The organism is Acetobacter persici (assembly GCF_018256955.1).
In the GTDB taxonomy this organism is placed as follows: Bacteria; Pseudomonadota; Alphaproteobacteria; order Acetobacterales; family Acetobacteraceae; genus Acetobacter; species Acetobacter persici.
On the sequence record NZ_JAERKU010000002.1, the window covers coordinates 343,869 to 401,539 of the forward strand.

Annotated in this window: 51 protein-coding genes and 1 tRNA gene (2 of these 52 cut by a window edge); 31 read left to right on the forward strand and 21 right to left on the reverse strand. The window is 60.8% G+C overall.

From position 1 onward, the window contains the following. Positions 1-409: the 3' portion of a uroporphyrinogen-III synthase gene (locus JK199_RS03695; RefSeq protein ID WP_086655430.1), read on the forward strand. 326 nt of this gene lie to the left of the window's left edge; 409 of the gene's 735 nt are visible here — the last part of the coding sequence; its start codon lies off the left edge, out of view; its stop codon occupies positions 407-409. 140 nt (positions 410-549) lie between these two features. Here the strand turns inward: JK199_RS03695 and secB are convergent, their stop codons facing one another. Together secB and JK199_RS03705 are read right to left on the reverse strand one after the other, a co-directional pair. Continuing rightward, on the reverse strand, positions 550-1,047 hold the full coding sequence (secB, locus tag JK199_RS03700) for a protein-export chaperone SecB (protein ID WP_077930189.1): 498 nt from the start codon (positions 1,045-1,047) through the stop codon (positions 550-552). Positions 1,048-1,251: 204 nt separating this feature from the next. Next, positions 1,252-1,770 carry a histidine phosphatase family protein gene (locus tag JK199_RS03705; protein ID WP_077930188.1) on the reverse strand — a complete coding sequence of 173 codons (519 nt, stop codon included), beginning with the start codon at positions 1,768-1,770 and terminating at the stop codon, positions 1,252-1,254. 163 nt (positions 1,771-1,933) lie between these two features. On the opposite strand from JK199_RS03705, the gene JK199_RS03710 reads away from it, so the two are divergent. The 4 genes from JK199_RS03710 (at position 1,934) to JK199_RS03725 (ending at position 5,747) form a co-directional block, all read left to right on the forward strand. After that, the gene (locus JK199_RS03710; protein ID WP_077930187.1) at positions 1,934-2,611 is read left to right on the forward strand and encodes a Tim44/TimA family putative adaptor protein; all 678 of its coding nucleotides are present in this window, start codon (positions 1,934-1,936) and stop codon (positions 2,609-2,611) included. Further along, a complete protein-coding gene (locus tag JK199_RS03715; protein WP_212373928.1) occupies positions 2,608-3,453 on the forward strand; it encodes a DNA-methyltransferase in 846 nt (281 codons plus the stop codon). Before JK199_RS03710 ends, JK199_RS03715 begins: the two co-directional genes overlap by 4 nt. A 125-nt stretch (positions 3,454-3,578) precedes the next feature. Continuing rightward, positions 3,579-5,012: a cytochrome-c peroxidase gene (locus JK199_RS03720; RefSeq protein ID WP_212374110.1), complete on the forward strand. Its 1,434-nt coding sequence runs from the start codon at positions 3,579-3,581 to the stop codon at positions 5,010-5,012. 108 nt (positions 5,013-5,120) lie between these two features. Beyond that, complete coding sequence (locus JK199_RS03725; RefSeq protein WP_212373930.1) at positions 5,121-5,747, forward strand: Smr/MutS family protein; 627 nt, start codon at positions 5,121-5,123, stop codon at positions 5,745-5,747. On the opposite strand, the gene JK199_RS03730 is transcribed toward JK199_RS03725, so the two are convergent. Then, the gene (locus JK199_RS03730) at positions 5,715-6,869 is read right to left on the reverse strand and encodes a response regulator transcription factor FixJ (RefSeq protein ID WP_212373932.1); all 1,155 of its coding nucleotides are present in this window, start codon (positions 6,867-6,869) and stop codon (positions 5,715-5,717) included. The genes JK199_RS03725 and JK199_RS03730 overlap by 33 nt on opposite strands. Before the next feature lie 136 nt (positions 6,870-7,005). Beyond that, on the reverse strand, positions 7,006-7,920 hold the full coding sequence (gene hemF / locus JK199_RS03735; protein ID WP_212373934.1) for an oxygen-dependent coproporphyrinogen oxidase: 915 nt from the start codon (positions 7,918-7,920) through the stop codon (positions 7,006-7,008). 140 nt (positions 7,921-8,060) lie between these two features. Here hemF and JK199_RS03740 point away from each other — a divergent pair, with 140 nt between their 5' ends. From JK199_RS03740 to JK199_RS03755, 4 genes are all read left to right on the forward strand, one after another. Then, positions 8,061-9,344, forward strand: a complete 1,284-nt coding sequence (locus JK199_RS03740) for a cytochrome b (RefSeq protein WP_408742327.1) — start codon at positions 8,061-8,063, stop codon at positions 9,342-9,344. 2 nt (positions 9,345-9,346) lie between these two features. Continuing rightward, positions 9,347-10,261 carry a cytochrome c1 gene (locus tag JK199_RS03745; protein ID WP_212374114.1) on the forward strand — a complete coding sequence of 305 codons (915 nt, stop codon included), beginning with the start codon at positions 9,347-9,349 and terminating at the stop codon, positions 10,259-10,261. Continuing rightward, positions 10,248-11,132: an S-methyl-5'-thioadenosine phosphorylase gene (locus JK199_RS03750; protein ID WP_212373936.1), complete on the forward strand. Its 885-nt coding sequence runs from the start codon at positions 10,248-10,250 to the stop codon at positions 11,130-11,132. Before JK199_RS03745 ends, JK199_RS03750 begins: the two co-directional genes overlap by 14 nt. 82 nt (positions 11,133-11,214) lie before the next feature. After that, positions 11,215-12,030 carry an SDR family NAD(P)-dependent oxidoreductase gene (locus tag JK199_RS03755; RefSeq protein ID WP_342356283.1) on the forward strand — a complete coding sequence of 272 codons (816 nt, stop codon included), beginning with the start codon at positions 11,215-11,217 and terminating at the stop codon, positions 12,028-12,030. 358 nt (positions 12,031-12,388) lie between these two features. On the opposite strand, the gene JK199_RS03760 is transcribed toward JK199_RS03755, so the two are convergent. Next, positions 12,389-12,474: transfer RNA gene (locus JK199_RS03760), tRNA-Tyr, on the reverse strand. 162 nt (positions 12,475-12,636) lie between these two features. Here JK199_RS03760 and panB point away from each other — a divergent pair. After that, a complete protein-coding gene (panB, locus tag JK199_RS03765) occupies positions 12,637-13,458 on the forward strand; it encodes a 3-methyl-2-oxobutanoate hydroxymethyltransferase (protein ID WP_212373938.1) in 822 nt (273 codons plus the stop codon). Between the two features lie 170 nt (positions 13,459-13,628). Here panB and JK199_RS03770 read toward each other — a convergent pair whose 3' ends face one another. Beyond that, on the reverse strand, positions 13,629-14,720 hold the full coding sequence (locus tag JK199_RS03770) for an NADH:flavin oxidoreductase/NADH oxidase (protein WP_212373940.1): 1,092 nt from the start codon (positions 14,718-14,720) through the stop codon (positions 13,629-13,631). A 97-nt stretch (positions 14,721-14,817) separates the two neighbouring features. Here JK199_RS03770 and JK199_RS03775 point away from each other — a divergent pair, with 97 nt between their 5' ends. Further along, complete coding sequence (locus tag JK199_RS03775) at positions 14,818-15,129, forward strand: ArsR/SmtB family transcription factor (protein ID WP_212373942.1); 312 nt, start codon at positions 14,818-14,820, stop codon at positions 15,127-15,129. On the opposite strand, the gene JK199_RS03780 is transcribed toward JK199_RS03775, so the two are convergent. From JK199_RS03780 to argH, 6 genes are all read right to left on the reverse strand, one after another. Beyond that, positions 15,120-15,995, reverse strand: coding sequence for a trypsin-like serine peptidase (locus JK199_RS03780; RefSeq protein ID WP_212373944.1), 876 nt, complete (start codon positions 15,993-15,995; stop codon positions 15,120-15,122). The two genes, JK199_RS03775 and JK199_RS03780, sit on opposite strands and share 10 nt — an antisense overlap. After that, entirely contained in the window at positions 15,985-16,971 is a 987-nt protein-coding gene (gene galE, locus JK199_RS03785) for a UDP-glucose 4-epimerase GalE (protein ID WP_025828588.1), read from the reverse strand. The genes JK199_RS03780 and galE overlap by 11 nt, the downstream gene beginning before the upstream one ends. A 91-nt stretch (positions 16,972-17,062) precedes the next feature. Beyond that, positions 17,063-19,909 carry a DUF4175 domain-containing protein gene (locus JK199_RS03790; RefSeq protein ID WP_212373946.1) on the reverse strand — a complete coding sequence of 949 codons (2,847 nt, stop codon included), beginning with the start codon at positions 19,907-19,909 and terminating at the stop codon, positions 17,063-17,065. Beyond that, positions 19,906-21,249 carry a diaminopimelate decarboxylase gene (gene lysA, locus JK199_RS03795; RefSeq protein ID WP_212373948.1) on the reverse strand — a complete coding sequence of 448 codons (1,344 nt, stop codon included), beginning with the start codon at positions 21,247-21,249 and terminating at the stop codon, positions 19,906-19,908. Before lysA ends, JK199_RS03790 begins: the two co-directional genes overlap by 4 nt. 169 nt (positions 21,250-21,418) lie before the next feature. Further along, positions 21,419-21,562, reverse strand: a complete 144-nt coding sequence (gene lptM, locus JK199_RS03800) for an LPS translocon maturation chaperone LptM (RefSeq protein WP_212373950.1) — start codon at positions 21,560-21,562, stop codon at positions 21,419-21,421. 2 nt (positions 21,563-21,564) lie between these two features. Next, positions 21,565-23,046 (reverse strand): argininosuccinate lyase, encoded by a 1,482-nt coding sequence (gene argH / locus JK199_RS03805; protein ID WP_212373952.1) that lies wholly within the window; start codon positions 23,044-23,046, stop codon positions 21,565-21,567. Positions 23,047-23,191: 145 nt separating this feature from the next. Here argH and JK199_RS15945 point away from each other — a divergent pair, with 145 nt between their 5' ends. The 7 genes from JK199_RS15945 (at position 23,192) to JK199_RS03835 (ending at position 27,815) form a co-directional block, all read left to right on the forward strand. Then, complete coding sequence (locus tag JK199_RS15945) at positions 23,192-23,317, forward strand: hypothetical protein (protein ID WP_280528574.1); 126 nt, start codon at positions 23,192-23,194, stop codon at positions 23,315-23,317. Next, positions 23,314-23,631: a hypothetical protein gene (locus tag JK199_RS03810; RefSeq protein WP_212373954.1), complete on the forward strand. Its 318-nt coding sequence runs from the start codon at positions 23,314-23,316 to the stop codon at positions 23,629-23,631. Before JK199_RS15945 ends, JK199_RS03810 begins: the two co-directional genes overlap by 4 nt. Positions 23,632-23,832: 201 nt before the next feature. Continuing rightward, on the forward strand, positions 23,833-24,684 hold the full coding sequence (locus JK199_RS03815) for an N-formylglutamate amidohydrolase (RefSeq protein ID WP_212373956.1): 852 nt from the start codon (positions 23,833-23,835) through the stop codon (positions 24,682-24,684). Positions 24,685-24,829: 145 nt separating this feature from the next. Beyond that, the gene (locus tag JK199_RS03820) at positions 24,830-25,705 is read left to right on the forward strand and encodes a shikimate dehydrogenase (RefSeq protein ID WP_212373958.1); all 876 of its coding nucleotides are present in this window, start codon (positions 24,830-24,832) and stop codon (positions 25,703-25,705) included. 196 nt (positions 25,706-25,901) lie between these two features. Continuing rightward, entirely contained in the window at positions 25,902-26,489 is a 588-nt protein-coding gene (gene coaE / locus JK199_RS03825) for a dephospho-CoA kinase (protein WP_212373960.1), read from the forward strand. Next, positions 26,486-27,163, forward strand: a complete 678-nt coding sequence (dnaQ, locus tag JK199_RS03830; protein ID WP_212373962.1) for a DNA polymerase III subunit epsilon — start codon at positions 26,486-26,488, stop codon at positions 27,161-27,163. Before coaE ends, dnaQ begins: the two co-directional genes overlap by 4 nt. Before the next feature lie 145 nt (positions 27,164-27,308). Then, the gene (locus tag JK199_RS03835; protein WP_025829135.1) at positions 27,309-27,815 is read left to right on the forward strand and encodes a hypothetical protein; all 507 of its coding nucleotides are present in this window, start codon (positions 27,309-27,311) and stop codon (positions 27,813-27,815) included. 98 nt (positions 27,816-27,913) lie between these two features. Here the strand turns inward: JK199_RS03835 and JK199_RS03840 are convergent, their stop codons facing one another. The 6 genes from JK199_RS03840 to purM form a co-directional block, all read right to left on the reverse strand. After that, a complete protein-coding gene (locus tag JK199_RS03840) occupies positions 27,914-29,029 on the reverse strand; it encodes a glycosyltransferase family 4 protein (RefSeq protein ID WP_212373964.1) in 1,116 nt (371 codons plus the stop codon). An 8-nt stretch (positions 29,030-29,037) separates the two neighbouring features. After that, positions 29,038-31,164 carry a heparinase II/III domain-containing protein gene (locus JK199_RS03845; protein WP_212373966.1) on the reverse strand — a complete coding sequence of 709 codons (2,127 nt, stop codon included), beginning with the start codon at positions 31,162-31,164 and terminating at the stop codon, positions 29,038-29,040. 93 nt (positions 31,165-31,257) lie between these two features. Beyond that, entirely contained in the window at positions 31,258-31,929 is a 672-nt protein-coding gene (gene rpe, locus JK199_RS03850) for a ribulose-phosphate 3-epimerase (protein WP_086655411.1), read from the reverse strand. A 61-nt stretch (positions 31,930-31,990) separates the two neighbouring features. Then, positions 31,991-33,319, reverse strand: coding sequence for an RsmB/NOP family class I SAM-dependent RNA methyltransferase (locus JK199_RS03855; RefSeq protein WP_212373968.1), 1,329 nt, complete (start codon positions 33,317-33,319; stop codon positions 31,991-31,993). A gap of 100 nt (positions 33,320-33,419) precedes the next feature. Next, on the reverse strand, positions 33,420-34,046 hold the full coding sequence (gene purN, locus JK199_RS03860) for a phosphoribosylglycinamide formyltransferase (protein WP_212373970.1): 627 nt from the start codon (positions 34,044-34,046) through the stop codon (positions 33,420-33,422). Next, positions 34,043-35,125 carry a phosphoribosylformylglycinamidine cyclo-ligase gene (gene purM, locus JK199_RS03865; protein WP_212373973.1) on the reverse strand — a complete coding sequence of 361 codons (1,083 nt, stop codon included), beginning with the start codon at positions 35,123-35,125 and terminating at the stop codon, positions 34,043-34,045. Before purM ends, purN begins: the two co-directional genes overlap by 4 nt. Positions 35,126-35,227: 102 nt before the next feature. On the opposite strand from purM, the gene JK199_RS03870 reads away from it, so the two are divergent. From JK199_RS03870 to JK199_RS03915, 10 genes are all read left to right on the forward strand, one after another. Further along, complete coding sequence (locus JK199_RS03870) at positions 35,228-35,995, forward strand: P-loop NTPase family protein (protein WP_212373975.1); 768 nt, start codon at positions 35,228-35,230, stop codon at positions 35,993-35,995. An 84-nt stretch (positions 35,996-36,079) separates the two neighbouring features. Next, positions 36,080-38,179 (forward strand): S46 family peptidase, encoded by a 2,100-nt coding sequence (locus JK199_RS03875; protein WP_212373977.1) that lies wholly within the window; start codon positions 36,080-36,082, stop codon positions 38,177-38,179. A 278-nt stretch (positions 38,180-38,457) separates the two neighbouring features. Then, the gene (locus tag JK199_RS03880) at positions 38,458-40,728 is read left to right on the forward strand and encodes an RNA degradosome polyphosphate kinase (protein WP_077931636.1); all 2,271 of its coding nucleotides are present in this window, start codon (positions 38,458-38,460) and stop codon (positions 40,726-40,728) included. 91 nt (positions 40,729-40,819) lie between these two features. Continuing rightward, positions 40,820-42,310 (forward strand): Ppx/GppA family phosphatase, encoded by a 1,491-nt coding sequence (locus JK199_RS03885; RefSeq protein ID WP_212354660.1) that lies wholly within the window; start codon positions 40,820-40,822, stop codon positions 42,308-42,310. Positions 42,311-42,491: 181 nt separating this feature from the next. Then, positions 42,492-44,813 carry an adenylate/guanylate cyclase domain-containing protein gene (locus JK199_RS03890; protein WP_212373979.1) on the forward strand — a complete coding sequence of 774 codons (2,322 nt, stop codon included), beginning with the start codon at positions 42,492-42,494 and terminating at the stop codon, positions 44,811-44,813. Further along, positions 44,810-45,703, forward strand: a complete 894-nt coding sequence (locus tag JK199_RS03895) for an MlaE family ABC transporter permease (protein ID WP_212373981.1) — start codon at positions 44,810-44,812, stop codon at positions 45,701-45,703. Before JK199_RS03890 ends, JK199_RS03895 begins: the two co-directional genes overlap by 4 nt. A gap of 4 nt (positions 45,704-45,707) precedes the next feature. Further along, positions 45,708-46,409: an ABC transporter ATP-binding protein gene (locus JK199_RS03900; protein ID WP_077930162.1), complete on the forward strand. Its 702-nt coding sequence runs from the start codon at positions 45,708-45,710 to the stop codon at positions 46,407-46,409. Then, positions 46,409-47,359 (forward strand): MlaD family protein, encoded by a 951-nt coding sequence (locus JK199_RS03905; RefSeq protein WP_025827036.1) that lies wholly within the window; start codon positions 46,409-46,411, stop codon positions 47,357-47,359. The genes JK199_RS03900 and JK199_RS03905 overlap by 1 nt, the downstream gene beginning before the upstream one ends. Continuing rightward, positions 47,356-48,291 carry a hypothetical protein gene (locus JK199_RS03910; RefSeq protein ID WP_212373983.1) on the forward strand — a complete coding sequence of 312 codons (936 nt, stop codon included), beginning with the start codon at positions 47,356-47,358 and terminating at the stop codon, positions 48,289-48,291. Before JK199_RS03905 ends, JK199_RS03910 begins: the two co-directional genes overlap by 4 nt. Positions 48,292-48,421: 130 nt before the next feature. Then, positions 48,422-49,429, forward strand: a complete 1,008-nt coding sequence (locus tag JK199_RS03915; RefSeq protein WP_086655404.1) for an ion channel — start codon at positions 48,422-48,424, stop codon at positions 49,427-49,429. 73 nt (positions 49,430-49,502) lie between these two features. On the opposite strand, the gene JK199_RS03920 is transcribed toward JK199_RS03915, so the two are convergent. Both JK199_RS03920 and JK199_RS03925 read right to left on the reverse strand, forming a co-directional pair. Next, positions 49,503-51,674, reverse strand: coding sequence for an FUSC family protein (locus JK199_RS03920; protein ID WP_212374116.1), 2,172 nt, complete (start codon positions 51,672-51,674; stop codon positions 49,503-49,505). Between the two features lie 134 nt (positions 51,675-51,808). Beyond that, entirely contained in the window at positions 51,809-53,992 is a 2,184-nt protein-coding gene (locus JK199_RS03925; protein ID WP_212354666.1) for an FUSC family protein, read from the reverse strand. Positions 53,993-54,247: 255 nt separating this feature from the next. Here JK199_RS03925 and JK199_RS03930 point away from each other — a divergent pair, with 255 nt between their 5' ends. After that, positions 54,248-54,619, forward strand: coding sequence for a YidB family protein (locus JK199_RS03930; RefSeq protein ID WP_077930158.1), 372 nt, complete (start codon positions 54,248-54,250; stop codon positions 54,617-54,619). 115 nt (positions 54,620-54,734) lie between these two features. Continuing rightward, complete coding sequence (locus tag JK199_RS03935; protein ID WP_025827046.1) at positions 54,735-55,262, forward strand: hypothetical protein; 528 nt, start codon at positions 54,735-54,737, stop codon at positions 55,260-55,262. Here the strand turns inward: JK199_RS03935 and JK199_RS03940 are convergent, their stop codons facing one another. Beyond that, a complete protein-coding gene (locus JK199_RS03940; RefSeq protein WP_342356286.1) occupies positions 55,263-56,195 on the reverse strand; it encodes a hypothetical protein in 933 nt (310 codons plus the stop codon). A gap of 367 nt (positions 56,196-56,562) precedes the next feature. Here JK199_RS03940 and JK199_RS03945 point away from each other — a divergent pair, with 367 nt between their 5' ends. Further along, positions 56,563-57,671, forward strand: partial view of a dicarboxylate/amino acid:cation symporter gene (locus tag JK199_RS03945; protein ID WP_086655402.1) — the 5' portion only. 148 nt of this gene lie beyond the right edge of the window; 1,109 of the gene's 1,257 nt are visible here — the first part of the coding sequence; the start codon lies at positions 56,563-56,565; the stop codon falls past the right edge of the window.

Sequence of the window (57,671 nt, forward strand, 5' to 3'; positions counted from 1 at the left end):
GATTATCCGGAAGCAGAACCCGGCAGAAGGCTCCGTTCTGCTGTTGTCAGGGGCGCGGCAGGGGATGGCTCTGGCTGCCCGGTTGCGGCAGGCAGGGTTCACAGTTGTGCGGCGCGTGGCCTACTCGGCGCGGCCGGTCCGGCGGATTGCCCCGGAGGTTCTGCAAGCCTTGCAGGAGGGGCGGATTAACGTCTGCCTGTTCTTCTCTTCCGAAAGTGCGGCTGGCTGGATTGCGGCCCTCCCTGCGTCTTGCCGGGCGCAGGCGACTCGCACAATAGCGATTGCTATCTCACAGGCTGCTGCCGCTGTCCTGAAAGCTGCCGGATGGGCAGAGATTGTCGTTGCAAAGACGCCGGATGCACGGGCCATGCTGGCGGCTCTGGGCAGGCCGGGGATCACGACGGACTGAGGTGGCGGACTGTGGCGCAGAGGGCCCGGCAGTAAAATCCGCGCATAAAAAACCGGCCTCCGGGAATCCCCGAACGCCGGTTTTCAGAAAACCGCTTTAAGCTGTAGCCAATGCCTTTTCAGGGGCACGGGCCATCAGCATCAGGCATTGCCGGCGGTCTGCGGGAATTCCGCGCGCTTTGCCTGCCACAGAGCGACAAAGTCGATCGGCTGAAGCACGATCGGCGGGAAGCCACCGTCACGCGTGACATCGCTGATGATGTTGCGGGCATACGGGAAGATCAGACGCGGCACTTCAACCAGCAGCATCGGCTCAACAAGCTCCTGCGGCGGGTTGGTCAGGGTGACAACAGCGGCGTAGGCCAGTTCGGCAATAAACACCGTGCGGCCAGCGGCACCACCTTCTGTTTCCGGGGCTTCCTTGGCTTCGGTTTTGATTGCCAGCGTTACTTCATAAACAGACTCATCGTCCTGAAGTTTGGAGGCCTGAACATCAATGTTCACGGCAATGCTGGGCTGAGAGCGCAGTGTTGCAAAAATTTCTGCGCCAGCGGGCACTTCAAAGGACAGATCCCGCGTGTATTGCAGGTTAACGGCCAGCGGAAGGGCGGGCGGGGCAAGCTGGTCAGAGTCAGACATGGACAAATGCGCTTTCTTAATCAGGTCACACTGAGGCTTTTAGCGGTAGCATGCTGGTCTGGCTTCGCCAACCGCCAGAATGGGATGGACACCATTAAAGAGATTTTCAGAGTGTCCCGCAGAGTTTAGTGACTGCTCCGAGTTTTATGGGGCGGTGCGTTACGCGTCGGAGTTTTTCGTATCCGGTGGCTACAGCTCAGTCTGTTACGGATGCAGGTGCTGCCAGTCCCCGTTTTCCAGACTTTCACCGCACAGCCCGAGCAGGAACCACCAGTGGGACACCACAAGCGTTGTGCCCGCATCCGGCTGCTGCGCCATAAAGCCACGGAAGCGTTGCACGCGGTTTTGCAGCATGGCGTCACTTTCCGGCGCGACAGTCCACCAGACTTCATCCAGCGCATCAAAATCCAGATGCGGCCATGTGTCACACAGGGTGGAGGCGTGGGAGCCTTCATCACAGGAATACATGGCGCGCTCACGCACCAGCGGCGTGATTTCCGGCGTGATGTTCAGGGCACGGGCCAGAGGGGTCGCGGTTTCCAGCGCCCGGGTAAAGGGGGAGACAAGGATGCGGGTAATGCCTTCCCCCATAAGCTCTTGCACCAGACGCTGCGCATGCACGCGGCCCTGAGCAGACAAAGGGGGATCGGACAGGCCGGGGTCACGCCCAGTGGCGGTGTATAGCCGGTTGAATTCGCTTTCGCAGTGCCGCAGAATAATCATGGTTCCAGCAGTTAGGGACAGCGGACCCACTTCCGCAAGGGGCAGAGAGACAACGCACACGCATTGTAACAGGCAGGGGGCTTGTCTATGTATAAGGGAACGGTCTCCTGAACGATAAGGCTGCGCCTGAAGCCCGGGCTGGTCGAACATGGATGTGTGACAGATGGATTTTTCTTTCGGCCATTTTCCGGTCGACCTGATTCTTTTTGCCCTTGTGGCGGCGTTTCTCGCACTGCGTCTGCGCAGCGTGCTGGGCAAGCGCGTTGGCATCCAGCCTGCTCCCATGCCTGTGCCTCCGCGCGCCGACCCCGCCGGAAAGGTGATCGACGGGAAAGCAGAGCCGGTTGAAGCTGTTGTCTGTGATATTCCGGGGCAGGGGACGCGCGTGGGCCAGTTACTGGTGGATGTGCAGCGGCAGGATAGCGGGTTTACACCGCAGCAGTTTCTCTCTGGTGTGCAGACTTCTTTCCAGCAGGTGGTCAAGGCTTTTGCAGAAGGGGACCGCGCAACCCTGCAGACGCGCCTGACCCCCGCTGTTTATGCGTCTTTTGAGAGCGCAATTGCCGCACGCGAGGCGGCGGGTGAAAAACAGCGGAGTGAAATCAAGGCGATTCGCTCTCTGGCGATTGAAGATGTGCGTCTGGTCCCGCTGGATGTGGGCACCGGGGCGTCGATTGATGTCCGCATCGTTTCTGATCAGATTAGCCTGCTGACGGATGCGCAGGGGCAGCCCCTCACCGGGACGGATGCCGTAACGGAATTTTCTGATCTCTGGACGTTCGAGCGCCTTCTGGGTGTGAACGGCAGCAGCTGGCGTCTGGCTTCGGCGCGGAGTGCGTGAAAGCACGGGCCGGGGCTAAACCAGCACCGCCTGCACGCGCGCAGCGGTATAAGGTTGGCCAGCAACAGATTATCCGGGGGGACTGCCTGCGTGCGCTGCGGCGGATGGAGGCAGAGTCAGTCGATGTTATCATCACCTCTCCCCCGTACAATATCGGCCTGTCCTACCGGAGCTATCCGGACAGGAAGGAAGAGGACGAGTATCTGGACTGGATGCTCGAGGTCGCGCACGGCCTGCGGCGTGTGCTGCGGGCGGATGGTTCCTTTTTCCTGAATATTTCAGGCTCTTCCGCCCAGCCCTGGCTGCCGTTTGAACTGGCGGTGCGGCTGCGGGATCTGTTTGTGCTGCAAAACCATATCTCGTGGGTCAAATCCATCTCGGTGGGTGAGGACAGTTTTGGGCATTTCAAACCCATGAACAGTCAGCGCTTCCTGCATCGCGGGCATGAGCATCTGTTCCATTTTACGTTGCATGGGGATGTCACGCTGGACCGGCTGAGTGCCGGGGTGCCGTATAAAGATAAATCCAATATCGCCCGCCGCGGCCATGTGCAGGACCGGCGCTGCCGGGGCGATGCGTGGTTTATCCCGTATGAGACGGTGCGTGACCGCAAACAGAAATTCGATCACCCCGGTACCTTCCCGGTGGCTTTGCCGGAGCAGTGCCTGTTGCTGCATGGGCAGGAGGACGCACAGGTGCTGGACCCCTTTATGGGCACCGGCACAACGCTTTTAGCGGCCCAGCGTCTGGGGTGTTTTGGCGTGGGGATTGAGATTGACCCTGACTATGTCGCTATTGCGCGGCAGCGGCTGCGGGAGGATCTGGACGCAGCGGAGGCGTGATCATCGACTGTTTGAATGATTTTTATGAAAATAATCGTTTTGACATTTTGACATGTATCAAACACAACCCTGATAACAGCGAATAAAAGCTATGCAGTGTTTCTAAAAACTCAGGAGTTGTGGTGTTGCGCAGATTTATAGCCTCATTAGTCGGGGTCGGTGTTCTGGCTTATGGCGGAACAATTGCTTTTCTTACCCATTTTGACCACGTCACAGCACCTCAATTACCTGCTGCGTCCCCTACTTTGAAGGACCCGGCAGCCCTTGCTGCTTTTAATGTTATTAGGGAAGCCCGGTGTGATTACTGTCATGCTGTTGGGCGTGACCTGCCGTTTTACTTCAAACTGCCCATTGCCAAGCAGTTGATGGAAAGTGACCTGCATCAGGGTCTGCGCCATTTCCGGATTGAACCTGTTCTGGAAGCCTTCAAGAACGGCACACCCCCGACGGAAGAGCAGCTGTCCCGTATTGAGGAAGTCATTACCCAGAACCGCATGCCGCCCACGGCATATCTGCTCATGCACTGGCATGCGCATCTGTCCGACGGGGACCGTCAGGCCGTGCTGAAATGGGTGGAAGACACCCGCCGCAAATATTATGCGGATACCGGGGCCGCCAGCCAGTTTACGGGTGAGCCGGTGCGCCCGGTGCCTGCCAGTATTCCGGTGGATGCCGCCAAAGTTGAGCTGGGCCGCAAGCTGTTTTTTGATAAGACGTTGTCTGGTGACGGCACCCTTAACTGCGCAAGCTGCCATGATCTGAACCACGGTGGGGTGGATCATCTGGTGACGGCTACCGGCATTAGTGGCCAGAAAGGCCCGATCAATGTGCCGACGGTGTATGACGCGTATTTCAAAATCGCGCAGTTCTGGAACGGCCGTGCGAAGGATCTGGCGGCTCAGGCGGCGGGCCCTGTCATGAACCCGGTTGAAATGGGCTCACATGACTGGACAGGTGTTGCGCAGAAGCTGGAAGCAAACCCGGATTACACGCCGCTGTTCCAGTCCGCCTTTGGCCCGGACGCCAAGATAGATCTGGCGACCATCACCACAGCCATTGCCGAGTTTGAAAAAACGCTGATCACACCGGACAGCCCGTTTGATGAGTATCTGAAAGGCAACGCCAGCGCGCTGAGTGAGCAGGCAAAACGCGGCTATGAAAAGTTCAAGAGCATTGGCTGCTCTGGCTGCCATAGCGGTATTGCTCTGGGTGGCGGTGCGTATGAAGCCATGGGTCTGGAAGGTGACTACTTTAAGGATCGTGGCGGCAAGCTGACGGCTGCTGATGAAGGCCGCTTTGATGTGACGCACAACCCTGAAGATCATTCCCGCTTTGTGGTGCCCACCCTGCGGAATATTGATCAGACCGCGCCGTATTTCCACGATGGCAGCGTGAAGACGCTGGATGAAGCCGTGCGGAAAATGGCGAAATATCAGACGCCGGATGCGGCTATTTCTGATCAGGACGTGAGTGACATTGTCGCCTTCCTCAAGAGCCTGACCGGTAAATATGACGGCCATTCTCTGGCCGAGATGGGCCAGCCTGCCGCGGCCCAGTAAGGAGCCCCGGCAAGGTCCCGGCAAGATATAAATACGCGGGTCCCTTGAAAGACGGCCCCCCGGCAGGTGATAAGCTTGCCGGGGGGCCGTTTTTTTATTGGGAGAAGAATGTCAGTGGTCAGGCGGCGTCATTTACGGGAAGAAGAAAAGACGCTGTGGTCCATGGTGGTGCGGGACGTCGCCCCGTTGCATGTGCCGCATCGCGCCCTGTCTGCTGCCCGTGCCGCTGAGGAAGAGGCCGCCGCTGAGGCGGACGATGCCAGAGGCAAACGGCTAGCTCCTGCGGCGCAGAAAAAACAACCCCGGCATAAAAGACGCTTACTGACGGTGGAGATGCCGCTTTTTGTGCCTGCCGCGGTTCCGCCTGTACGGGTGCAGCGTGTGATGCAGCCCGTGGAGGAAATCGGGCAGCGCGCGCCCGGCGTGGATAGCTATAGCTGGCGCACCTTTACCGATGGCCGGATGAAGGTTGAGCGACGGCTCGACCTGCACGGTATGGTTGCAGAAGATGCGTTCCGTCGGCTGATGGAATTTATGGATGTCGCCTATCGTAGCGGCCTGCGCTGCGTGGAAGTTGTCACCGGCCTTGGAACGGGGCAGGAGGGCGGAATCCTGCGGCGTGAGCTGCCGCACTGGCTGGGCCGGGCCGATATGCGGCACCGGATTCTGGGCGTGACCTACCCCCATGCGGGGAATAAGGGGTCAGTTCGGATTCTGCTGCGCCGCCGCCGGTAACGCGCGTCCGGCAGAGGGATCACGCCAGCGCAGACTGTTAACGGACAGCCAGCGCCGCAGGGCCAGAATACGGTCCAGATCCGGCATCATATCCGCATAAAGTGTTGCGCAGGGGAGACCAGCGATCAGGGTCTGATTCTGCTCTCTGGCGTGGGCCCGGAGCGCAGGTTCCGCCGCCGCAACCTGCGCGGCATGCCGGAACCGGGCCACAAGGTCTGGCTGGGAGAGGTTGGGCAGCATCAGCCCGGCTTTCAGGCTGGCAGCAGACGCCGCTGTTTTCCACACATCATAAAGCCGCCCGGCGGGCAGGCGTTTTCTTTCCTGCCGGAAAATGGTCGTGAAATCTGGCGGCAGACGCAAATGCGGGGCTGTCGACGCGGGCAGAATGTTGGAGAAGAGCGGCTGATTATCTGGGGCCTCATCCTGAAGTGAGGCCATCCGCTCCTCATAATCTTCATCAAAAGGAAGCTGAATGACGTCTACATTCCCGGCCTTCAGCGCGGCAATGGCGGCGTCAGGCGTGGCGTAACCGGCAACAGGCAGCGGATGCATGCCCAGCAGGTCCAGTGCGACAAGTGTGGGCAGTTCCGGTCCGGAGAGAGTGGAGACCGCAACACGCAGCGGCCGGCCCTGCAGGAAGCTGGTAAAGCTTCGGTGCAGGCTGACCTTGCCTACGGCGACGGTCGGCTGGCAGCTCATGAAAACCGGGATCCAGCGCTGGGCATCATAATGCACGCGGGAATCCCCCCGCAGCGCGGCAATAAGGCCGGAGCCCGGCACAATCAGACCGGCCGGGGGTGTGGCCTGTTCCTGCTGCGTATCAAACAGATTACCCCCGGTCACGCCATCCCAGCCGGTGGTCATACGCAGGGGGAAAGAGTAGGGGTAATGCAGACTATCGGCCAGAACGGGGGCCAGCAGCGTTGCCCACTGGCCGCAGATGCTCTCGGCAGTGCCGCCGACAATCAGGGAAGAGGGCTGGGCTGCGACTGGCGATGCAGAGCGCGCTGCCCGCAGCGGGAGAAAACACGAGACAGCGCTGCCCGCCAGACCACCCAGCAGCAGGCGGCGTGAAAAGGCACGGGCGGAAGAGGGGCGATCTGGCTGATCAGTGCGTGGCACGTGTGAAAAACCTCCCTGTGTTCTTGTCTTTGTCTGGGCGTTCTTAAGCAGGCGAAACCGGGAGGCTCAGGGAGTGGAGTCTTACCGGGTCCGCCAGACCGCACCAGTCCTCTGCGGCAAAATTACGGTCAGCCGCTCAGGGCCATTTTACTTCCGGCGGCATGCTCATCAGAATGGCTTCCGTATGGCCGCCGGTTTTCAGCCCAAACAGCGTGCCACGGTCATGCAGGAGGTTGAACTCTACATAGCGGCCACGGCGGATTAACTGCGCATCCCGCTGTTCCGGCGTCCAGGATTCCATCATCCGGCTCCGGATGATCTTGGGGTAGGTTTCCAGAAAGGCGAGGCCGACATCTTTGGTGAAGGCGAAGTCCTGCGCTGTATCGCCGCTGTCCAGCCGGTCATAGAAAATGCCGCCCAGTCCACGCGGCTCATTGCGGTGCGGCAGGTAGAAATATTTGTCACACCAGGCTTTAAAGCGCGGGTAATACTCAGGGTTATGGCGGTTACAGGCCTGCTCAAACCCTGCATGGAAGCGGGCTGCGTCATCAATCGCCTCCGCACTTTCCGGGAACATGGGGGTAATATCCCCGCCACCGCCAAACCAGCCCTGCGTCGTGATGATCATACGGGTGTTAAAATGCGCGGCAGGAACCAGCGGGCTGCACATATGCGCCACGAGGCTGATCCCGGTTGCAAAAAACCTTGGGTCTTCCGAGGCTCCGGGAATGGTGGCGGCAAATTCCGGGGAGAACGTGCCTTCCACTGTGGAGACATTGACGCCGACTTTTTCAAAAACCCGGCCGCGCATGACGCTCATAATCCCGCCGCCGCCGGGGGTGCCGTCCTCATTCAGGCGGTTCCAGCTTTTCCGCTCAAACCGTCCCGCGGCCTCATGGCCGGGCAGGATGGGCGTGTTCTGCTGCACAGCGTCCTGTTCTATCTGCTCAAAAGCAGCGCAGATCCTGTCACGCAGGGTTTCAAACCACTCTTTGGCGTCTGTTTTCAGGGCGGTATGGGCGGGCAGAGAATACGCTTTGGTCGAGATCATAGCCGGGTCTTTTTTCCTCTCACGCACGGGTGGAGGCTCACCCGCGCCTGCTCAAGGCCTTAGAGGTGCGCCTTCCTGACGATCATTGCAAGATCATGCCGTTCATCGCTAAACACGACAACACTGTTCTGTACGGCGTTCTGGACGCTGTTTCCGGCAGGGGTGAGGGGGAGTGGATGGCAGACACACCAGCATGTCAGCAGCACGCGCAATCCGTGCCGGAAACGGTGGCGGGTGCTGGACAGGGCAGTACTGTGCAGGGTCACACCGCACCGGCCCTGACAGCATGGGCTTTTGTGCGGGACTATATGGCGTTTCTGCTGCCGCGAGACCTGAATGTGCTCTGGACCATCGGCGCGATGCTGGTGGCGGTTCTGGCCCTTATGCTGCTGAGCGGCCTGACACTCGCGCTGACCTATACGCCTGATGCGACACTGGCCTTTAGCTCGGTTGAGACACTGGACCGGCGTGTGCCCTTTGGCTGGCTTTTGCGCAGCCTGCACATGACGGGGGCCACGTTTTTTATGGCTGCCCTGTATCTGCATGTGTTCCGGGGTCTGTGTTACGGCTCCTATCGTGCGCCGCGTCAGGGATTGTGGAGTGTCGGAACAGTTCTGCTGATTCTAGTGATGGTCACGGCGTTTGCCGGTTACGTCCTGCCGTGGGGGCAGATGTCCTACTGGGGGGCGGATGTTGCCGGGAAAGCCGTAGGGGCCATCCCGCTGGTGGGCAACCTGCTGGAGCGGGTGTTTCTGGGCGGGGATGCCCCGGGCACGGCAACGCTGCACCGGATGTTTGTGCTACATTTTACGCTCGCTTTTACCATTGTCGGCATGGTGATGCTGCATGTGGCTGTTCTGCATGCCCGGGGCAGCACCAGCCCGTCTGGCGCTGCCGGGCGGGAACGGGGGCGGATGCTGCCGTTCCATCCTTATTTTACCGTCAAGGACGGTCTGGGCGTGGTGGTGCTGGCCATTCTGTTCACGCTGGTCATGTGTTTCTGGCCGGGGCTGGTGACAGAGGCCGCGAATTATCGCCCCGCCAACCCCCTGCACACGCCTGCGGATATTGAGCCGGAATGGTACTTCCTGCCGTTTTACGGGATGTTGCAGGCAGTGCCCTCCAAGTTTTTCGGGCTGCTGGTGTCCGGTGGGGCGGTGGCAACTCTGCTGTTTGTGCCCTGGCTGGACCGGGGCACGCCCGCAACCTTTGCCGCAGGGCGCTGGGGTGGCCTTAAGTGGTTGCCGCGCCTCGCTCTGGCGGGGCTGGTCGGCGCTTTTGTGGTGGCCGGGCTCGCGGGGCGGCACCATGTGCAGGGCGGCTGGTTGCTGGCAGGGCGTGTGGCCACTCTGGGTTACTATCTGTACTTCCTTGGTTTTTTACCGTTTTACAGTCGGGTCGCACGCAAGGAGGTTCGGTCTTGAAGATGCTGTCTGTTCCGGCCCGGTGGCCTGTGCGCGTCCGTCCACGGCTTCTGCTGGCGTTGCTTCTGCTGCCTGCGCTGGGTGGTGCGGAGGTGGCCAGAGAGCCCGCACAGGCAGCCCCACCCGCCGATGCACCCGCGCATGCCCCGGTGCAGAACTGGTCTTTCAAAGGGCCCTTCGGGCATTTTGATCTGGCTGCCGTGCAGCGGGGTTATGCCGTGTTTGCCGGGGTCTGCGCCTCCTGCCACAGCCTGACACAGGTGCAGTTTTCCGATTTTGGGAGCATGGGGTTGACGCAGGAGCAGGTCGCAGCTCTTGCCGCTTCATGGCAGGTTGCGGCAGGGCGGGACGCAGAGGGGCATCTGCGGCACCGGAAAGCAACGCCGGATGATGCACTGCCCCGACCCTATGCGGATGCTGACGCTGCGCGTGCGGCAAACCGTGGTGCCGTGCCGCCTGACCTCTCCCGGATTACGCAGGTCTATCCGGGTGCGGCGGACCGTGTCTATGCCTTGCTGACGGGCTATACAGCCGCAAAAAAATCCGTCACAGCGGCTGGTGCTGGTGCTGGTGCTGGTGCTGGTGCTGGTGCTGGTGCTGGTGCTGGTGCTGGTGCTGGTGCTGGTGGGGAGACCCATGCGGCGCTGCCGGAAATGGGGTTTGCAAACCCTTATGCCATCGGGCACCGCACCGCCATGCCGCCGCCGCTGCGGGACAATGCCGTGCTGTATGCGGATGGTACGCAGCCCACCGCGCAGCAGGAAGCGCGGGATGTCACAACCTTTCTGGCTTGGGTTTCCAGCCCGCATGCGGATGACAAACGTAGGCTGGGGGTTGGGGTTGTGCTGTATCTGTGTTTTCTCGCCTGCTTGCTTGTTATCCTGAAACGGAGAATCTGGTCTCATGTCGCAAAATGAAGTTGTGGAACCCGTCATTGGTCTTATCGGCGGGTCCGGCCTGTATGATATTGACGGGCTGGAAGAGAAGGAATGGCGCACTGTTGAAACCCCGTGGGGTCTGCCGTCCGATCAGCTTCTGTTTGGCAGGCTGGAGGGTGTGCGCTGCGTGTTTCTGCCGCGGCATGGCCGGGGGCATCCTATTCCGCCCAGCCGCCTGAATTACCGCGCCAATATTGCCGCGATGAAGATGTCCGGCGTAACGGATATTGTATCTCTCTCCGCCGTCGGGTCTCTCAAGGAAGAGCTGCCGCCGGGGCATTTTGTGATTGTCGATCAGTTTATTGACCGCACGATCTGGCGCGAAAAAAGCTTTTTTGACACAGGCTGCGTTGCCCATATCTCCATGGCCGACCCGCTGTGCGCCCGTATTGGCGATGTGCTGGAAGCGCAGAGCAACGCTCTGGGGCTGGATGTCACACGCGGCGGCACGTATCTGGTGATGGAAGGCCCGCAGTTCTCTACCCGTGCGGAAAGCAACCTGTATCGCTCATGGGGCTGCTCCGTTATCGGGATGACCAACATGCCGGAAGCCACGCTCGCGCGGGAAGTTGAGATTTGCTACGCGACCGTCGCCATGGTGACGGATTATGACTGCTGGCATGAAGATCATGATAACGTGACGGTAGAAAGCGTCGTTAAAACCATGCAGGGCAATTCTGCTAAGGCGAAGGCTCTGGTGAAAGCTGTCATTCCGGCCCTTGGCCAGCCGCGCGGCCTGTGCTCTGCTGGGTGTGACAGAGCACTGGAATATGCGCTGATTACCGCCCCGGAAGCCCGGGACCCCGCGCTGATCAGCAAGCTGAAGGTCATAGCCGGTCGCGTGCTGTAAGGCTGATAACCAGACGGGCTCTCTTGCACGTCTGACCAAAACGGGCGAATGCTAACCCAATGACTGGAATGGCTTTGCTCTCGTGACGATTACCGAACATCTTCGCTCTTCAACCCGTCCGCTGGCCCTTGTAACGGGGGCCGCGGGTGGCATTGGTGTGCCGCTTGTCAGCCGTCTGGTGGCGGCAGGGTACCATGTTCTGGCGCTCAGCCGGAGCGGGGGCGAGGGGGAGCAGCCGTTTATCACGCCTCTGGCGTGTGATCTGACAAAACCTGAACAGATTGAGCAGAGCGTTGCGCTGATTGCTTCTCTGGGGCGGCCAGTGCAGGTGCTTGTGCATAGTGCAGGCGTGATTGTGCCGCAGCGGATGGGCGGCGGGGATACCACGGCGGTTGCAACACAGCTTGGGGTTAATCTTGAAGCTCCTATCCTGCTGACCATGAAGCTGCTGCCGCATATTCCCTCAGGCGGGCATGTGGTGTTTATCAACTCCATGGCCGCCCTTGTGCCGCTGGAGGGCAGCAGCATTTACACCGCCAGCAAATTCGGGCTGCGTGGCTTTGCGCTCTCGCTGGCGCAGGATGTGCGCAAATGCGGCATCCATATCTCCTCCGTGTTTCCGGGGGCGGTCGATACCCCCATGCTGAAGCGCGAGATTGATAATGGCGGCTCACCGCTGAATTTTGTGACTGCCCCTGCCACCGCAGACGGGATTGCCGCAATTGTGATGCGCCTGCTGCGCTGCCCGCGCGCGGAGGTGTTCTGCCCGAGTTCGGACGGAATTCTGGCGCAGCTCATGCTGATGATGCCGCGCGTCTGGCGGATGATTCTGCCAATCCTGCTGAAAAAAGGGCGCAAAGGCCTGCGGAAGTATCTGGATGGACAGGGGAAGTCCTGAGATCTTCACAAGAGGCCTTGTGTGCAAACAGGATGGTTTTAACGCAAAGTTTTTAACGATCCTGATTTTCTCAAATGGATTTTATGCCGTTCTTCTCACCATCGCAGACTTTGTAGGCGGGTGATTAGCGCTGGGGCGCGCGCAAGAACCGCGTATGGACACATCAGAAGAGGCTGGTTGTCGTCTTGGCCGCCGTGTTTTTCGGAAAGAGTGCGTTACAGAACCCAAGCGGCACGGTAATCGGCATTCATCTTTAAAAATACATCAAAGGACGAACTGCACGGCAGACCGCGCGGCGCGATTTTATGCACGCTGCATTTTCGCAAAGTGCTAAAGTTTATCTGAATTTTAAGGAAAATGGTGGAGGGAGTTGGATTCGAACCAACGTAGGCGTACGCCAGCGGATTTACAGTCCGCCCCCTTTAGCCACTCGGGCATCCCTCCGGGTTGTTGAGGCAGGAATTAGAGGTCAGGCGGCCTGTTGTCAACACTCTGTTTTCATTCTCTTTCCGTATTCAGGAAAAAACTTTGTGCCCGATGGGTGGACAGCATCGCCCTCAGGCGTGAAAGGTGCCGTTCATCAGCTTTTTGAGCAGGAGAAACATCATGAGCAAACATGTGACGGCCAGACGGCATACTCCGCGTTCTCTGGCGGCGCTGGATGCCCCCATTGTCGCGCTGACGGCTTACACCACGCCCATGGCGCGCCTGATGGACCCGCATTGTGATCTTCTGCTGGTGGGAGATTCTCTGGGGATGGTGGTGTACGGGATGGACTCCACCCTTGCCGTAACGCCCGAGATGATGATTGCGCACGGGCAGGCCGTGGTGCGTGGTAGCAAGAATGCCTGTGTGGCGATTGATCTGCCGTTTGGCAGCTACCAGCAAAGCCCGCAGCAGGCTTTTGCCGTCTCTGCGGAGATCATGGCCAAAACAGGTGCCGGGTGTGTCAAACTGGAAGGCGGGGTGGAAATGGCTGAAACCGTCCATTTTCTGACCCAGCGTGGTATTCCGGTAATCGGGCATATCGGGCTGAAGCCGCAGGCTGTGCATACGCACGGGGGCTTCCGCACCGTAGGGCGTGGCAGTGAGGCCGAGCAGGTGATGCAGGATGCAAAAGCTATTGAAACCGCCGGGGCTTTTTCTGTTGTGATTGAGAGCACTATGGAGCCGCTGGCGCGTGAAATTTCAGAAACGCTTTCCATCCCGACAATCGGCATCGGGGCCTCTCCGGCCTGTGGTGGTCAGGTTCTGGTGGGGGAGGACATGCTTGGGCTTTTCTCTGATTTTACACCACGGTTTGTGAAACGCTTTGCGGCCATTGGCGAGCAGGTGGACAAAGCCGTGGCAGAGTATGCCGCCGCCGTGCGGGACCGGAGTTTTCCGGGACCGGAACAGTGCGTCGGGATGCCAAAGAAAGAGTCCTGAAAAACACGTTTCAGGAAAAGGATATTTTTAGGGTTCTTTTAAGGCATCCCAATATTTTAGGGAGAATGAGCAGAAGATGCTCATTCTCCCTAAACTTCAAAAACATAAATCAGTAAAAGCATTTTCGTTCTGCGTGGTAAAATAACCGCGCAGAACGAATCATATGCGGGTTACTGATACCGGTTTAGCCACCAGCCATAAGGCCGGGGTAGTACGTCGGCAGGCTGTTTTTTATGCACCGCGCGCGCTGCGACGTAGGGCCAGTGCGGGTCGGCCAGCAGCGGGCGACCGAGGGAGACGGTATCTAGTGTGCCGGTGCGGATCAGGGCATCGGCCTGTCGTCCCTCACTGATATACCATGAGGTCGAGACAGAGAGTGCTGTTTCCTGTTTAATCTGGTGGGCGTAAGGCGCCATGAATGCAGGCCCCCATGGAATCTGAGCCTCTGGCGTGCAGAAGCCGATGCTGACATCCAGAAAATCCAGCCCGCTCTCTTTGAGTTTTTTAAGCAGGGAGACAGAGTCCCGCAGGTTTTCATCATCATGACCGTTAAATTCAATCACGCCAAACCGAATGGTCAGTGGCAGATTATCTGGCCAGACCTCCCGCACAGCCTCCAGTGTTTCCACCAGAAAACGGCCACGGTTTTCAGCAGACCCGCCATACTGGTCCGTGCGTTTGTTGGCGTCGGGGGAGAAAAAGCTCTGGGCCAGATAGCCATGGGCAAAATGCAGCATGAGCCACTGAAAGCCGACATCCCGCGCGCGTTCTGCTGCTTTGACAAAATCGGCTTTGACGCGGGCAATATCGTCCAGCGTCATTTCCGTCGGTGTGCGGGGGAGGTTGGCGCCAAACGGAATGGCGGAGGGGCCGATGGGCTGCCAGCCGCTCGGGTCACCTTCAGGAATATGGTCATCCCCTTCCCACGGCCGGTGGGCGCTGGCTTTGCGGCCTGCATGTGCAAGCTGGATGCCCGGCACAGCGCCCGCTTTACGAATGGAGTCTACAATCGGGGCAAAAGCGGCAGCCTGTTCATCATTCCACAGGCCGAGGCAGGCGGGGGTAATGCGGCCTTCAGGAGAAACACCGGTGGCTTCCACCACTACCAGCCCCGAGCCGCCGCGGGCGAGGCCAGCATAATGCACATGGTGCCAGTCATTCGGCACACCATCCTGCGCCATATACTGGCACATGGGGGCCACCGTAATACGGTTGCGCAGAGTGACGTCTTTTAAGCTATAGGGGTCAAACAACGTTGGCATGGGTGTAGCCCTTTTTTCGGGTGAAACACGTGATGGAATAGTTCGACAATAATCGAACTATAAGATCGCGCAAGAGGGCAGAGGCAGGAAAAGACGCATGAAGCAGTATGAGCATCCTCCGGCGGAAGCGTTTGAGCTGACCTGCATTCTGCATGCGTTGTCTGACCCGTATCGGCTTTCCATTGTGCAGAAGCTCTCCGTTTTGCAGCCGCAGCCCTGCGCACCGTTGCAGGGGGACAGGCCGAAATCCTCAGTCTCGCATCATTTCAGCGTGCTGCGGAAAGCCGGACTTGTGCGGACGGTAGTTGTAGGCGTCACGCACATGAACAGCCTGCGCAATGCCGAGCTTGAAGCGCGCTTTCCGGGGCTGCTTGAGGCTATTCTGGAAGCGGCTGCGCGTCAGGGCTGATCTGCGGATGTGTCGCCGGGGCTGTTGAGGAGCGGGACCGCCTGACCGCCTGCATGGGCGCTGCTGGCCAGAACCTGCACCCCCAGTACGTGCCAGCCCGAAGAATCCTGAGTGAGAAGGGGGGCGCCGCTACTGCCATGCGTGCCCGCGCAGTCATGCGAGAACAGCAGATTACCGCCTCCGTCATGTGTCAGGCCGGTCAGATGGCAATGCAGATCTGCGGTAATGACGTCGGGCATATTCTGTTCGTACCCCCCCAGCACGACGGGCATATCGGGGTGAATCTCTTCAGGTTTTGTGCTGACGGGAAAGACTTCATCGGGCCGGGCAACCGGGTGATCCAGCACCAGTGTGGCATGGTCCAGCCCTGCACTCTGGCTTTCCTTGTCTGGCGTATAGCCGGGGGGAACAATAAAGCGGACCACGCGGGCATGGGCCATGAATGTATTGCCGCTATAGGCCCGCAGAAAATGCACGCTACCGGGCTGAACGAAGCGAGCCGGTTTTGCGAGCCAGAGGCAATGCGCCGCCGTCTCCACCAGCACAGGGCTGATCAGAAAGCCCGTGCAGCGTGCGCCCAGTTCTGTCTGCACGCGCCCTATGGCGGACCATGGCGGATGGGCGGTGGAGACGCGCTGTCTGGGGTCTGCAAAAGGTGTAACCCCAGCCAGATGAGTGCGGTAATCCGGCCCGGCGGCGGCGGCGGCGGAGGCAGGCAGGGCAGGCAGCAGCGCTGCAAGAGTGACGGCTAGTCCCAGAGCCGGTCCCAAGAGGAGCGTGGCCTTACGGGGAGCCAGCAGCGTTTTTGCGGACAGTGAATAGGCTGCCCGCAAAAACGTTGTAAAAAAGGGCCGCTTAGTCCGCATAACCCTGCGGGTGATCTTTGCGCCAGGCAAAGGCGGTTTCTACAATCCGGTCGATATCCGTAAATTCCGGAGCCCAGCCGGTTGCAGCCATCAGGCGTTTGGGGCTGGCGACCAGACATGGCGGGTCACCGGGGCGACGGTCGCCTGCCTGCCAGGGCACGTCCAGACCGGTAACGCGGGCCACGCTCTCAATAATCTCGCGGTTGGAATTACCGCGCCCGGTGCCGACATTGAAGGTGACGCTCTTCTCGTTCAGCAACGGCAGCACGGCCAGATGTGCCCGCGCCAGATCGGTCACATGGACATAATCGCGCACGCAGGTGCCGTCTGCCGTGGGGTAATCCTGTCCGAACAGGGTCAGGGCCGGGCGTCGGCCGAGGGCTGCATCAATCACCAGCGGGATCAGATGCGTCTCCGGGCGGTGGTCTTCCCCGGCGCGGCCTGCGGGGTCAGCCCCGGCGGCGTTGAAGTAGCGCAGGCACGCACTTTTCAGGCCATGAATCCGGTCCGCCCAGTACAGGGCGCGCTCGACCATATATTTGCTCTCGCCATAGGGAGAGCCGGGGTCAACGGGCGTATCTTCACTGATCGGCTCGTCTCCGGCGGAGCCGAAGAGGGCTGCGGTAGAAGAGAACACAAACCGTTTAATGCCGTGCCGCACACAGGCATCAATCAGCCCGAAGCCAATGCCCGCATTGGCGGACATATAGAGCATCGGGTCCTGCATGCTCTCCCCAACCAGAGAGAGTGCGGCAAAATGCAGAACGCCATCCCACGGGCCATCGGCCAGAACGCGGTTCAGGCACTCAAGATCAGCGAGATCTCCATGGATGAATGTGGCGGCCTCCGGCACCGCGGAGCGATGGCCCGTGCGCAGGCTGTCAAACACCACAACGTCATGCCCATCATCCAGAAGAGCAAGAACCACGTGGCTGCCGACATATCCAGCGCCACCCGTAACAAGAAAACGAGCCATGAAAGCGAATACTCATATCCGTTATAAAGATGGCTCAGACCCTAGGGTGTTTAAGCCCTTGCGCGCAAGGCCGGGAATGCGTTTTCCGGCCTCAGAACGGCTTAAGCAGGCGGTCCAGATAATCCAGTTCCTGCTGTGGCCGCGTGCGGTCGGAATCGCGGCGGCGCAGTTCCTGCTCAATTTCACGGGCGCGCTGGCGGGCGACGTTATCGGGGACGTGCGTGCCATCATCAGGAGCCTGATCCCCGCCTTCTCCCATGCGGCGACCCAGAGGGTCGCGCTTGTTTTTGCCGTTATCCTGACCATCCGTTTCATCCGCGTCGTCAGAGGGGGAGGCTCCATCATCCCCTTCATCCGCGCTGCCCTGACCTTGCTGGCCTTCTCCCTGACCGCCGGGCTGGCTCCCGGACTGGCCGCCGCTCCCCCCGCCAAACGCGGGCAGGAAGCTGGGTGTTGCGTTCTGGCCGTTGTCCTTCATGGTGTCCTGCATCTGCTGGCGGCTTTTGCGCAGAGCTTCCAGCACTTTCTCTTCCGCTGTCGCAGCCGCAGCATCATCCCCGTCGGCCAGCGCCTTGCGGGCGTCATGCATACTTTTCTGGGCGTCTGAAAATGCCGGGGGCGTTTTGCCTGTCAGGGCCTTGAATTCATCTTTCAGCTCGTCCAGTGCGCGATCCAGCGCGTGCTGGGTAGCGCGGTCTGTGCGGCGGGCCGCGGCCTGTGATTCGGCCCGGGCCGGGTCCAGTGGCGGGGGGGAGGCATCGTCTGTCTTGCTGTCCGGGTGCTGAGGCGGTGTTTGTGGCCCCGGTGCGTTCTGGTCCGTGCCGGGAGGCACGGGGAGGCCGAGCCTCCGCAGGAGTTCGGCGGTTGGCATGGAGCCGTAATCATCATCGCCGTCCTCATCCGCATCCATGCCATTCTGCTGACGGGACTGGGCGCGGAGGGTTTCATCCAGCCGGGACTGTGCGTGGTCCAGCAGGGAGGTCTGTTTGCTTGTCAGGTCCCGCAGGGCGGCGGCCTGTTCGCGTGCTTTCTGCTGCGCGACCATCTGCTGCGCCATGGCCGCCATATCCTGCGGTGTGGCGTTGCGCATGCGTTCTGTCGCGTCTTCCATCTGTTGCAGGCGCTGGAGAGCGTCAGCGGAGTGCCCGTTGGCGGCGTCCCGCTGTAATTGCTGCATCAGGCGGGAGAAGGCTTTGTCTCCTGCTCTGGAAAAACCGGGCAGGTCCGGAATGGCGGTGTGGTCCCGCAGAGCCTGCGCGGCCAGAGCCTGCATCTTGCGGGCAATGGCGTCTTTCAGGCTTTTCAGCCGGGCTTCCAGCTCTTCCCGCGCCTGTGGGGACTGCTGGCCTTCCTCACGCATATGCTGCAACTGCTGCGCGACGGCGGCCTGCGCGGCGCGCACGTCAAGAGACGCCTGCGCGCTGGCATCATCGCCCTTGCGGCGGTCCTCAATATCCAGAGCCAGATCCCACAGCAGATTGGTGGTGCTGGTGCGGGCAGTTTCCGTATCGACGTCCTTGTTGTCCAGCATGGCGACAAGGCTGGTCAGGGTGAGGAACATCCCCGTGTGGTCATTCACCGGGCCGGGAGTTTCACCAAGGGCCGCGAGGTCTGTCGCGGTCTCGCTCCGGCTTTCACGCCCCTGCGCAAAACGCTTGCGCAGGTCCAGCACGGCCCGGGCGACGGGGGAGTGGAACACGCGGGCCCCAAGATGGAAGGTAACTGGTTTGCTTAGCCCCTTATGGCCGCTGACAGAGGTGGCGACTACGCTGCCGGTGACGTCCTCTCCCGCCCAGGGATCTTCTGAAAGATCAGGCGTGATGACGCCTTTGGCGGATTTGGGATGACCGCTGAGCGGGAGGGGAACTGTCAGGGTGCGGGCCGGGCCACGACCAGGATGCGCCAGATGCAGTTCGACAGAAAGCGACGCCAGACCATAGGCATGCGCGGCTTCATACGGGAGGCGGGTGCGCCAGTCTGTTTGACCTGCGCCGGGGTTAGGACCCCACGCAGCCGTGGGTGCTGAATCAGGCAGAACGGTAATGGGCCAGCGGGCCAGCGTGCGCCCGCGCCCCGCGACGCGCACAAGGCCGCCGTGCCGCAGGGTGACTTCCATTTTCCAGCTCTGATGGTCCAGCGTCTGGCGTGCTTCATCCTGCATGATCAGGCCGCCCGCGCTGTGCAGAGCAGGGTGGGAGGAGAGACCTGTGACGATAACCGTCAGCCGCGCCCCTTCCGGCACGGAGGGGGCGGGCGCATTGGGGTTGAGAAACACCGGCGCTTCAGGCGCATAAGCAGGAGGCGTAATCCAGGCTTCCACATGCGCCAGCGGCACGTCCGGATCATCCCGGCCGGGGATGAAGGCAGCCAGAATACGACCGGGGGCCGAGGGCCCGGCCATGATGCCGGTAAACGCCAGTCCGGCCAGTAGCGCGGCTCCTGCCCAGCGCCGTGCCGGGGTTGCGGGCAGCAGGCGTGGCCATCCGGCCCGTAATGTGCCCAGCGACGCCAGAACCCGCTGCTGATGCGCCTGCCATAATGGCTGGGGCTGACCTTTTTTTACGCCAGCGGGCTGGTCTGTGAGGGTCGCCAGTGGGCGGTTATGCAGGCCGGAGGCCTGTTCAATCTGGCGGTCAATGGCTTCTGCCGAGGGGGCTTTCAGGTTTGAAAGGTCCTGATGCAGCCGCCAGCCGCACAGGCTAAGCCACCCGGCTACCAGCACAAGCCGCAGTCCGTCCGGCAGATGTTGCGGCAGGCGCAGGAGGCCCGCAATGCCATACACGCCCAGCAGCGCCAGCGTGGGCTGGAGCGCAGGCCAGAGCCGTTCGGTGCGCAGCACAAAGGCCGCGTGCTGGCGGGCGGTTGCCAGCCGGGCCGCCAGAGAGCCTCCCTCTGCGGTGGAGGAGGCCAGATCCTGTTTCAGACCCGCCGGGGTCATGCCGTTCCGGCAAGGTGGGAGGGCACGGTTTCCTCCTGCCACAACGCCTCAAGCGGCTGGCGCTTGCGGATGACGGACCATGCCCCTTTGTCCACCAGCACTTCCGCCGCCAGCGGGCGGCTGTTGTAGGTGGAACTCATCACCGCACCATAAGCCCCGGTGTCCAGCAAAGCCACGCGGGCGCCGCGCTGCATGGGGGGAAGCTGGCGGTCCCGCGCGAATGTATCACCCGTTTCACACACCGGGCCGACCACATGGGCGGGGCCAGCGGGCAGGGCGGCATCATGCGGGCTGAGGGGGACAATGCCATGCCAGGCATCATACATGCTGGGGCGCAGCAGGTCATTCATGGCGGCATCCAGCACAAGGAAGGGAGCTTCCTCCCCCCGGGCCTTGTTCAGGATCACCGTGCTGAGCAGCAGGCCGGAGGGGCCAACAGGCCAGCGCCCCGGCTCAATGGCCAGACGCACGCCCAAATCTCCCAGTTCCGCCCTGATGGCTCCGGCCAGTGCTTCCGGCTGGCCTTCTGGCTCGGTGCGATAGGAAATGCCAAGGCCGCCGCCGCAGTCCACAATGTTGACCGTCTGGCCAGCCGCCCGGACGGTGCGCACCAGATCGGCAATGCGGGCATAAGCGGCACGATAGGGGGCAACAGAGAGAATCTGACTGCCAATGTGGGTGGAGAACCCGGCGGCGCGGATGCCCGGCAGGCTGGCGGCACGGGCGTATAGGGCCGCAGCGTCATCATACGGGATGCCAAACTTGTTGGCGGCCAGACCGGTTGTGATCTTGGCGTGGGTTTTTGCATCCACATCCGGGTTGACGCGCAGGGTAATGGTGGCGGTTTTTCCGAGCGCGCTGGCAATGCCGGAAATAATATCCAGCTCTTCCGCGCTTTCCACATTGATCTGGCCAATGCCCAGATTAATGGCCTTTTCCAGCTCAGCATCACTTTTGCCAACGCCGGAAAACACGATGTGGCTGGCCGGGATGCCTGCCTTAAGAGCGCGGGCCAGCTCCCCTCCGCTGACAATATCCGCGCCAAACCCTTCCTTCCGCAGCAGGGAGAGCACGGCCAGATGGTCATTGGCTTTCACAGCGTAGTGGATGGAGGCGTTCAGCCCGGCATCCTGCATGGCCTGCCGCATCCGGTGCATTCGGGCGCGCAATGTGTCACCGCTCAGCACCCAGCATGGCGTGCCGACCTGATCCGCAATGGCGTTCAGGGCCACACCGTCCAGCATCAGGCCGCAGAGCGGGTCCATGTCCAGATACGGGCGGCTGGCCAGCAGCTCCGCAACGGTGGGGTCCGGGTCATGAAACGTCACATCATCGGCCATGGGGCGCGTAAGCCTTAGAAAAGAAAAATGGTCTGGTATCCCGCCAGCTTATGCCGCCAGTTTATACCGTTGACTCTGCCAGATTGCCACCCGTCCCGCCACTCCTGAGTGCCGGGGGCACGGGTGGCGGGATGGCGTGGCGGGCAGACGCTGGCGGGAGGGGCTGCGGTCAGTCTGCTGGCGGGTAGGTCTGCGGATACGTGATTTTATCCTGTGGACCCGGCGCGTGGGGGGAGCCTTTTTTGCCGCAGCCGCTCAGGGGCAGAGCCAGCACCACCAGCGCCAGAAAACTGACAATCAGCCAGATTTTCATGCTCAGGCTCCCTTGCTCTCAGGCGCGGCCTCAGCATCCAGCGCGGCCAGCCAGCGGCGGGCTTCACGCTGCACGTTGCTGCCAGCAGTGCCGCCCTCACTGGTGCGGGAGGCAATGGAGGCTTCAACCGTCAGCACGGAATAGATGTCGTCTGTAATGCCCGGTTCTTCGGCCTGCATCTCGGCCAGAGACAGATCCGCCAGATTGACGCCTTTTTCTTCCGCTTTGGCCACAAGGCGCCCCGTGACGTGATGCGCGGTGCGGAACGGCACCTTCAGCACCCTGACCAGCCAGTCGGCAATATCGGTCGCGGTGGAAAAACCGGAGCCAGCGAGTGCACGCATCTGAGCGGTATTGGCCGTCATGTCCCGCACCATGCCATCACATGCAGCAAGGGAGAGGGCTGCGGCGTCAGTTGCGGCAAAAACCGGTTCCTTATCTTCCTGCATGTCCTTGGCGTAGGCCAGCGGCAGGCCTTTCATCACCGTCAGCAGGCTGACGAGGCTGCCGGTAATGCGGCCCGTTTTGGCGCGGACCAGTTCCGCCGCATCCGGGTTGCGCTTCTGCGGCATGATGGAGGAGCCGGTGGTGAACGCATCAGACAACCGGATGAAGGAGAAGGGTGAGGAACACCAGATGACAATTTCTTCCGCCAGACGGGAGAGATGCATGGCCATGATGGACAGGGCCGAGAGATATTCCAGCGCGAAGTCCCGGTCTGACACAGAATCGAGGGAATTGGCGGTCGGCCGGTCAAAGCCCAGCGTGCGGGCCGTCATTTCCCGGTCGATGGGGAAAGACGTGCCTGCAAGGGCGGCGGAGCCGAGCGGACATTCGTTCAGGCGTTTGCGGGTGTCTGCCAGACGGCCCCGGTCCCGCGCCAGCATTTCCACATAGGCCATCAGATGGTGGCCAAAGGTCACGGGCTGTGCGGTTTGCAGGTGGGTAAAGCCGGGCATGGGGTCTGACGCATGCTCTTCTGCACGGCGGGCAAGAGCGCGCATCAGGGAGGCGACCTGCTGGTCCAGCCCGTCCAGCGCATCGCGCGTCCACAGGCGGAAATCGGTCGCGACCTGATCATTCCGGGAGCGGGCGGTATGCAGGCGTTTGCCGGGTTCCCCGATCCGTTCGGACAGACGGGCTTCGATATTCATGTGAATATCTTCCAGCGCCTCGGAAAATTCAAAGCGTCCGGCTTCAATATCCTTGCCGATGGCCGTCAGGCCCTCGCGGATTGCGGCTTCATCCTCAGTGGAGATGATGCCGGTATGGGCGAGCATGGCCGCATGAGCCAGAGACCCTGCAATATCCTGCTTCCACATGGCTTTATCAAACCCGATGGAGGCATTGATGGCCTGCATGATCTGGGAGGGGCCACCGGCAAAACGGCCGCCCCACTGCATGTTGGCGTCTGCTTTGGCCCCAGGCGTGGCTGCTGTGGCCGCGCTGGTGGTGTCTGTGCTGTTCTGGCTGCTCAGAGACATGTCATGCCCCAACCCGTATCCTTACAAAATGTCTGTGCCCTGCACCCGGCGGGTCTGGCCTGATCTGGCCGCGCTGAGGGTGCAGGCGTGTAAAGGCTGCACCCTACTGATGCAGGCGCTGTGGCGCAAACCGTGAAGATGCGCCATGCTGCCCGGACCACCTGTTGTGGGGGCGGGGCTGCCCTGCTGTGCGGCATGGGTTTTCGCCGGGCAGGATCATCCCTATTTTCTCGGGCAGGAAGAACAGGCTTTCAGGAGTTCAAGACTATGAGTGCAACGAACACGCTTACAACCTACGGTGTGATTGACCCCGGCCCGAACGTGCTGCTGGAAGTCACGAAGGCTGTAAGTCCGATTGCAGCCGTGAAGAAAATTGAAGAGAAAATGCGCGGCGCCGAGTATGTGGCAGCCCGTTCCTATGATCTGGGCGGCGAAGACTCGCTGGAAGGCTCAGACCCTGTCTATCTGGTGTATGACCTGACAGACGCGGAACTGGATGATGAAGGCCTGACGGGGGAAGATGCCGGTCTGGTGCGCGCACAGGCTGAGGAAGCCGGTGTTGTGGTCTCCTCCGCCAAAAGCTGAGGCATGACGGCTTCCGGCTGAGTGCCGGAGGGCTGAACAGGAGGCCGCCCGGTTCTGGCCGTGGCGGCCTTTTTACGTTTCAGGCGATCTTATCATTGGCATTGGTAGGGGCATGGTATGAGCGCAGGCAGGGTGTGGGCCGTCTGGACGCGCCTGTGGTAAGGCCATGCAGAGAGTTAAAGAAGACGGGAAGGGCGCAGGATGACACGCAGCAACGCAGAAACGGCAGCGGGTTTTGCCGTGTATGGCTCTGATCAGGGTGGTCCGTTTGTGCTGGTGAGCGACCATGCAGGCCGTGCCGTGCCGCCGGAACTTGGGGATCTGGGCGTGAGCGCGGAAGAGCGGGCGCGGCACATTGGCTGGGATATCGGCATTGATGGCGTGGGGCGGCATCTGGCGGCCCGCCTGCCAGCGGTGCTGATTGAGCAGGTTTATTCCCGGCTGGTCATTGACTGTAACCGTGCGCCCGGCCACCCGACCTCCATTGTCACCGTGAGCGACGGCACGCCCGTCCCTGCTAATGAGGGGCTGACGCCAGAGCAGATTGCCGCCCGGCATGATGCAATCCTGCACCCTTACCATGCCCGGATTACGCAGGAACTGGATGCCCGTGTGCAGGCCGGTCGCCCGACTGTGGTGGTGGCGCTGCATAGCTTTACCCCGGAAATGCGGGGTTTCAAACGCCCATGGCATGCCGGGATCCTGCATAATCATGATTCGCGTCTGGCCCATATCATGCTCGACCTGCTGCGGCGGGAGGGGCTGACTGTGGGGGATAATGAGCCGTATGCGCTCACGGATACGTCCGATTACACAATCCCCCTGCATGGTGAAAAACGGCAACTCCCGCATCTGGAAATCGAAATCCGGCAGGATCTGATTGCTGAGGAAGCAGGGCAGAAGGAATGGGCTGCGCGTCTGGCGCGCCTGTTGCCGGAAGCGTGGGCGCAGTTCTGCAAACTCTACGGCGAGGCTGGAGCGGCGGATGATGCCTCCGTTCAGGATAACCAGCAGGTGGCGGAACCGGCCAGCGTACGGGCCGCCGGAGCATAAGGGGCGTGGTATAAGGTCAGAGCCCGTTCTCGCCTGTGATCTTTCGCTTGCGGGCTGACGAGGCTCTTCTATTTGCATCCTGAGATTTATCGTGACCCCGGAGAGCGGTAAGTTTGCGCCAACCCGGACACTTCAAGAGACCAGCATGACGAAAACACCCGATTCTGCTTTTGCTCCCCCTCAGATCATCACCGGCAAAGCGCGGCTGGCCGGTGTGCTGGGGTGGCCGGTCTCGCACTCCCGCTCTCCGGCGCTGCATAATTACTGGCTGCGGCGGTACGGGATTGACGGCGCCTATGTGCCCCTGCCAGTGCGGCCGGAGCAGTTTGAAGCCGCAGTGCGGGGTTTGCAGGCGGCCGGGTTCCGGGGCGCGAATGTCACCATTCCGCATAAGGAAGCCGCCTGCGCGCTGGCGGATCGTCTGGACCCGTCGGCACAGCGGGCCGGAGCCGTCAACACGCTGGTTTTTGAAGAAGACGGGCGGATTCGCGGCCTTTCCACGGATGGCGGAGGGTTTGTCGCCAGTCTTGAAGCTGATGGTCTGCCTGTTCCGGCATCAGGTCGGGCGCTCCTGCTGGGGGCCGGAGGGGCAGCGCGGTCCGTTGCCGCGGCCTTGCAGGATCGCGGGGTGCAGGTGTCCGTGACCAACCGGACGCAGGCGCGGGCAGAGAGCCTTGCCGAAGTTTTGCCGGGGCTTGAGGTTGTGCCGTGGGAGACGTGGGAAGCCGGTCTGGGCACGTATGATCTGCTGGTGAACACAACGTCTCTCGGGATGGAAGGCGGCCCGGACCCGATGTTCCGCCCCTCCCTGAAAGCGGCGTCCCGCGCGCTGGTTGTGGCCGATATCGTCTACGTTCCGCGCCTGACACCGCTGCTGGCGGAGGCTGAACAGCATGGTCTGAAAACACTCGGCGGGCTGGGCATGCTGCTGCATCAGGCGCGCCTTGGCTTTCGTGAATGGTTTGGGCAGGACCCGGTGGTGGATGCGGAGACAGAAGCAACCGTGCGCGCCACGTTTTAACTGCTGCCCTGCACAGCAATGCTGGTGAGCTTGGTCTATTCTGTATGTCTGTCGTCATATGGCTGTCAGGGGCGGATACGGTCAGTCCGTAACGGCTGGGCGTTCTGAGCCGGACGGTTTGTGCTCAGAACCGGCATAAAAACAGGGAACGCAGCAAGACGGACTTGATGGAAAAAGGAAGGCACAGGCGTCCGGCATGAAAATTATAGGCCTCACGGGTGGCATGGGCATGGGTAAAAGCACTGTGGCCGCCCTGTTCCGGCATGCGGGTATTCCGGTGTTTGATGCTGATGCCGTTGTCCGGGCGCTTCAGGCAGACCATGGCGCGGCTCTCGGCCCCATTGCGGCTCTTGTGCCGGAGGCCGTGACGGACGGGCATCTGGACAGAGCTGTTCTCAGGCGCGCCGTGTCAGAAACGCCCGGTCTGCTCCGGCAGCTTGAGGCTGTGCTGCACCCAATGGTGCGCGCGGCCCGGCAGGTTTTTCTCACGCGGTGCAGGCGGCAGGGTGCGCGCTGTGTGCTGCTGGATATTCCGCTGCTGTTTGAAACCGGCGGCCAGCGCGTGTGTGATCAGGTTCTGGTTGTGTCCGCGCCACCTCGCCTGCAAGCCGAGCGGGTGGCCCGGCGGCGGGGCCTGCCAAAAGCGGAGGCCCGGAAACTGATGGCCCGGCAGATGCCGGACGCCAGAAAGAGACGTCTGGCCGATACGGTGATAGATACCGGGGTTTCTCTGGCCGCAACACGGCGGCAGGTTCGCGCACTGATTAAGGGCTTGAAGGCATGAAACGCTCCATCCTGTTTGATACGGAAACCACAGGGCTGGACCCGGCGACCGGGGACAGGGTGATTGAAATTGCCGCCCTTGAACTGGTGGGAGACCTGCCTACAGGCCGCAGCTACCGCACGCTGATTGACCCGGAGCGGGATGTGCCGGAAGAGGCCTCCCGCGTGCATGGCTTTACGGCTGCGGACCTTGAGGGGCAGCCGAAATTTGCTGAGGTTGTGGACGAATTTCTCAGCTTTATTGGCGATGATCCGCTGATTGCCCACAATGCACGCTTTGACTTTGGCTTTCTGAATGCGGAGCTGAAGCGGGCCGGGCGCGAGCCGCTGGATATGGCCCGCATGGTGGATACGCTGGATATGGCGCGCGAGCGCTTCCCCGGGATGCCCAACAGTCTGGATGCGCTGTGCCGCCGTTTTGGCGTCGATCTTTCTGCCCGAACCACCCATAACGCCCTGCTGGACTGCAAACTGCTGGCCGATGTGTATGTGGAACTGATGGGCGGCCGCCAGCATGGTCTGGGGCTGGTGGCGGACGGCACGCACGGCCCTGCGGTGATGTATGAGGCCCCGGTCAGCCGCCGGGCTGTGCGCGTGGTGCCAACTCAGGCGGAACTGGCGGCGCACCGCGCTTTTCTGGAAGAACTGAAAGAGCCAGTCTGGAACGCTGAATAGAGGCAGGAAAAACTTTTTAAAAAGGTTGCTGCCTTTCTGGTCTTGCCGTGTTTCTTCTTTCAGTAAAACATGGCAAGACAAAAAAGTGCTGCATCTGGATCCCCCGGATTTTGGCGGCCGTCATCCTGAAGCAAGGAGCCTGTTGATGCGCTCTGCATCCCTTCACATTGCGACTGCTCTGGCCTTGTGTGGCACGTGGTCTCTGACCGCCTGTGCTCAGACAGCGCTTGGGCCTGTAACGGGTGAAGTCTCGTTTCACACCAGCTCGGCCGATCTGGGTGTGGGATATACATGGGGGCATGGGGTTCTGACATACGGTGGCCGGAGCTATCCGTTCTCCGTCAGCGGGGCATCGGCTGCGGCCATTGGTTATTCCTCCGGTGATAGTGTGGGCAAGGTCTATAACCTTCAGCGGATTGAAGATTTCCCCGGCACGTTCTGGGCGCTCTCCGGTGAGGCAACGGTGGGCCGTGGTGTGAGCGGCCAGTTGATGGAAAATGACAACGGGGTACGGATTCGTCTCGACTACACACGCGGTGGCGCACGGATTGCGGCGTCTCCTTCCCGCCTGACAATCCGGATGCTGAAAACGCCCGAACCCTCGGCTGACCCGCATGCGGGCAGCGCGAAAACGCATTCTGCCGCCCGATAAATCGTGGCGTATCACGGCGGGGCTATCCGCCGTGAAAATTATTGAAAAACCCTGTCGCTGGAGAGAAACAGATTGTCTCTCCAGCCTGTCAGCAGGGTTTAAAGGCTGCCCGTGAGCAGCCGGACCGTTTTCTGAATAATCTGCTTTTCTTCAAACAAAGCGAGGGCGCGTTGCCGCCCGGCCTGCCCCATGCGGGTGCGTAAAGGCACATCCTGCACAAGTTGGCGCAAGGCCGCAGCAAGGGGCGCAATCGTGGCGGGTGGCACCAGCAGCCCGGTTTCTCCGGAGATCACCTGTTCTCGAGGCCCGCTGATATCGGTGCTGACAACCGGCAGGCCGGTCATCATGGCTTCGATAATGGACATGGGCAGCCCTTCAAAATGGCTGGGCAGCGTAAAAATATCCGCGGCTGCCAGAAGCGCCGGCGTGTCCGCCCGGTAGCCCAGACATTTCAGGCGAGGGCCAAGAGCGGCCTGAGCCTCGGCAAAGCAGGTGTCCAGCGCCGCGCCGTGGTCGGACGTCAGGCGCTCCCCCACAACCCAGAGTTCCGCGTCCGGCACGCTGCGCATGGCCTCCAGCAGTTCCGGGTAGCCTTTATGGCGCACCAGTCGGGAGACGACGATAATAACGGGTGTGCTGTCTTTTGTGGCCAGTTCCTGCCGGATGTGTGCGCGGGCCGCCGGGTCAGGCCGGAAGCGGGTGCTGTCCCGCCCGTTCCCGATGGCAATGGGGGTGCGTGCAATGTGGAGCCGCCGGGCGTCGTCTGCCTCTTCGCGTGAGACCGTCAGATAAACATCGGTGATGCGCCCGCAGAGATATTCCAGTCCGAGCGCCAGCCCGCGCCGCAGGGCAGATCCCGGCTGGTTAAAGAGAAAGCCGTGGCAGGTATAGGCAATGCGCGGCACGCCGCACAGTCTGGCAGCAACTCGCGCCAGAATACCGCTGATCGGCATGTGGGCATGCACCATATCCGGTTTTTCCCGCCGGATAAGGCGTACCAGCGCCCAGAAGGCCCGCGCCTGCGCCGGGAGAGAAAAGGAGCGCGCAAAAGGCAGGGTTTCCACCCGGAACCCGGCCTGCCGGGGGGCTGCTACCAGAGGACCATCCGCACAGACACCAATGACCTCATGCCCATCTTCACGCAGGGCCTGCATGAGCGGCAGGAGGAAGTGGTTCAGAGAAAAATCGACGTTCGTGATTTCAAGAATTTTCACGCGCGGGCTTACTCAGTCATCAGGGTGAGCGCCCAGCGGACCGGACGCATAGCCGGAGCAGCAGCCCTGGAGGGTTCAGCCATTGCGCCGGAGGATGCGGCTTGTGGTGTTTGCGGGGCGGACTGCTCTGCCTGAGCGGCGTGGTCTGAGCCCGAATCCTCGCTGGCAAACAGAGCCTCCGCCATGCTCGGAGCCTCGTGCGCCGCGTCTGCGCTGTGATCCGTCAGACCGAGGTCTGATGTATGTGCAGCCTGATACGGTCTGCTGTCGGCCGGAGGGGCATCATGCAACAGCGGGCTGAATGCATCGTCTTCTTCATGATGCTGGTGGAGCGCTGTCTCGTCCTGTCCGGCAGCCTGTGTCTCCTGCGGGAGTTCAGCAGACAGGTCTTCACCGTGCTCCGTAGCGTAGTCCGCGTAAAACGCCTCATTGTCCTCGGCAGGGCCGGAATGGGTCTGGGGGTATTCCGCGTCGTCTTCCGGGTGAGGGGCGCCATAGGCCTCTTCTGCGGCATGGTCCGCGTGCTCACCTTCTGTTTCCGCGCCATCTCCGTCACCGGCCGTATGCTCTTCTGATGCAACCTCTTCTGGCGGTTCCGGGGCTTCGGGCGGGCAGAGGACAATTTGCAGGGTGTCCACGCGCTCTCCGCTACCCAGATAGACACTGTCTTCCACGTAAGCAGGCACGTTGGCCTGAAACAGCCAGCTTTCCTCGTGCGTATAAAGCAGGAAGCCGTGTTCAATCTCTTCGACCGTAATGTCGGGGTGCAGATGGAACCGGATACAGAAATCACGGCTTTCCGTGCCTTCCAGAGTGTCTGCCCCGCGCAGGGTCTGGCCATCTTTCCCCAGATAAAGCTGGCGGGAGTAGACGCCGCCGCCCTGTGCTTTGTAGCCATCATGCGTCATGTGTAGCCAGTGCGCGCCATCCTGCGAGGCCTGCGCGCGCGTGACGGCGGGCCTGCTTGTGATGCGGCCTGTCTGGTCGCGCCGGAAGGGGGAGAGGCTGCCCATTTCCAGCACAGAATGTGCGGCGGGGTAGCGCAGGGCTTCGGCCCATCCTCGCTGCGTGCTGGCACCACAATTGACGATAATGCGTTGCCGGCCAGAGGAAAATTCAAAGGACAACATGCCCGCATGCGCCGTGCTGTCATACCCGTCCGGGGCGGGGCCTGCGGCGTCTGCAAACAGCATGGTGCGGCCACTTGTCAGGCGGATATAGCCGCTTTCCGGCTGGCTGGCGGCCACCACGCGCCCGCGGGAGGCGCGGTTGAGCACCTGCTCGATCAGTTGCGGGTCACGCTCACGGCTGCCGTTAAACAGCATCAGACCGCCATCTCCGTGCCGCATGGCGCGCAGGGCCGGGGCGGCGCGGTCTGCCACCTCTATCAGGCGGGTGGGCAGAGGCAGGCGGGCGGTCTGCAGGATGCTGAGCATTTCCGCCAGTTCCCGCACGGCCTGAAACTGGTCTTCCGGGCAGCGGGTGATGTGGCTGCCATCCGCCAGAAACTGTCGGTCGATTTCCTGATCAATCAGCCGGAGATAGCGGGACAGAAATTCCTGATGGTCCGGAATGGCGACAGCAACGGCCAGCAGGCCTTTCAGGGCCGTCAGCGCACGCCAGCCACGCGCCTCCTCCGGCATCAGCGCCATGATGGACCGGGCTTCCATAATCAGAGCGGCCATCAGGTTCTGCCGGAAATCATCATCCGCGGCAGCGGCAAAAAATTCGTAATAGGATAGCCATGCCGCCACACGCGCCCCGGTAATGGACGGGTCTGCGATCGGGCGTTCAGAAGCAGGCAGGCCAATCCATGTCGCCACCATGCTCCGCGCCTTGATGCGGGCGGATTCCGCGCCAAGTTCCCGCAGGTCCCGGAGCCAGGTAAAACCCTGAAGCCATCTGCGGTAGGCTTCCGGCCATGCCGGGTTATCCCACTGCAAATGCTGGAGGTTGCGCACAACCCCTTCAAACAGCGTCTGGTTCCGCACCAGCCGCTCACCGACCAGAGGGTTACCCGGCCACAGGTCTCGTAATGTCAGGGCCGGTGCGGCGGGCACGCGGCTAAAACCACCCAGCGGGTTTCGCATGGCAAAGGTCAGACGGGCATCACGGGTCCAGCGGCGCAGGGGCATCAGGCAGGCAGTGCTCCGAAGTGAGAGGGCAGGGAAGAAAAAGGGCCTGTCAGGAGTGATAAAGCCCTGTGTGCAATGGCGGAATGATCTGCATCATGCTGCCACGGGCGCCTTCAGGGCTTCAATAGCCGCAGCGTAGTCGGGCTGGGCATAAATCGCACTTCCGGCAATCAGAACATCGGCCCCGGCCTCCGTGGCCAGAGGCGCGGTTTTCGCGTCGATCCCGCCATCCACAGCCAGACGGATCTCGCGGCCGGTGGCCGTAATCATCTCCCGCAGGCGGCGGATTTTAGGGAGTTGGCTGGTCAGAAATTTCTGGCCGCCGAAGCCCGGATTGACACTCATCACCAGAACGACATCCACCAGATCCAGAACCTCGCTCACGGCTTCTGGCGGGGTAGCCGGGCACAGCACAATGCCGGGTTTGGCCCCAAGGGCGCGGATATGCTGGAGGGAGCGGTGCGCGTGTGGCCCGGCCTCAATATGGATCAGAATATTATCCGCACCCGCTTTGGCGAAGGCTTCCAGATACGGGTCGGCGGGCTGGATCATCAGATGCACGTCAAACGGCAGCGTGCTGTAAGGGCGCAGGGCTTTGACCACCTGCGGGCCGAAGGAGATGTTGGGCACAAAATGCCCGTCCATCACGTCCAGATGAATCCAGTCTGCCCCCGCACTGGCGACGGCCTGCACTTCCTCACCCAGACGGGCGAAGTCGGCGGCGAGGATGCTGGGGGCAATAAGGGGGCGGGATACAGTGCGCATGATGTGTTATCCGCAATCCCGCCGCCAGACGCAACTCTGTTAACTAAGCTTTACACGCTTGTTATGCAGGCACCGTAAAGCGGGCCACAAAAAACCCGTCCATGCTGCCTTTGTCCAGCCACAGGCCCGGATGGGTGCGCAGCCAGCCTTCCGGCGTCAGTGCTTCAGGCAGAAAGGCGATTTCTTCCGGCGTGAAGGGGGACGGGATCAGCCCCATCGCCTGTGCGGCGCGGGCGCGGGTCGGGCCTTCCTCTTCCTGAAGGGAGCACACGGCATAAATCAGCCGCCCGCCGGGGCGCAGCATGGTTTTTGCAGCCGCCAGCAGGCGGTCCTGCCCGGCTGTCAGCGCATTGAGGTCTCGCGGGCGTTTGACCCACAGCACATCCGGGTGGCGGCGGGCTGTGCCGGTGGCGGAACAGGGGGCATCCAGCAGGATGGCGTCAAACAGCGCGTCCGGTTTCCATGCGGCGGCATCGTCCTGCACAATCTGCACCGGGTAAGCCAGCCGGGTCATGTTTTCCTGCAAGCGGAGCAGGCGGGCGGGGTTCTGCTCCACGGCCGTCACCTCAGCACCCGTCGCGGCAAGCTGCGCGGTCTTCCCGCCGGGGGCGGCGCACAGATCGGCCACGCGTTCTCCCGGTTTTGCTGCCAGCAGGCGGGCAGGCAGGGTGGCGGCGGCATCCTGCACCCAGAAGGCGCCCTCCTCATAGCCCGGTAGTTCCGTCACGCGGGTGCCCGCAGGCAGCCGGATGGACCCGTTGGGCAGAGCCACACCGCCTTCCGGTGCGGCGGCGCCGGGGCGAAGGGTAATGTCCAGCGGGGCTTCATGGCTGATGCCCTCAGCAATAGCGCGTGCGGCCCCTTTGCCCAGCGTATTCCAGGAGCTCCACAGCCATGCCGGAATATTCAGCCGGGGCTGATCCAGCCCGTCCAGCAGGGCCGGACCCTGATCCGCCACCTTGCGCAGCACGGCGTTGGCCAGCCCGGCAAACGGGGCCAGCTTGCGGCGGCGCAGCAGAGAAACGGTAGTGCCCACAGCCGCATGCGGTGGTGTTTCCAGAAACAGCAACTGCGCGCAGCCCATCATCAGCGCAATGCGCACAGGCTCCGGCGGTTCCTTGCGCAGGAATGGTTCCAGAAGCGTGCGCAGGGTGCCCATATGGCGGAGGGTTGCGGCGGCCAGACGATGTGCCGCGGCACGGTCCCGCGCCGGGGCCTCATGCTCATTGGCGGAGCGGGAGAGGCTGGTTTCCAGCATACGCCGGTGTTCCACCACGCCGCACAGAATATCAAAGGCAACGTCCCGCGTCGGGTCGGCAGGCTGGGGCGCGTTGTTCCGGCGTGCGGCGTTGCGTCTGGGGTTACGGGGGCGGCGGGGTTCTGCTGTCATCAGCTCACTATCTGTTCAGGCAATCAGGTCAGGCCATCAGAGCGACCCTAAAGGGCGGCCATAAAGGCGAAGGACGGTGGCAGGCTGCCCTGCCGGGGCATCAGGCCACCAGCAGGGCAGCCTCTGCCGGAGTGGATGCCGGGCTTTTGGTCAGATACCGGCGGAGCACATCCGGGTAGAGTCGATGTTCCTGCCGCAGCACGCGGGCCGCGAGACCCTCTGCCGTATCCCCCGGCAGGACCGGCACGGCGGCCTGCCCGAGAATAGGGCCTTCATCCATCCCTTCCGTCACCAGATGCACCGTGCAGCCGTGGATACGCACGCCGGCGTCCAGCGCGCGCTCATGCGTATGCAGGCCGGGGAAAACCGGCAGCAGGCTGGGGTGAATGTTCAGCATTTTCCCCACCCACTGTGTGGTGAGGAATGGGGTCAGCAGCCGCATATAGCCTGCCAGACAGACAACTTCAGCCCCGGCCTTCTGCAAGGCAGCGTCCACAGCGCGTTCATGCGCTTCACGGTCTTTTTTATACAGACGGTGGTCGATCGCCACAGTCTCAAGCCCGGCCGCACGGGCCATGTCCAGCCCCGGCGCATCGGGTTTGTTGCTCAGCACAAGGCAGATGCGGGCCGGAAAGTCCGACCGGGCGCAGGCCTCAATCAGCGCTGTGGCGTTACTGCCCCGGCCACTGAGCAGAATGGCGACCGGGGTTTTAGGCGTCTCACTCATGCTGCGTGAAAATCCGGAGCCGTCACCATTTTCAGGCCGGCCTTGGCAGAGCTGTCGGCGGCTTTGGCGATATGCCCGATCAGCGTGCCGGCCTCCCCCATGTCTTTCAGGCGAGCCAGAACCTCGTCCGGTTTGGGGGTGATCAGCACCATGCCGACGCCACAGTTAAAGACGCGCAGCATTTCCTCGTTCGCCACATCGCCCGTGCGGGCCAGCCAGTTGAACACGGGCGGGACGGGCCATGCGGCGTCAATCACCGCGTCCAGCCCGTCAGGCAGAATGCGCGGCAGATTGCCCGGCAGACCGCCGCCGGTAATGTGGGCCGCGGCATGCAGCAGGCCTGCGCGGTGCAGGTCCAGCACGGTGCGGACGTAAAGTTTGGTCGGGGTCAGCAGGGCTTCACCCAGATTTTTGCCCGGTGCGAAGGCGGCTGGGTCCGTCCAGGCCAGATGGGCGTCCGCCACAATGCGGCGCACCAGAGAATAGCCGTTGGAATGTACGCCGCTGGAGGGCAGGGCAATCAGGGCATCGCCCTCTGCAATGCCAGCCGGGAGCAGGGCGGAGCGTTCCGCTGCACCCACGGAAAAACCAGCCAGATCATAATGTCCATCGGCATACATGCCGGGCATTTCGGCAGTCTCACCGCCCACCAGCGCGCAACCGGACTGCTCACACCCCTGCGCAATGCCGCGCACAACCTTGGCAGCACTGTCTACAGACAGGCGGCCCGTTGCAAAATAATCAAGGAAGAAAAGCGGTTCCGCACCCTGCACAATCAGGTCATTCACGCACATGGCGACCAGATCGATCCCCACGGTTTCATGCAGGCCAGTTTCAATCGCGAGGGTCAGCTTGGTGCCCACCCCATCCGTGCAGGAGACCAGAACAGGGTCCTTGAAGCCTGCGGCCTTCAGGTCAAACAGCGCGCCGAATCCGCCAAGCCCGCCCATGGTGCCGGGACGGTCGGTGGCTTTGGCTGCGGGTTTGATGGCGTCAATCAAAGCTTCTCCTGCTTCAATGTCCACGCCGGAGTCACGGTAAGTGAGGCGGGAAGAGGGAGAACTGGAAGAAGACGTCATGACAGGTGCTCTTGGTCTGAAAGGGGTCGATGGAACGGATCGGGTAGGGTAGGAATCCCTGAGGACAGTCTTTACGGCAGGTGAAGCAACACGCAAAGCGGCATGAAACGGAATACGGAAACAAAAAAGGCCGCACAGCAGCCTGTGGCGGACGGAAAGGAGGCCGGAGCGGCCGGGCAGATTGCTCTGCCCTTTGCGCACCGGCCCCGATTCGGCCGATCAGACTTTGTGGCGGCTCCCTCCAATGCTGCGGCGCGCGGCTGGGTGCTGGATGCCGAGGCCATGTGGCGCTGGCCGGAAGGCCGCATGGCCCTGTGGGGGGAAAGCGGTACGGGCAAGACGCATCTGCTTTCCGTCTGGGCGGCGCGGCATGGCGCGCCGGTTATTGAAGGCCGCCGCCTGAATGCGCAGGATGTGGCTGACCTTTTTCAGGAAGGCGGTTTTCGTGCGCTGGCGCTGGATAATGCGGATCAGGTGCGGGAAGAGGCGGACCTTCTGCATCTGATCAACCTCGTGCGGGAGCAGCGCATGGTGCTGCTTATGGCCGGGCGCGCTTCTCCTGCGCGGTGGCCTGTGTCCCTGCCTGATCTTGCCAGCCGCCTGCGGGCCACAGCCTCCGTGCCCATCGGGCAGGCGGAGGAGGATCTGCTGCGCCGGCTGTTCCTGCGTCTGCTGGCGGAACGGCAGATGGTGGTGGCCCAGCCGGTAACGGAGTGGCTGTTGCGGCGCCTGCCGCGCAATGCCGGCGCGATTCGGGATATGGCGGCCCGGCTGGACGCGGCCGCGCTGGCATCAGGCGAGAAAGTGACGCGCGCACTGGCGGCGGGTGTTCTGGAATCTGTGCTGGAAGAGGACGCAACGCGGCCTTAACGTCTTGCCCTGCGGGCGTGTCTGCGCCACTGTGTGACAGATTTGTTATAGTGTAACGTCAACCTGAAGGTGGTTTCTGCAATCATGAGCAGCTTTTTCAAGCGTTCTCTGTTGCCTCTGGCAGTGCTGGCCTGCGCGCCTGCGGTTCTTCCCGCCATCCCGTTTGCGCATGCGGACGAGGGGATGTGGACAATGGACCATCTGCCCGTGGAACTGATGAAGCAACGCTACGGCTTTACCCCCACGCCAGCATGGACAGAGCGCGTGACAAAGGCCTCCGCCCGTCTGGCGCTGGGGTGCTCTGCGTCCTTCGTCTCCGCCGACGGGCTGGTGATGACCAACCACCATTGCGCCAATGAATGCCTCCAGCAGCTTTCCGGGAAAGGCAAAAATTATTTTCAGGATGGCTACAGCGCCAAAAGTCCTGCGGATGAACAGCGCTGCCCGGCTATGGAGCTGAACCAGCTCGACAGCATTACCGATGTGACGGAACGGATGCAGACGGCGCTGCGTGGCAAGGATGGCGCTGCCTACACCACGGCCCGTCAGGCTGAAGAAAGCGCTATTGAAAAAGACTGCGCCAAGGATGATCCGACCAAATGGCGCTGCGATGTGATCAGCCTGTATCACGGTGGCCGGACCGCTCTGTACCGTTATCGCCGCTATCAGGACGTGCGCATGGTCATGGCGCCGGACCAGAACGCGGCCTTCTTTGGCGGGGACCCGGATAATTTCAACTTCCCCCGCTATGACCTCGATATGGCGTTCCTGCGTGTTTATGAAAACGGTAAACCTGCCAAGGTTGACGCCTTCCTGCCGTTTGACGCCGCAGGTCCGAAGGAGGGGGAACTGGTCTTTACCTCTGGTAATCCGGGTTCCACGGAGCGGGAAGTGCCGCTGGCTGACCTGGAGTTTTCCAGAAACGTGACGGTGCCCTTTATTGTTGACAATTATTCCGCGCTGGATGGCGCGCTCTGGCAGTACAGCCGGGAAAGTGCTGTGCATCATCAGGAAGCGCAGGAGCGGATTTTCGGGATTGAAAACAGTCTGAAAGTCTATCGCGGCCGCGTGGATGTTCTGGCGGACCCCAAACTGCTGGATGCCAAGGCAAAGAGCGAAGCCAGCCTGCGGGACTGGATTAACGCCGACCCCAAACGTAAGGAAGCCTATGGTGATCCGTGGGCGAAAAACGCGGAGGCTCTGGCCGTCAAGAGGCGGATTTTCAAACCCTATGTGATGCTGGAAGGCTCTTTTGGGATTCAGGGCGAGCTGTTCCAGTATGCCAAACTGCTGGTGCGTGCCGCGAATGAACGCCAGAAGCCGGATGCGGAACGTCTGACGGCCTACCATGATGCCCGTCTGCCTGCGCTGGAAGCAGAGCTTGGCTCAACGGCTCCGGTCTATCCGGATCTTGAAAAAACTGAACTCGCCTTTTCTCTTTCCAAGCTGCGGCAGGTGCTGGGTGCGGATGATGATATGGTGAAGCTGGTTCTGGGCAAGGCTTCTCCGGATGATCTGGCGGAAACGCTGGTTAAAGGCACAAAGCTGTCCGACCCGAAGGTGCGTCTGGCTCTGTGGAAAGGCGGCGCGGACGCTGTTACGGCCTCCAAAGATCCGATGATTGTGCTGGCCCGCAGCCTTGAACCGCACACCCGCGCCCTGCGCAAACAGATGGATGATGAAGTAGCGGCTCCCTCCCGTCAGGCAACGGAAGCGATGGCCAAGGCGCGTTTTGAACGGGATGGCGTTTCGTCCTACCCGGATGCTACATTTACGCAGCGTCTGTCCTTCGGGCAGGTCAAAGGCTGGGATGAAAACGGAAAAGCCGTTCCGGCCTTTACCTATTTCTCTGGTCTGTATGACCGCGCAACCGGGTCCGACCCCTTCAAGCTCACCAAGCCTTGGCTGGACGCCAAAGCGCATGTGAACATGAAGACGCCGTATGATTTTGTCTCCACAAATGACATTATCGGCGGCAATTCAGGCTCCCCGGTGATCAACTCTGAAGGCCATGCTGTGGGGCTGATTTTTGACGGTAATATCCACTCTCTGGGTGGGGATTTCTATTATGATGAAAGCACGAACCGCGCTGTTGCGGTTGATACCGCTGCCATCATGGAAGCGCTGAAAGTGGTTTATAAAAATCAGGCTCTGGCGAAGGAACTGTCTCAGGGGCATCTCTGAGCCCTGAAACGCTTCTGATAAGGTCCGGCGCGTAAAACGCCGGATTGCGCAGCGGAAAATGATTTGTGAAAAAGGCTCGCGGGATAACGGTTCTGCGGGCCTTTTTTATGTCCTGTTTGCGGTGCCCGCCCCCGATCGCGGGAATGGGACGACATAAAACCGTAACATGTGCCATTCTTTTCCCGTCAGATGACTGTACAGTATGGTGCAGCAACATCAGAGACGATGGCCACGTGCCAGCAAGGCCAATGCAGGCGGGCGTGGCGCAGACAGGGAGAATGGGTGTGACGACGGCGCAGAATAAAAAAACAGGCCAATCAGCCAGAGCCAGAGTGCCCGCCCGCAGACGTGCACCGGCCGCCAGCCGGGCCAGCAAAAAGCCGACCCAGAAAAAGGTGACGCTGGAAATGCCCGAGCGGTTTATCAACCGGGAGCTCTCATGGCTGGCCTTTAACCAGCGCGTGGTGGAAGAGGCGGATAACCCCCGCAACCCGCTGCTGGAACGCCTGCGCTTTCTGTCCATCAGCGCCAGCAATCTGGATGAATTTTATTCTGTGCGTGTGGCCGGGCTGGTCGGGCAGGTGCGGGAAGGGCTGGTCGCTCTTTCACCCGATGGCCTCACCCCGGCCCAGCAGCTTGATGCGGTGCGTGAACGCTGCGCCCAGCTCCTGCGTGAACAGCAGCGTATCTGGGTGGAACTGCGCGGCCTGCTGGCGGAAGAAGGCGTGGTCCTGTGTGAACCGGCTGATCTGGATGAAGCCGACCGCACATGGCTGCATGCCTGCTTTATGGACCGTGTGTTCCCGGTTCTGACGCCGCTTGCAGTGGACCCGGCGCATCCGCTGCCCTTTATCCCGAACATGGGGCTGGCACTCGGCCTGCGCCTGCTGCTGGCGGAAAACGGGGCCTTCGCCATGAACGCGCTGATCCTGCTGCCTGCGCAGGTGGAGCGGTTTATCCGCCTGCCGGGCAAGGAGGGAGCAGAGAACAACGCTGTCCGCTTTATCCGTCTGGAAGATCTGATCACGCTGTGCATGGACCAGCTTTTCCCCGGCCTTGTGGTGGGGGAAAGCGGGATGCTGCGCGTGGTGCGTGATACCGATGTGGAATTTGAGGATGAGGCCGAAGACCTTGTCCGCTCCTATGAAAGTGCGCTCAAACGCCGCCGCCGTGGGGTGGTGATCCATCTGGATATGGAAAAGCGCGTGCCGACCGAACTGGCGGACGCCATTGCCTCCGGTCTGGACCTGCCATCGGAAGAAATTGCCGTCCATTCCGGCATGATTGGCGTGGTAGACCTCAAGCAGATGATTGTGGATGACCGCCCCGATCTGCTGTTCCCGCCCTATACGCCGCGCTTCCCGGAACGGATTCTGGATTTCAACGGGGATTGCTTTGCCGCCATCCGCGCGAAGGACCTGCTGGTCCATCACCCGTTTGAAAGCTTTGACGTTGTTGTGCAGTTCCTGCGTCAGGCCGCACTCGACCCGAACGTGATTGCCATCAAGCAGACACTCTACCGGACCTCCCGCGATTCCCCCATCGTGAAGGCGCTGATTGAAGCCGCCGAGGCCGGGAAGTCCGTGACGGCCATGGTGGAACTGCGTGCACGGTTTGATGAAGAAGCCAATATCCGCCTTGCCCGCGCGCTGGAAGCCGCCGGGGTGCAGGTGGTGTTTGGGTTTGCGGACCTGAAAACCCACGCCAAGCTGAGCCTTGTGGTGCGGCGTGAGGGGAATCAGGTGCGGTCCTACGCGCATTTTGGCACGGGCAACTACCACCCGATTACCGCCAAGATTTATACGGATCTCTCCTTTTTTACCTGCAAGCCGGAACTGGCGCGGGATTCCGCCCGCCTGTTCAACTACGTGACCGGCTACGCCATGCCCGCCAGAATGGAAGCCATTTCTTTCTCCCCCATCACCATCCGCAGCACGCTGCGGGAACTGATTGAGGAAGAAATGGCCCACGTTAAAGCCGGGCGTCCGGGCACGATCTGGCTGAAGATGAATGCGCTGGTGGACCCGGACCTGATCGACTGCCTCTATCGTGCCTCCTGCGCCGGGGTCAGGATTGTGGGCGTGATCCGTGGGATATGCTGTCTGCGTCCGGGTGTGCCGGGTCTCTCTGAGAATATCCGCATCAAATCCGTTGTCGGGCGTTTTCTGGAACATTCGCGTATTTTCGCGTTTGGCAACGGCCACCGTCTGCCGTCCCGTTATGCCAAGGTCTATCTGTCTTCAGCAGACTGGATGACGCGCAATATGGACTGGCGGGTGGAAAGCATGGTGCCCGTTACCAACCCGACGGTGCATGCCCAGATGCTGGGGCAGATCATGGTCTCCAATATCAAAGACAACCTGCAATCCTGGGGGCTGGAATCCAGCGGCACATGGCGCAGACTGTCACCGGGGGCGCGGCCGTTCTCGGCGCATGAATGGTTCATGACGCATCCTTCGCTCTCTGGCCGGGGCTCCGCCGCGCATGAAACGCCTTTGCGCGCACCGGCCTCTCTGCCCACGTCCAAAGACCTGATGTTTGATGACTGACCTCAGCCAGTGGTGCGGGAAAATCAGAAAGCGTGTTTTCGGCGTCTGTTCCCGGTTTTCGTGAATGCGTTTCGGGAGTAGAGTGCCGCCCATGCAGACTGATATGCCGCGCCGCTCGGCCGTTGTTGATCTTGGGTCCAATTCTGTGCGCCTCGTGGTGTTCGAGGGCATATCACGCAACCCCGTGCCTATTTTTAATGAAAAGGCGGTGTTGCGTCTGGGCCGCGGGCTGACCGCCACAGGCAAGCTGAATGAAGAAGGCGTGCAGATGGCGATGGAAGTGCTGAGCCGCTTCCACGCCATTGCGCGTGCCATGAACGCGGACCCGTTTGAAATTCTGGCCACCGCTGCTGTGCGTGATGCCCTGAACGGCCCGGAATTTGTGGAAGCCCTGCGCAGAAACATGCCGGGCGTGCCCATCCGCATCCTGAGCGGGGAAGAGGAGGCTGATCACTCCGCGATTGGCGTGATGTGCGGTATCCCCCGCGCCAATGGTCTGGTGGCCGATGTTGGAGGTGGGTCACTGGAACTGATCCACCTGACGGAAGACGGGCGGCATGACGCCAATACCCTGCCGCTCGGCGTGATCCGCCTGAGTGACCGTGCGAAGGGCGACCTTGAAGTGGCCCGCACGCTGGCGGACGAGGATATCGGGGCCGTCAAATGGCTGCCTCAGGTCAAGGGCAGCACGCTGTATCTGGTGGGCGGGGCGTTCCGTGCGCTGGCGCGCCTGCACATTGCCCGCATGCAGTATCCGCTGAACATTGTGCATTATTATACTCTGGGGCTGGAAGAAGCGCGGGAGATGACGGGCTGGCTGCTGCATGCGCCGCGCCGTGGTCTGGAACGCCTGCCCGGAGCCCCCAAAAAACGTCTGGATGATGTGCCGTTTGCGGCCACGGTGCTGCGCAGGCTGCTGCGTAAGGTGCAGCCTGACCGGGTGGTGTTCTGCGTGGATGGTCTGCGGGAGGGGTGGTACATGCTGAATGTCGCCCCGGATTGCCTGCCGCAGGACCCGATGGATGTTGTGGCGCGGGATATGTGCGCCCGGCTGGGCCGTAGCAACACGCTGCCGGATGTCTTGTGCCGCTGGACAGATGGCCTTTTGCCCAAGGAAACACCGCAGGAGCAGCATCTGCGGCGCATTGCCTGCATCCTCTCTGATGTCGGCAGCCACGATCACCCGGAATACCGGGCAGAGCAGACCTACTGGCGTATTCTGCGCATGCAGGGTGTGGGGTTTGACCATGAGGCCCGGGCCTGGCTCTCACTGGCGCTGGCCGTGCGCTACGCCGCGGATACGACTGTCGAGTTTCTGGCAACCTCCCGCACGCTGCTGAGTGAGGCCGCATGGCGGCGCGCCATTGTGCTGGGGCAGGCGTTGCGGCTGGCTTATTCGCTCTCCGGCGGCACGGCCGTTTTGCTGGATGGCACGGCGTTGCTGTGGCAGCGCAAGGAACTGGTGCTCAAGCTGGTGTCCTCACGCGTGGCCGTGCGGGGGGAAACAGTGGGGCGCGGACTTGCCAGACTGGGGCAGGCGCTGGATGTGCCAACGCGCTTTGAGGCTGATCTGGAAGCCTGATCTCCCGGCGGTTGCCTGTTTTCTCTCAGGAGCAGATGTGTGCAGGGGGCAGAGCATAGAGGCTCTGCGTGCCCCGGCAGTGCTATGGGGCTGGACAATCCGCCGCGTTCTGGGCACCTTAATTTTTAGACATCTGCGGCGGATGAGGGATTTATGACCAGAAGTCAGGGGAAAAAATCACGTGTCTTCTGATGAGATTGTCGACCCAACTGTGCAGAATGATGCGTCTATCAAGCGCGTCCTGCTGCATCTGGTTCTGCCCTTTGGCGCGCTGGTGCTGGTTGTGGGGGCCATTGCTGCCATTGGCCTGCATTCCTACCGCTCCACGCGGGCGGGCGTTGTGGCGCTGACGCATGAATTGCTGGGCGCTGTGCAGCAGAACATTTCTCAGGAAGTGTCAGACTACATTATGCCCGCCATGGCCGGGAATATCATCGCCAGCGGGATGATTACGCATGCGCCGCCGCAGGTGGCGGACCGGGTGTTCAATTCCTACGGTGCGGCCATGCTGCAAAGCGTGCCGCAGTTACAGTCCTTTTATCTGGGGGATGAAGATGGGCATTTCCGTCTGATTACCCGTGGGCCGGATGGCAAAAATCAGGAACGCACCACGTTTGAAGTGCATGATGGCAAACAGGTCTATCACCGCGAGTTTTATACGGATGACGGCGTAAAGACCGGCGAGGAATATACCGACGCAACCGGATATGACCCCCGGAAACGCCCCTGGTACACCAATACGGAGGGCAAGACGGACACGCAGTGGACGCAGCCTTATCTGTTTGCCACGGCGCGCCAGTTTGTGATGACAAGCTCTCTGCGGTTTAAGGGCTCAAACGGGCATACCTATGTGTTTGCCACCAATATTTCTCTCAATGAACTCAGCACCTTTCTTGACCATCTGAAAGTCGGCAAAACCGGCAACGCTATTATTCTGGACAGCAAGGGCCGGGTCATTGCGGGGCGTAACATCATGCAGCAGGCGGAAGCTGCGGGATGGGACCCCAACAAGATGGTGCTGGACCCTAAGACGCACCCGGTTTTTGCCCGCGGTTATGACCATTACCGCGTGCGGGGGTTCGGGCCACGCAGTTTTGAGCTGAATGGCAAACGCTACGTCACCATTGCGTCCCCGCTGAAAAATTCAGCAGAGGGCTGGATTTTGCTTCTGTCCGCCCCGGAGAGCGACTTTGCAAACTTTGCCCGGCAGAGCAGCCAGCAGAGCTTGCAGTTTGCAGGCATTATTATCGTGTTCTCTCTGGTGCTGGCCGGGTTTCTGGTGCGGCAGGTCCGGCGGTCAGAACGGGTGGCCCGCAAACTGGGGCAGCAGGGCGCGCAGATTGCGCATGAAACCGCAGCCGTGCAGCAGGTTGCCGCTACCCCCCGCCTGTTTGACCCGACTGCTGAACCACTGGTGCTGACGGAGCAGCTTGTGCACATCACGGATGCGCGCCGGGCCAGCATCTGGCGGTTGCTGCACGATGGCGCGGCGATGATCTGCGAGGATTCGTATGATCAGAAACAGGATGCTCATTCCGGTGGTTTTGAAATGTCGCGCGCTGATCTGGGCGACCTGTTTGAAACTATTGAAGCCGGGGATGTGCTGACGGTTGAAAATGCCGCCACGGATGAACGCACCCGGCAGTTTGAACGCCTCGTGATGCGGGAACTGGGCACCAGAATGCTCGCGATCTACCCCATTCACGGCCCGAAAGGGATTATGGGCGGGCTGGTGCTGGAAGATGCGCACATGGCGCCGCATCTGCTGTATTTTGTAGACCTTATGGCCTCCATCGCCGGGATCAGGCTGGCGGAAACCGCTGATGATGCCGGGACTCATGCTCTGGCCGCTGAGGATATTCCGGGCACTGCGGCATCCGCCACGCCGCTGCCTGCGCCGCGTTATGATAATATGCTGATGCAGGCGCCGCAGGTGGCGGGTGTCAGCACGTCAGGCATTTATCCGTCCGTTGCGGTGCTGGTGATCACGTTTTCTGACCCGGTTGTGGATGGTGAGGCGGAAACCCAGAGCCTGCTCCAGTTGATTAATGCCCTGGCAACCGATGTGCAGCGCATTTCCAGAGAGCGCGGCCTGTTTGCGGTGGAGGTGGCGGGGCACCGGATGATCTGCATGGCGGGCTGCACAGTTGAGGAAGACCCGACAGCCATTATCCGCATTGCCGATGCCGCACTGACCATGCGCGAGACATTTATGGCAACACTGGCGGCCGCTAATCTTGAGCCGGTTTTTGCCATGGGGCTGGACTATGGCGCGGCCTTTGGTGGCGCTGTGGGTGAAGACCCAAAAGTGTTCAACCTGTGGGGGCAGACGGTCTCTCTGGCGGAACTGATGGCGCAGGGCGCGAGTGATGGCGGCACCATTCAGGTGACGGACCGCGTGTATCAGGCGCTGCGTGACAGGTATCTGTTCCGCTCTCGCGGGTCCTTCTTTGCGCCGCATCTGGGGCTGGGCCGCGCGTATATTCTGGCGGCACGCCGATGAGTGGCGGCAGCGAGCCACGTAATCCGGGGGAAGAGCGGGACCCGATTCTGGAGGCGGATGCCGCCAGCCACCCCCAGCACCGGCCAAAACTGACGCTGCGTGAATGGGCGCGGGAAAAACTGGCATGGCTGGGGCGGCTGACACGGCGGCAGATCCGCTTTTTCCTGATTATGCTCGGGGCAAGCTGGGGCGTTATTTTTGAAAGTTTCCGCGCCCATTCCTGGCGGCGGACCGTGCGGTTTGAATTTGCCTCCACCATGCGCAGCGTGATTGGCGGCGGGCTGATTGCCACCCTGTTTGCGGGGACGCTGACGGGTGTGGCCGCTGTCTCCCAGACCATTTACTGGCTTGGTCTGGCGGGGATGGCCAAAATGACCGGCACCATCCTGATTGATGTGGTCATCCGGGAAATTGCGCCCATTCTGGTTGGTATTCTGCTGCTGGGCCGCAACGGTATGCTCTCCGTAACGGAGTTGGGGCTGCTGACAACCGGCGGAGAAATCCGCTCCATGCAGGCGCAGGGGCTGGACCCGTTTCTGCTGCTGGTCATGCCACGGACGCTGGCCTTTACCGTTGGCGGCTTTACGCTGGGGATTCTGTTTTCTTTCGCGGCTCTTGTTACGGGCTACGTTATCAGCCGGATTTCCGGCGTGGTGACAAATCCGGTCTGGACGTTTCTGTATGATGTGATCACGGCCATGTCCCGCGCGGATTATCTGGTGATTCCGCTCAAATTTGTCACGGTTGGTTTTGTGGTGGGGCTGGGCGGCTGCCTGACGGGGCTGACCGCCACAAATGAGGACAATCTGCGCACGCTTCTGCCGCGCGGCTTCTCACGCGGCATGCTGATTGTGATGGCTGTCAGCGTGCTGTTCAGTCTGGATCTGTAAGCTCATGGATACACGCATCGCAGGCCCGCTGCTGGAACTGAACAAGGCTGTTCCCTCTTTTGAGGAAAGTGGCCTGCCGCCCGTGCCCTTCAGCATGAAGCTGATGCCCGGTGACTGTATGGTGGTTGAAGCGCGCTCCACCTCCCGCGCCACCATGTTTGCGGATCTGTGCTGCGGGCTGGTGCCTCTGGATGATGGCGCTGTCAGGTTCATGGGGCTGGACTGGGCAGACCTGCATGACAGGGAGCTTAACGCCCTGCGCGGCCGCATCGGGCGCATGACCCGCCGGGCAAGCTGGCCAGAGTTTCTGAACACACATCTTGCGATTACCCTCCAGCAACTGCACCATACATCCCGCCCGCTGGATGAAATTGTGGCGGAAGCGGCAAGGCTTGGGGAACTGTTCGGTCTGCCCGGCCTGCCGGTGCTGCGCCCCAGCATGTTGTCCGATGTGGACCTGCTGCGGGCCGGGTGTGTGCGGGCGTTTCTCGGGCGGCCCCGCCTGCTGCTTCTGGAAGACCCGCTGGAAGGAAGCCCTGTGGACCTGCAAAATCCGTTTCTCAGTGCAATAACGGATGCGCGGGACAGGGGCGCAGGTGTTATCTGGCTGGTGCGTAATAATGCCATATGGCAGGGCTACCGGCAGGGGATAACGAGTATATGGCGCCTGGCTGATGACGGGCTTGTAGAAATACGGACGGCATAATGTTCCAGATCCGCTTAAGACAGAAAATCAAACCCCTCATTTCCCTCCGCTATGCGGATGAATGGGTCGGGTTCCTTGTCCTTCTCAGCGTGGTGCTGTTTGCGGGCGCCGTGGTGGAAGCCGGTGTGCTGCAAAACTGGCTGACACCGCCCGCGCGCCTGCATGTCACGCTGCCTGCCTCGGGCGTGGGTGGCCTGACGGTGGGGAGTGATGTGCAGCTATTGGGCACCCATGCCGGAACCATCCGCGCCGTGAAACTCAACCCCTCGGGTGATATGTATGCGCTGGTGGATCTGGACCCGCAGGCCAAGCCCTTTATCCGGCGGGACAGCACAGCCATTATCCGTAAGCAGTTTATTGTCACAGGGTCATCTTATCTGGAACTCAGCCGAGGGCATGGCGAGGCAATGGACTGGAGCTATGCGGTGCTCAGCGCCACACCTGCCCCCAACCCGGCGGACCAGATTACCGCAACACTCAATGATATTCAGGCGCAGATCATGCCCGCCATTGCCAGTGCCCGCCACATGATGGCCGAACTGGACGCCACCATGACGGATATGCATGCAGGCAAGGGGACGGTGGGCCAGCTGCTGACGAATGATGAACTGCTCAAGCAGGCGCAGGCGGCAGCGGTTTCTCTGAATACCGTCATTGACCGACTGAAGCCGATTGAGCAGCAGGTTTCCGGTATTATGACCAAAACGGACGGCACCATGAACAACCTGCGCTCTGCCTCGCATGACCTGAAAGGCGCGACCCCGCATCTGCCCGCGATTGCTGGCAGTGTGGAGGCCAGCACGGCAGATCTGCCAGCCCTGCTGGCACAGGCGCAGACCACCCTGTACGGGCTGGAAAAGCTGACAGACCAGCTTCGCGGGATGTGGCTGCTGGGCGGGCAGAAAACTACCAGAAAAAATCGCCTTGCGCCCCGGCAGGTGCGGCCATGAAGCCCGTTGCCGCACTCACCCTGCTAGCCCCCCTGCTTCTGGCCGGATGCGGTGGCGGGGCGGTGGAAGCCCCGTCCGCACGGGATGACGCCGCGTGGGATCAGGCCATGACAGCCGGTCAGGATTCCTTTGAACTGGGCCGCTACAGCGTGGCGATAACCCAGTATCGCCGGGCAGCGGATCTGGCGCTGTTGCGGGATGATGGGGTGGCTGCGGCAGAGGCAGGGTATGATCTGGCCGTGGCGCAACTGGCGGGGGATGATCCGGCGGCTGCGGTTAAAACCGTGCAGACAACCCGGCAGGCGGCCGCTTTGCGCGGGCAGACCGCGCAGCCTGAGTTTGACCTGATTGAAGCGGCGGCCCGTTACCGTTTGCGGCAATATCCTCAGGCCGTCACGCTGGCTTCCGGCGGTATGAACGCGGCGGATCGCGCTTATGCCGCGCGCTCGGCCCTTGTGCTGGGGCTGGCGGCGGATGCCGGGCAGGATAGAACGGCTTTCCAGAAAGCGCTGACCTATTTCAATGCGCTGAAGCCGCCGCTTTCCCGCACGGAGCAGGCGGATAAGGCGGAAATTCAGGCGCGCGCCGTGCTGGCCTCCAGCCCCGTGCAGGCAGAGCAGCTTGCGGAGCAGGCGGCCACTTTGCGGCGGGATGAGGCCTCTTACCGTGATATGGCGCGGGCGCTGGCTCTGGCCGGGCAGGCGGCGGACCGCAGCGGGGACCACCAGAAAGCGGCCAGTTTCTGGGTGCGGGCCGCGCAGAGTGCCTCCATGCAGGCCAAATCCGCTAACACGGCGGATGCCGCAACAGTGACGCAGGGGGAAACGCTGCTGCGTGGCGGGGCAACATCCGCGCAGGGGGATGCGGCGGAATGGGCGCATCTGGCAGGCGGGGTCTCCCTCCATCCGTTTGCAGAGCCCAAAGCGCAATAAGAAAAATCGCTGCAAAGTGATGCGGATTTGCCATGCGTAAATGATAGGCGCACGCGGTTCTGCGGGCGTGTATCACCGTCTGACGGCAGGGTCGCGCGGCATGGCGGCCTTTCAGATCAAAAGGTCAGACATGAAAAGCTTATTCCGCCATCTTAAGGAAAAGCGTGAGGCGAAACTTACGGCGCGGTATAACCGGCTGGATGATACGCCGCTTGAGGATACCGGCAAGACGGGCAAAAAATCCCACTTCACGACAAAAGAAGCCATCCGCCGGTTTCGCACGCATGCGCTGGTGGAGGAAAAGGCCCACCGGGATGTCGTGCGTGTCGGGCTTTCAGATAGTGTCTGGACGGACCTGTATCACCACGCTCTGACGGCAAGCTGGCCGTCTTTTGTGTATTGGTCGGTTATTTCCTACTTTCTGATCAATCTGTTCTTTGCTTTACTCTATCTGGTCGCACCAGGGCAGGTGACGGGTGATAGCCAGCATACGCTGCTCTCCCTGTTCTTCTTCAGTGTGCAGACGCTGTCCACTGTGGGCTATGGCGGCATGGTGCCTGTCGGGCCGTATGCCAACGTGATTGTCACGTTTGAAGTGCTGATTGGCATGATGATCAATGCGCTGGCAACGGGTGTTGTGTTCGCCCGTTTTGCCCGCCCCCGGGCGCGCATCATGTTCAGCAACAAAGCTGTTATCAGTAATGAAAATGGGATCCCGGCACTGTGTATCCGCATTGCTAATATGCGGCTGAGCGTCATTTTATCCGTGGATGTGGAAGTCTCGCTCTCCCGGTTGGTGCTGAGTGAAAACGGGCATCTGGTCCGGCAGTTTGATCAGCTTTTGCTGGTGCAGTCTCATGTGCCGGTGCTGCGGTTTGCATTTGTCATGGCGCATGTGATCGGTCCGGAAAGCCCGCTGCATGGCAAGAGCATGGCGGAGCTTGAGAAGGAAGAGGCCGAAATTGTCGTGACCGTGACCGGCACGGACGAGGCGCTGGGCCAGACCGTTTTTGCCAGAACCGCGTACCGGTTTGACCATGTGCATCATAACCATCGGTTTGTGGATATCGTTCTTTCACGACCGGACGGGAAAATTGCTGTGGATTACACGCGCTTTCATGATATTGAGCAACACTGACACGCTGATACACTGACACACCGACGCTCGGATACACTGACACTCTGGGAATGGCTTGGCCGTTCTGCGGGCGTCAGGCCGCACGGGGCAGATGGAAGCGGCGGCTTGTGTCCAGAAAGGTCACGTTATCCGCCAGTTCCCGCGTCATGACTTCCAGACTGCCGACAGCGCGGGTCAGGTCCATCTGTAAGGACAGGTTTGGCTCCCACAACGCCGCCGGGCGCAGCAGGGCGAGGGCATGCGCGGCTTTTTCCGCAGGGCGCGTGCTATTGCCACGCAGGGTTGCAATGCTGTGCAGAACATCCTGCAACAGGCGCGTCTGCTCCGGTGAGAGCACCTGATGCGCCAGCACATGCTGAATACGCAGCACCAGCAGCCCGACCGTCATAATCCCCATCGCGCCGGCTAGATAGGCTTCCGTCAGTGCATCAGGCTGGACACCGGCATGGTGGATAATCTGCGCAATTCGCCCACAGGAGCGCGCCATCCATTCGGCGGGCGTAAACGCGCTTTTTTGTGCGGCCAGCCTGCGTAAATCGCGCACCAGTCTGCGGCGGAGCCGCCAGCGTTCGGCCGCCGGGTCAAATGGCAGAACGAGCCTGAAGGCCCACACGCCCAGTGCAATGCCAAGAACAACGGCGGGTGTGGTGTTAAACCAGACAATTTCATTCAGACGGGTGTGGTTCGCGGGTCCCACCATAAACGGCATGAAATTGTTATAGGCTGCGGCAGTTCCAATGGAGTTTGGGGCACGCAGGGCTAATCCGCCAATCAGCATGGGGAAGAACAGGGAGGCCAGAAGTGTTTCATTACTGGCCTGTTCCGGCAGCACAAAAAACACCAGCAACCACGATACCGCGGCAGCCCAGACCGCACCCCTTAAAAAACCACTTGAGGCCAGAACAGGATTTTCAAAAGAAGAAAAGCGGGTGCTGGTGACAGCCACAAACATCGCCAGCGTAGACCCGTCCGGCCACGCCGTGACCTCCCAGATCAAACCCCCAACGCAGATCCCCACGGCAGCTCGCAAGCCATTATTGATGGCCAGAACGGGGTCTTTTTCAATATGCTGGGCAAAGCGGAAATGGTCTTTTGTGCCGGGCTCCAGCGTTGCAAGAAAATGCTGCACGGCTTCATCCAGTTCCAGAATCAGCTTGGCAAGCGCTGTTTCCAGAATGCGGCTCTCCAGCAGGTCCCGCATCAGCTGTTCGGAACTGTTGGGGTGGGATCTGGCCTGTTCAAAAAGGATCAGCGTGTCCGTCGCGGTTTGCAGGCAGTTGGTGCGGGTGTGGTACAGGTCCGCCCGGATCTGTCGGGCGGCCGCAACCAGATCGGTCTCGGTCGTCAGGCGTTCAGGGATGGTTTTCAGGATCTGCGCAAAGTCTGAAAGTGATTTTTCAAAAGTTTCAGGCAGCGGGGCCGCCGCCTGCATATGGATATGCAGACTCAGCCCACGGGCCAGAAAGGTGGAAATACTGGCCAGAACAGCACGGGCGTGGTCCCCAATATGGGCGTGCGGGCCGATCTCAATTTCACTGAACTCGATCTGATCCGCGAGAGACGGAATACTGCCGATCAGCGCACGGGAGCGGAACAGCCCATCTTTTTCTCCCAGTAGCAGTCCCGTCATGCTCAGGCAGGCTCCGCTTAACGCTTCCTGCATCCGACTGCGAATTTCCTCATGCGCAACAGTTTGCAGCCGTGGGGCAAACAGCCCTGCCAGCGTGCTCTCACACACAATACCCAGCGTGATGTAGGTGGTGCGGGACATGGCGATCATGAAGACATTATCGGGCTGGTTGGCCCCGCTCAGCACGATGATGGTGCAGGTAAAAGCCACCAGAACCAGCGCGTAGGAGCGGAAATTGCGCAAAAACGTCGCCTCGGCGCAGCAGGCTCCGGCCCCCAGCGCCAGTAGCGGGAAGAGCAGCCACGGCTCCTGCGGAAAGGCCGCCAGAAAGGCAATCCCGGCTATGGCGCCAATACATGTGCCAATCAGCCGCCATTTGGCTTTGGACATGCTTTGCCCGCGTGAGTTCTGGGCCACAATCCATGTTGTCATGGCGGCCCATTGCGGGCTGTCCAGTTCCATCCATAAAGCGAGGCTGAGGGCCAGCAGGGCGGCAAAAGTTGTGCGCAGAGCAAAACCGAGATTGGCCGGGGAGGGGGCAATCAGCCATGCAAGGGGCGCTTTTTCTGAAAGACCAGCACGGCCCAGAGAGGTTCTGGCAGCCCACGCATGAATATGCTGTGCGAGGCGATCAGACAAAGATGACACAGACACGGGCCAGAAATTCCTCCAGAACCCGTGTTATAACATGAAGGCGGCAGCCCGGTACATCTTAAAATTATTTTTCAGAAAGCGGCAGAATGAAGGATTTATGCCGCCTTGTAAGGTTTGGACGCATCAAGGAACACGGCATTGGCTTCCAGTTCGTGCGAGACCACAATCAGGTAGGCAATGGCGCGGGTCAGTTCGATCCGGGTGGTGATGTTCGGTTCCATAGCCTCAATGCGGCGCAGCGTGTTGGTGGCAATGCGCGCGCTCTGGGCCGTCCGGCCATATTTGCCGGTAAAGCGGCTCATGCGCTTCATCACCACTTCAATCGGCCTGCGGGCAGCAGGCGGAATCTGGTCGCGTTGCAGCAGGTTGCGCAGGCGGATGATGTTCAGACCAATGGTCATGGCAGCCAGTGTGCCCTGCAGGCAGCCTTCAATGGTGGGGGAGGGCGTGGGGCCTGCGTGGCGGATCAGCCGGGCAAAGCGGTCAATATTCCGGCCAATCCAGTTCTGGTTCAGCGGGATGGGTTCGGCGGATGCCAGCGTGCGCAGGTCACGCAGCAGCGTGCGGCGCATACGCCAGCGTTCCGCGGCACTGCTGAACGGCATAACCGCCCGGAACATAATGACGGCAAACGCCACGCCGAGCAGAATGGCGGCCGTGCTGTTGAACCAGGCAATTTCGTCTTCACGCCCCTGATTGAAGGGGTGCACAAAATTGGGCAACAGCAGTGTGTAGGCTGCCGCATGCAGGGCCGTTCCGGCGTTCCGGCTGGCCAGTCCGCCTGCGATCATGGGGATCGTGAGGGAGGCCACCAGCATTTCATAGGTTTCCTGTGTGGGGAGCACCACAAACACAAGAAAGAAGGAGACAAGGGCCGCCCACAGGCTGCCGACCATAAACTGGGTGGTGGCCACCACCGGATTTTCCCGCGTGGCGAACAGACCGCACACGATGGCGACAAAGGTGATGAAGCCAAGGCCCGCAGGCCATGCCGTGACTTCCCACACCAGTCCGGCCGATGTGATAGCGACGGTCGCGCGCAGCCCGTTATAGAAAGCTTCCCGCTTGTCCACATGTGACTGCAGGCGGAAGTGGAAGTGGTCCCCGCGGATAAAATGCTGACTGGCATCATATTCCCGGATCGCCTGTTCCAGTTCCCCCAGCAGTTCATCAAGCGCGTTGTGCAGAATACGGCCGTCCAGCAGGGCCTGAATTTCCGGGTTATCCTGCACCCGGACCTGCTGCATGCTGATTTCAGTCGTCAGGGCATCCACAATCTGCTGGCGGCATTCCCCGCGCAGCAGGCGCAGATCTTCCAGCAGATGCTGGACGGTATCATCATTTTCAAGCTGCGGTGGCAGGCTGGTCAGAAAGGTGCTGACTCTGGCCGCCGTGGCGCGGAAAACCGGCTGGTCCGTATCCACATATTGCAGACGCACCGCCATACCCAGACCACGGGAGAGCAGGACGGACACCGCAGCCAGTGCTGCGCGGGCGTGGTCCCCCTCATGCCCGTGCGGACCCATTTCTACTTCCGAGAATTCAATCTGGTCATTGATTGACAGAATGGGGCCGAACATGGCGCGTGAGCGCACCAGAGCTTCCTCATCCCCCGAGAGCAGGCTGGAGACCGAGGCGGAGACATTCCCTAGCGCGGTGCGCAGTTTGTCACGAATATTGCGCCGCGCCATATCCGCCAGATTATGGGCGAACAGACCAGCCAGAACGCTCTCACACGTAATGCCCAGCACAATATAGGTCGCGCGGGACATAGCCGTCATAAACACGTTGGCGGGGTTGGGAATGGCCCCGATGGCAATAATGGCGCAGGTATACCCCGCCAGCACCAGCGCATAGGAGCGGAAGTTTCTGACAACTGTCGCCAGTGTGCAGCACACCCCGACCCAGATCCCGAGTGCCGGGAAAAACAGCCACGCCTGCTGGATAAAGGCGGAAATCAGCGTGATGGACATCACCACGCCAATGGCGGTGCCCACCAGTCGCCATTTCGCTTTGGAAATACTTTCCCCGCGTGAGCCCTGCGCCACAATCCAGACGGTCATGGAGGCCCATTGCGGGTCATCCAGTTCCATCCACAGCGCAATAATCAGGGCGATCAGTGCGGCGGCTGTGGTGCGTACGGCAAAGCCAAGTGCGGGCAGGGAGGGCGCAAACAGCCAGCGGAGGCGGCCGCTCTGCTGCTCACCGGGGCGGCGCAGCGGACGCAGGTGGCGCAAAGGCCCGATGCGGTCAAGGAGGAAGACGGGAAGACTGGGCAAAGGAGCTACTTTTTTGGCTGCGGCTGTTCAAAGCGTTTCAGTCTTTCAAAGTAGCCCGATTCCCTGAATTTTCCTTGAGGTGTCAGACGCATATCAGCTATCGGTCCATCTCAGCAGGGTGCCCGGACGATAAGAAAGGCAGTTATTGATCTCGCACATGACTGCTATTTGGTCCATGATCATCTTGAGTGATGCCCGCCTGACATTGCGCAGGACCTGCATGCAGGCATAAATGGAAAAGCAGAGAGGCTTTACATGTCCGATTTCTTTCAGAACCTTGTTGGGAAAGTTGAAGGTGCGCTGGGCGTCAGCCTTCAGGGAGAAATGCAGCAGCAGCTCCAGAAACTGCTTCAGCCTGAAACACTACAGAACATCCTGACGCAGGCTGATCAGGCCGGTCTGGGTGACAAGGTTCGTTCATGGATTAGTCAGGGCACCAATGTCCCGGCCACAGCGGATGAGATCCGTGATATTCTGGGCAGCGGCACGGTGCATGATCTGGTGCAGCGGACGGGCCTGCCGGCTGATGCCGTTCTGACCACGCTGGCGCATTTTCTGCCGCAGGCGGTGGACAAAAAGACGCCGGACGGCACGCTCCCCCCGGCCGAACCGACAAAAGAAGCCTGAGGCTTTTCCCCGCACCCGGCTGGTCGTCCGGCCGGGTGCGCAGCTTTGCCGTAAAGATGGCAAACTTGCACGATTGAAAGGTGCATCCGCCCGGACAATCCGTTATGCTCCCTGTATGACCCTAGGTGAGCGCATCACACGTGTGGATAGCTGGTTGCTGGACGAAATTTGTCAGCCTCTGGCGGACAGGCTGCCTGAACGCATGCCTGCACTGGAAGTCGGCATGAGTTGCCAGCTTGGCTCCCTGCTGTTTTCTGCGGTTTCCATTATCGCCGTCTTCGTCATTGGCGGGATGGAAGATATTTCCAACATGATGTTCAACGTGCTGGTCTGGGGCCTGTGCATCACGTTCTTTATCGGCCTGAACCGTATGCGAGTGCTCGTGCAGCCCGGCAGGCCCAACCCGCTGCGCTACATGCTGGTGGGGGTGCGGCTGGTTTCCATCCCGTTTACCGCTTACGTGCTTTATCAGGCGTATGATGCGCCCGCGCCGTTCCAGTTGCCGATGTGGTTTAATGCGTTGTCCAACATCGTCTTTGTGGTGGGGCTGTATTTTATTTCCTGCCAGCCCCGGCCACCCCAGCGCCGTGCGCGGGAGGATATCTGGGCGCGGCAGTCGCTCCGTGAAGTTGGGAATAGCTGATCAGAACACCGCATTTACGGCAAACTGCGGGGCGACTTTAATCCCTGTATTATGCCCGGCATAATAAACGGCGGCTCCGGTAATAATTCCCCAACGGGGGTTCCAGTTATATTCCACGGCTGGCGCAATCTGCCAGTCGGTTGAGGCCGCACTGATCTTGTTGATCCGTGTGCCCGCAGCGTTCCATCCTTTAACGTGTGAACCGTTGCCCCAGTCCCGTGCCAGATCCATCGCTAGAACCCAGCGCTGGTTAAGGCCATATTCCAGAGAAAAGCCGGTCTGGCCGCTCATCCCCGGACGTCCGGTGCCGTGAAAGCCTGCGGAGGTGCCATAGGTGGTGGCATCATGCAGGCGCGCACTGGTTAACGCGCGCCGCCACCAGTTCCAGACGCGCAGGCGCAGGGCATGGTGGCCGGGCAGCGTGTAGGTGGACTGGCTGGTGATGGCCATACGGAAGACGTAAGCGCCTGTCCCTGTACCATCCTGTGTAGTGCGCAGGCGGGAGTAAGCCCCCGTTGGCATGACAACGCCCGCAAACAGGTTCAGGTCCGGGATAAAGCGTCTGGGGTCGGGGTGGAGAAACCGCCAGATGAAATCAACCGGAAAATCCCCAAATTGCGGGCCGTGGGAATGGCCAGCCGCATGTTTCCACCCATAGCTGACGACAGTATGCGCCTGAATGCTGATATCATCCGTAATGCCGTATTTCCACAAAGTGGAATTACTGAAGCTTTGCTGCCGTGGATGGAGCGGGTGACTGGTGCCGTTTGAGGCAAAGCTGCCAACAGGCTGGCTGTAGGTATAGTACGGTTCCACGCCGAGATCCCCCGCGTGCGATTTGGCACCAGAGGGAGACACCAGAGACCCTGTGTACCACTGTGCCGCCTGCACAGGCCGGAGCGGGAGGTGGGTAAAGACTGATCCGACCAGCACTGCGTAAAAAAGACGGGAGCAGCATGGGCGTGACACTCTGACCATAACCTTAAAAAGCACCTCTTTTTTGAACTTTGACGGGACAAAGCCAGCAAATTCGCCCGAGATCAACAACAGGGGGCGGATTTTTTAGAAGAATTTTTGTGAGTTATTGAAAGACTCTGAGTTTTCTGCGATGTCTGGAGAAATTTTATTTCATTTCGTATTATTATCGAACATCTCTTGTTACGATTATTCATCTATTTCATGGAGTCTTCTTTGTGTGAAAGAATTCATGAGATGGGGCGGGTCTGCTCTTCAAATATTGCTGGCAGTAGCGTAGAAACCGGCAAAATAGTGGCAGAAAACCAGAACAGGGAACAACGGAATGGCTATTGGGACGCAGCCGGTCAACACCAGACGGCGGACTTATGCCATTCTGATAGCTCTTGTTCTTGGTGTGGTGAGCGGGCTTTTTATTCATACGCTCTCACCCGCTGTTATTCATTTTGCCGAGCAGGCCGCAACGCTCATGACGGGGCTGTTCCTGCGGCTGATCAAAATGGTTATTGCCCCGCTGGTCTTTGCCACGCTGGTCAGCGGTATTGGCAAGCTGGGGGATGACAGTCAGGTGTTCCGCATTGGCGGTAAGATCCTGCTGTGGTTCATCAGTATGTCTTTCGTCTCACTGCTGATCGGCCTGCTGGCGGGGAATATCCTCCAGCCGGGTAAGGGGTTTGAACCTCCGGCGGTGGAAGATCTGGCTGGTCTGAAGCACCCGTTCCAGCCGGTCGATTTTATGCTGCATATCGTGCCGACCAGCGTTCTGGACGCCATGTCCCGCAATGATATCCTCCAGATTGTCGTGTTTTCCGTGCTGTTTGGTCTCGCCCTCCCTGCGGCGGGCAAGGCCGGAAAGACCATGCTCGGCTGGACGGAAGAACTGGGGCACATCATGCTGCGGATGACGGATATCGTCATGCTGCTGGCCCCCATGGCTGTTTTTGGCTCCGTGATGGGCAGCATCGCCCATAGTGGCGGCGGAATGCTGATCCAGTACAGCCGCTTTCTGGTGGAATTTTACGGCACCATTCTGGTGCTGTGGGTTGTGCTGACAACACTGGCGTTTCTGGTGCTGGGCCGCCGGATTAAAGACCTGATCCGTGAACTGGTTCAGCCGCTGATTCTGGGTTACGCCACAGCCAGTAGTGAATCCGTGTATCCGCTCCTGCTGGAAAAGCTGGAAAATTTTGGCGTGCCCACCCGTATCAGCGGTTTTGTTCTGCCGCTGGGCTACAGCTTTAATCTGGACGGCTCCATCCTGTTCCAGAGCTTTGGGGCGCTCTTTATTGCGCAGGTGTATGATATTCACCTGTCCGCCATGCAGCAGTTTACCATGGTGCTGGTCATGATGCTGAGCAGCAAAGGCATTGCCGGTGTGCCGCGCGCCTCCATTGTGACACTGGTCGCGGTGCTGCCGCAGTTCGGCCTGCCGGA

Bases quoted from the DNA above. Each gene is read 5' to 3' on its own strand.
- JK199_RS03790 (WP_212373946.1), bottom strand. From the start codon at position 19,909: ATGACCCCGGCGGGTCTGAAACAGGATCTGGCCTCCTCCACCGCAGAG.
- secB (WP_077930189.1), bottom strand. From the start codon at position 1,047: ATGTCTGACTCTGACCAGCTTGCCCCGCCCGCCCTTCCGCTGGCCGTT.
- purM (WP_212373973.1), bottom strand. From the start codon at position 35,125: ATGACGTCTTCTTCCAGTTCTCCCTCTTCCCGCCTCACTTACCGTGAC.
- JK199_RS03845 (WP_212373966.1), bottom strand. From the start codon at position 31,164: ATGCCCCTGCGCCGCTGGACCCGTGATGCCCGTCTGACCTTTGCCATG.
- argH (WP_212373952.1), bottom strand. From the start codon at position 23,046: ATGTCTCTGAGCAGCCAGAACAGCACAGACACCACCAGCGCGGCCACA.
- JK199_RS03705 (WP_077930188.1), bottom strand. From the start codon at position 1,770: ATGATTATTCTGCGGCACTGCGAAAGCGAATTCAACCGGCTATACACC.
- JK199_RS03905 (WP_025827036.1), top strand. From the start codon at position 46,409: ATGTTCCAGATCCGCTTAAGACAGAAAATCAAACCCCTCATTTCCCTC.
- lysA (WP_212373948.1), bottom strand. From the start codon at position 21,249: ATGGCCGATGATGTGACGTTTCATGACCCGGACCCCACCGTTGCGGAG.
- JK199_RS03900 (WP_077930162.1), top strand. From the start codon at position 45,708: ATGGATACACGCATCGCAGGCCCGCTGCTGGAACTGAACAAGGCTGTT.
- JK199_RS03810 (WP_212373954.1), top strand. From the start codon at position 23,314: ATGAGTGCAACGAACACGCTTACAACCTACGGTGTGATTGACCCCGGC.
- JK199_RS03875 (WP_212373977.1), top strand. From the start codon at position 36,080: ATGAGCAGCTTTTTCAAGCGTTCTCTGTTGCCTCTGGCAGTGCTGGCC.
- JK199_RS03915 (WP_086655404.1), top strand. From the start codon at position 48,422: ATGAAAAGCTTATTCCGCCATCTTAAGGAAAAGCGTGAGGCGAAACTT.
- JK199_RS03895 (WP_212373981.1), top strand. From the start codon at position 44,810: ATGAGTGGCGGCAGCGAGCCACGTAATCCGGGGGAAGAGCGGGACCCG.
- JK199_RS03880 (WP_077931636.1), top strand. From the start codon at position 38,458: ATGGGTGTGACGACGGCGCAGAATAAAAAAACAGGCCAATCAGCCAGA.
- JK199_RS03885 (WP_212354660.1), top strand. From the start codon at position 40,820: ATGCAGACTGATATGCCGCGCCGCTCGGCCGTTGTTGATCTTGGGTCC.
- JK199_RS03710 (WP_077930187.1), top strand. From the start codon at position 1,934: ATGGATTTTTCTTTCGGCCATTTTCCGGTCGACCTGATTCTTTTTGCC.
- JK199_RS03775 (WP_212373942.1), top strand. From the start codon at position 14,818: ATGAAGCAGTATGAGCATCCTCCGGCGGAAGCGTTTGAGCTGACCTGC.
- JK199_RS15945 (WP_280528574.1), top strand. From the start codon at position 23,192: ATGCTGCCCGGACCACCTGTTGTGGGGGCGGGGCTGCCCTGCTGTGCG.
- purN (WP_212373970.1), bottom strand. From the start codon at position 34,046: ATGAGTGAGACGCCTAAAACCCCGGTCGCCATTCTGCTCAGTGGCCGG.
- JK199_RS03745 (WP_212374114.1), top strand. From the start codon at position 9,347: ATGCTGTCTGTTCCGGCCCGGTGGCCTGTGCGCGTCCGTCCACGGCTT.
- JK199_RS03725 (WP_212373930.1), top strand. From the start codon at position 5,121: ATGTCAGTGGTCAGGCGGCGTCATTTACGGGAAGAAGAAAAGACGCTG.
- coaE (WP_212373960.1), top strand. From the start codon at position 25,902: ATGAAAATTATAGGCCTCACGGGTGGCATGGGCATGGGTAAAAGCACT.
- JK199_RS03930 (WP_077930158.1), top strand. From the start codon at position 54,248: ATGTCCGATTTCTTTCAGAACCTTGTTGGGAAAGTTGAAGGTGCGCTG.
- JK199_RS03770 (WP_212373940.1), bottom strand. From the start codon at position 14,720: ATGCCAACGTTGTTTGACCCCTATAGCTTAAAAGACGTCACTCTGCGC.
- JK199_RS03835 (WP_025829135.1), top strand. From the start codon at position 27,309: ATGCGCTCTGCATCCCTTCACATTGCGACTGCTCTGGCCTTGTGTGGC.
- JK199_RS03750 (WP_212373936.1), top strand. From the start codon at position 10,248: ATGTCGCAAAATGAAGTTGTGGAACCCGTCATTGGTCTTATCGGCGGG.
- JK199_RS03820 (WP_212373958.1), top strand. From the start codon at position 24,830: ATGACGAAAACACCCGATTCTGCTTTTGCTCCCCCTCAGATCATCACC.
- rpe (WP_086655411.1), bottom strand. From the start codon at position 31,929: ATGCGCACTGTATCCCGCCCCCTTATTGCCCCCAGCATCCTCGCCGCC.
- hemF (WP_212373934.1), bottom strand. From the start codon at position 7,920: ATGATCTCGACCAAAGCGTATTCTCTGCCCGCCCATACCGCCCTGAAA.
- galE (WP_025828588.1), bottom strand. From the start codon at position 16,971: ATGGCTCGTTTTCTTGTTACGGGTGGCGCTGGATATGTCGGCAGCCAC.
- JK199_RS03935 (WP_025827046.1), top strand. From the start codon at position 54,735: ATGACCCTAGGTGAGCGCATCACACGTGTGGATAGCTGGTTGCTGGAC.
- JK199_RS03855 (WP_212373968.1), bottom strand. From the start codon at position 33,319: ATGACAGCAGAACCCCGCCGCCCCCGTAACCCCAGACGCAACGCCGCA.
- dnaQ (WP_212373962.1), top strand. From the start codon at position 26,486: ATGAAACGCTCCATCCTGTTTGATACGGAAACCACAGGGCTGGACCCG.
- JK199_RS03815 (WP_212373956.1), top strand. From the start codon at position 23,833: ATGACACGCAGCAACGCAGAAACGGCAGCGGGTTTTGCCGTGTATGGC.
- panB (WP_212373938.1), top strand. From the start codon at position 12,637: ATGAGCAAACATGTGACGGCCAGACGGCATACTCCGCGTTCTCTGGCG.
- JK199_RS03910 (WP_212373983.1), top strand. From the start codon at position 47,356: ATGAAGCCCGTTGCCGCACTCACCCTGCTAGCCCCCCTGCTTCTGGCC.
- lptM (WP_212373950.1), bottom strand. From the start codon at position 21,562: ATGAAAATCTGGCTGATTGTCAGTTTTCTGGCGCTGGTGGTGCTGGCT.
- JK199_RS03870 (WP_212373975.1), top strand. From the start codon at position 35,228: ATGAAACGGAATACGGAAACAAAAAAGGCCGCACAGCAGCCTGTGGCG.
- JK199_RS03780 (WP_212373944.1), bottom strand. From the start codon at position 15,995: ATGCGGACTAAGCGGCCCTTTTTTACAACGTTTTTGCGGGCAGCCTAT.